The sequence below is a fragment of the Burkholderia sp. BC1 genome (assembly GCF_052683555.1).
On record NZ_JBQYLP010000009.1, the window covers coordinates 1 to 57,398 of the forward strand.

Here is a 57,398-nt window from a genome sequence, read left to right on the forward strand (position 1 = left end):
CTACCACTGACCCAAAGGAGGTCACGATGTTGATGCAGCACACCCTTACCCAGCTAAAGGCGCTCAAACTGGACGGCATGGCTCGCGCGTTCGAGGAGCAGTCAACGCTCACGGCAAGCACCAGCCTGTCATTCGAGGAACGCGTGGGCATGCTCGTAGATCGCGAGCTGGCCTGGCGTGATACGCGACGACTCGAACGTTTGCTGCGCGCCGCGAAGCTCAAGAACCCACAGGCCTGCGTCGAAGACATTGAATACCGGCAAACCCGTGGGCTGGACCAGCGCATCGTCGCCACGCTCGCCGGCTGCGACTGGGTGCGCAATGCTCAGAACCTGATCCTGACCGGCCCCACCGGCGCGGGCAAGACGTGGCTCGCTTGCGCGTTCGGCCAGCAGGCGTGCCGGCAGGGCTTCTCCGTGTTCTATGTGCGCGTCGCGCGGCTGTTCGAAGAGCTGAAAATCGCGCACGGCGACGGCAGCTTCACACGTCGGCTTGCGCAACTCGCGAAGATTGATGTGCTGATCCTCGACGATTGGGGCTTGCAGGATCTCGACCAGGCGGCGCGCAATGATCTGCTTGAGGTACTTGATGATCGTGTCGGTACGCGCTCGACTGTGATCACCAGCCAGTTGCCGCTCGAACACTGGCACGCGTGGCTGCAGGACCCCACGCTCGCCGATGCGATTCTCGATCGGCTCGTGCATCAGGCCCACAAGCTTCCGGTCAAGGGCGATTCGATGAGAAAGAAAACGAAATCCGAGTCCGCTGACGCCTGATCGTGATCACCGTCGCTATAATCCATTGACCGCGCAACACCACCTTCCAGACTGATCACGTTCGCCGAAACGATTGATCACCATCGCCGAAATCCGCAGGCGAGAGTTGTCGGTGCATGGAATCCGGCCTTGGTCGGCCGGATTGTGCTGATAAGAATGGCTCACTCGGAAACGGAGTGGGTTGTCGCTGGGTGAGCCTGGCGTGACGCTCATGAAAAACAGAACGCGCATCGTCGTCAGCAATTGGGCGCTGGCCTACGATTCAGCGCTCGAGCCGATTCGGGCTGTTGAAGCCGGGATCGAGGGCGAAATTACGGCTGCAAATGCGGAAGGTCACCGTCGTCGGCACAGCTATGCTGTGTCGGTATCGATCTGAGCAATGTTGCGACGGCGGCAAACACCTCTTCCGAGACGCCGGCGTCGTTGGCCCGCTTGATCTCGTAAATCAATTTCTGCACATGAGGAGGAAGCGGGCGGCTTGCTTCTCCTGCTCGGTCGTGCGCGTGAGAACTGTACAACTCCGCCACAAACTTCGGGCCGCGTTCAGTGAGAAGCCACTCGCACGTCACCTCAAATGGGATCGCCAGTGCCGCTAGAGTTTCCATCTCGGGCACCGAGCCGCCACGCAAAATGCGGCTGATCGTTGGCTGCGGCACCCCAGTGTCGCGCGAAAGCCTATTCTGCCCGCGCTCCCCGTAGTTGGGATGGGCATGCAGCAGCTCTCTCAATCGGTCACCGACTTTTTTCATGGCGTGACTATACGTCAATGAATAGGGCATATCGACAAGCCACTCGATCGCGCATCGACAATTGGTCATTCGAGTATGGAATGTGCGCATGGACATGCCAACTACTGCCACCGCGCTTCTCAGCGACATCAAGGCCCAGCGAGGCTTGAGCGAAGTCGCGATCGCGCGTCGTCTCCAGATTTCCCAGCCGACGGTCAATCGAATCCTGCGAGGAAGTCGGACTGCAAGAGCAGTACGTTCGTGGCGATACAAGCATGGTGGAAAGAGCTCGCTCAACAAAAGGGCATCGCATGACGCTAGATCAGCGCCACGGTCGACCGACCTGCACCGGCGTCCGTGATGTACACCGTCTCGCACGATGGGCAACGAAAGTTGCCATGACGTCCGTGCGGCTGCAGGGCGATTTCATTCCCTTTGCTCATACAGGGCTGGCAAAGGTAGTGCGGGGCATCTGCATTTCCCTCGATGTTGTTGTAGCGATAGGCGAGCGCGCCCCCGCCGATGTTCGTCAGCACATACTGACCGCGACGTTCGGCGCGCGCTTTAAGTTGCTCATTCTCACGCTCAAGAGTGGCCAATTTCTGGTCCATCGCGCGCATGTCTTGCGCCGCCTTGAGCGCTTCTTGCGTCGCCATGAGGGCGGCCTGATTGATCTCTCGGAGCTTAGTTTCGAGTTCGGCAGTCCGGGCGCCTACTTTCGCTTCATCGCGGGCACTGAGTGCGTTCTTCAGAAATTCGAACGTGGTGTTTGCAGCACCAACAGCGGAGATAATGGGTGTTATTCCGAAATCCGTAACGGAAGCGGAGGCCGCATGAAGCGCCTGTACGTACGTTTGGTCCTCTGGTTGATCCGGCCGGCGCTTCGCCTGGATTGGGATACGGAGCGCGGCCAAGGAATCATCGACGTTTCATTGCTTGGATCAAGCGCTTCGCGTGAGGGGAAAGACGCTCTTTCCAGGTGAGCGGGTCTTCCGTGTTGCGGTTGATCGATTCTCGAGCTTGAACATTCTGCTCGAACGCTTTCAAGAACGCCTCTGCTTGCGGCTTGGTTTGAAGGCTCAGTGCAGTGAGCAATGCGATTTCCAGTGTGTCGACTTTGGCACTCAGGTCTGCCAAAGCACCGCTTTCGGGAATCAGATTCATGGTCATGCGAACCCCGTAGTGTGATGGTTGAGGAGGTCAGAGGCTTTGATTCTCGCATAGCGGTAGTTCGCATCTAGTTGTGATGTACGAGGTTTAGGAAAGTCGACCTTCAAGGTCATTCAATTATTGAGCGGGCATTTCGGGAAGCGCTGAGTGATCCGCGCAGCCGCGGGCCTGTTGCGGACGCACTCGGCTGGGATGATTCACAGGTGAGCCGGTTTCGGTCGGGGAGCCTCGGCGTCGGCGCAGGACTACTACGATCTCGCGCAAGCGCGCTACCGAGCCGGCACGGACAGTTTCCTCACGCTGTTGACCGCGCAACGGACGCTCTATACGGCGCAACAGCAGCTCGTCACGGATCAACTGGCGAAGCTGTCGAACCTGGTGACGCTGTACAAGGTGCTCGGCGGCGGATGGTCGGAAAGGACCGGCGATGTCTCGCAAGCAGGCGCGATCCGGCATGCGTCCGGGCAATCCTGAGCGAAGCGCCACAGCGAAGAACTTCAATCGACAGCAGGAAAGCGGGGCGGCAGAGGGTGACCGTCCGTGTCCGAATTCCGTGTATTCACGAAGAACGCACGTGCTTCCGAAGGCAGACGTGCTTTGGTCTGGTCGCGGACGGCATGCGTATTGACGTGCTGGATTTCAGGAGAAAAGCACCATGAAGAAACGGATTCTCGGACTGCTCGTTGCCGCCGCGATGCCTGGCGCGTCAAGCGGCGCGTGGGCGCAGCAAGGGCCCGGCGACGGGCCGATCTACGCAAGCCAGCATGGCGCAGGCTGTTGCGCACACCACGTTGGTGGACTCGCTTGATCCGGTGCGCGGAGTCGTGGCGAATGTGATCCTGACGATCGATCCGGGCGCGATATCGCACGAGATAGGGTGAGCGGCGCTCGCCGTTACGGCGCGGACACGGGACCGTAGTGTTTGTCGGTTAGTCACATTTCCGCTTTCACCGAACCGTGGCGCCACACTGAGATCTCAGTTTTGTCCAGTATCGAGTACTGGAAGCAAATGAGAAAACCAAACGAGTCTTTGTGTCCACTCCATGGCCTGCGCCGAAACGCCGGCGCGGACGTGGTCGCTGGCGGGCGCGTGCATCGAGAGCGTCATGCAAATCCCCGAGAAGGGCATCCAATTTATTTATCGCGTGGCCACATGAGTGGGCAGCTGGGCTTAGTGGAAAATCGGTCCCGCGACCGGATAACGACGCAGGAGTAACGGGCACAAACGCTGCCGGGGTATGCGCTTCAGGCACCAAACGCTCCATCGTTCCATGGTTAACCCCTACTTGGCGCGTCACGACTCGCTATCCAGACTCCGGGCTGTTCAGGGCAGCAGATAGCTGAAGCATGTATCGACTGCGCCTCAGCAACCCAACGAACAGTCGCGACACAGCTTGCCACCGACCAGGGCGGCTCGTGAACGCACATGACAGCTCGTGGGCGTTGCCGATTAGTCCGCGCCATGAGCGCGCATAGCAGATACGCACCGGAGACAGAAGATGTTCAAGTGGTACACCGACCTCAGCCAGTCTGAGAAGCGCACGTATTGGGCATGCTTCAGCGGTTGGGGACTCGACGCGATGGACACCCAGATGTACGCACTGGCCATCCCGACCCTGATCGCGCTGTGGGGCATGACGCGCGGCCAAGCCGGCTTCCTCGGCACCACGGTGCTGATTATGGCGTCGCTGGGCGGCTGGATCGCGGGGATACTAGCCGACCGGTATGGACGCGTGCGCGTGCTGCAGATCACGATTCTGTGGTTCTCGGCGTTCACGCTGCTGTCTGCATTCACCGATTCGTTCTGGCAGTTGACGATCACACGCAGTCTGCAGGGGCTCGGCTTCGGCGGCGAATGGGCAGTGGGCGCTGTGCTGATCAGCGAGACCATCCGCCCGCAGGTGCGCGGGCGTGTAGTCGGTTCGCTGCAGGCCGGTTGGGCCGTCGGATACGGCGTCGCGGTACTGCTGTCGACACTCGTGTTCAGCACACTGGGGCAGTCGGTCGCGTGGCGTGTGCTCTTCGCGATTGGGCTCGTCCCGACCCTGCTAGTACTGTGGATCCGCCGCTATATCAAAGAGGCGCCCGCATTCACGCGTGCCCGGCTCGCACGCCCCAACGATACGCCGCCCGTATGGGCCGTCTTTGACCGTCCAATCCGCACAACGACGTTTAAGGCGATTCTTCTGACGTTCGGGATTTATGGCGGCAACTACGTCATGATTACGTGGTTGCCAGCGTATCTGAAGCTCGTGTTGCATTTGTCGATCACGAATGTTGGTGGCTATCTCGCGATCAACATTCTCGGCTCGTTCTCGGGCGCTTTCCTGAACGGCTGGATGGCAGACCGTTTCGGACGACGCCACACCTTTGTCGTGATCGCTTGTCTGCAGGCGATTGCGGTTGCGACCTACACACTTGCGCCACTGACGTTGCCCGTCACGCTGCTGCTTGGGTTCGTGCTTGGTACGCTGCAGTCCGGCACCGCAGCGGGCACCGGCGCCTACCTCGCAGAACTGTTCCCCACCCGGATCCGCGCTTCAGCACAAGGGCTCTGCGGCAACGCCGGGCGCGCGATCGGCGCCGTGATGCCAGCCATTGTCGGCGTGGTCAGTGCACACCTTGATCTCGGAGTGGCGATGGGTCTTTGTGCGTGTGCGTCCTATCTGCTTGTTGTGATAGCGGCGCTGTTGCTGCCGGAGACTCGTGGTAAGGATCTGTCTGAGGTCACCTCCAGTACCCACGCGGCAGTGCAGGAGGCTAATTGTGTTTGTGCTCCGGACGCACGAGCCCCGCAGTAATCGCTGTGTTTAGCTACCGACGGGCAAGTGCGGAAGTTCGGCGCGTGAGCAAGGCCGACGCGGCCGGGTGCATACAAACCGGTGCTCGTCCTTCGCGCAACGTTTGTGAATAGTGGACGCGGGCACCGTGGGCGCTCGTGTCATACGGATTCAGATGGCGCAGCGCCGGATAAATGCAGATGTCGCACATTTCATTGGCCTTTCCGTTCTTAACGTTGACGCGCCGAGCCGGAAGCAGCAGGGCGCTTGCGTTCATCCGCGGGCCTTCGCAGACCGCTGCTCAACTCCTGGCTTTGAGGCGGACCGATCAGAACTTGTGCGTGAGCCCGACGATGACGCCGCGCGCGGTCGCGCCCGGCGTGACGTCGACGCCTGAGTACTCCGTGCCGTTCAGTCCATACGCAGCCCGTCCGCGATTGTCGATTAGCCCCGCGGCGACATAGAGAATCGACGATTTCGACAGCAGATACTCGTATGCGAGGCCGAATTGCTGTGCGTTGTTGCCGTTGCCGGTGCGATCGTGCAGATAGCCATACAGCGCGGCGACCTCGTTGGTCGGGTTGATTTGCCACGAGACCGACGCCGACCAGGTCGCCTCGTTCTGGCTGTGGTCGGTTTGCGTTTCGGTGTGATAGACGAGGTAGAAGCGCGCGGCGGCGACCTTCAGCGACGTGGCCGCCGTGAACACGTTCTGCACCGATGTTCCGGCTGCGTTGTCCTGCCGGTCGTAGCCGGCCGCGATGTGCCACGGACCGTTGACGTATTTGACAACCACGTTGTACGACTGCAGGCCGTTCGACGGCGTAGTCGTCGAGTCGCGCATTGCCACGAGAAACTGCGCAGTGAGTCCGTGCCACGCCGGCGTGAACCACGTGATCGCATTGCTCGCGCGCACCGACACGTCGTCGAAGTCGTTCAGCGGCGACGCGATCGACTTCGCAGCCAGCGGATCGATTTCGCCGTCGAGATACTGATATTGCGGCTTCTTCTGCCGGCCGATCCTCAACTCGCCGAAGCGCCCGGACATGCCGACCCATGCGAGGCGATTGAAGGCATCCGCCGAATTCTGCGGTGCGCCGTTGACCGCCGAAAAACCTTGCTCCAGCTGGAAGTTCGCCCGGAGCCCGCCGCCGAGGTCTTCGTGTCCAACGAACCCGTAGACGGTCGCGAAGAGCCCGCCCGACGATGCGCGGACAACGTGTCCCGCACCACCGCTCTGATATTCGATGCCGTTATCGACGACGCCATAGAGCGTGACCGACGACTGCGCGTGAGCGGCCTGATACGCGCACGCCGACAGCATGACGACTGCTGCGAGAGAAGTCCTTTTCATTTGTCTCCGTCTGTTTTTTTTTTAGGCCTGGCTACGCTTCGCGAACCGGGCAATGCGAGCGTTCGTTGTCGTGTACGGCGGATGATAGAAACCTCGCACGATCCAAGTCTCTGTAGAAACGATGCTTTCGCTGGTACTTTTTTCGGGTGCGTTACCGCGCTCGCGAAAAGTGCCAGCGAATCTGCAATTTTTGTAGGGACGGCGCCTTGCCCTGTGCCTATCGTTCTGTCTGCAAGCCGATCGCCGGCGCTGGCATTTCCGCTTCAGCCAACGGCGACGGTCCACCATGCGGAGACGATGTTGATCAGGAAAGTCCCTCTCAAGATTGCAATCGCGGAATATCCGCATACGGCGGCGATCCGTAACGGCTCGATTCCGATCGAAGGCGTACAGGCCGAATTCGTGACGGTCAAACCGCAGATCGGCGCATTCCGACGGATGGTGCGCGACATCGAATTCGACGTGTGCGAGCTCGCGCCAACCACTTACCTCATCGCGCGCGCGTTCGGAGCGCCGTTCGTCGCGTTGCCGGTTTTCGTCACGCGTACGTTCCATCATGGCGGGCTGCTCGTGCGCCCGGACGCGAATGTCCGCACGCCGAAGGACCTGGAAGGCAAGAAAGTGGGCGTGCGGGCGTATTCGGTGACGACCGGCGTATGGACGCGGCAGGTCCTGATCGACGAATACGGCGTCGACGTGTCGAAGGTCACGTGGGTCGTCGACGACGAGGAGCATGTGACGCAGTTGAAGCTGCCGCCGAACGTCGTCCACGCGGCAAACGGTACGTCGCTCGCCGACATGATGGCGAGCGGCGAGCTCGCGGCCGGCTTTGCCGCCGCGGCGGGCATCGGCCGCACCGGCAATCCGACCGGCGGCTGGAAGGAGGTGGAGGCGGATTACCCGGAGCTGTTCCCGAACGCACGCGAACTGGAGGCGGACTACTACGCGCGCACCGGCATCTATCCGATGCACGGCACGATCGTCGTGAAGGACGCCGTACTCGCCGAGCACCCGTGGATTGCAAAATCGCTATATGACGCGTTCGCTCAGGCAAAAAAGGAATGGCTTGCGCGTGTCGATGCGGGCGAAGTCGCCGGTCCGAGCGACAACAAGTACCTGCGTATGCGCGAGATCGTCGGGCACGACCCGCTGCCGTACGGGCTGCACGACAACATCAAGACTATCGAGGCGCTCGAAGCGACGGCGTTCAAGCAGGGGCTGACGCCGCGGCACATGTCGATTGACGAACTATTCGTCGACCCGCAAGCGTAACGCACCCCGGAGACCGGCATGGTCTCTTCGGTAAGACGGCAAGGCAGCCGCACCCGGCGCTGATTCGCGCCGGAACGTTGGCAAGTGGTCCGGCGCGCGCATTGCGCATCTCGCCGGGCGCGTAGCAATGCAGTGCGAACCATGAAGACAAGGCAGATGGAGACAGCAAAACCAGGACACCGCAGCGGTTCGAACCATTGGTTCATCCTCGGGCTCCTTGCACTCGGCGTACTGATTTCGTTCGTCGATCGCAGCAGCATTTCGAGCGCATTGGCAGATGCGAGTTTCGTGACGCGATTTTCGCTGACGAGTATCGATCGCGGGTGGATCAATGCAGCGTTCTTCTGGTCCTACGGCCTGTTCCAGGTACCGATGGGCTGGGTAGCCGACCGCTACGGCGTGAAGTGGCCGTATGCAATCTGCTTTGCGCTGTGGTGCATCGCGACTGCGCTCATGGGTGCCGTGTCGACGCTCGCAGGCCTTGTCGTCATGCGGCTCGTGATCGGTGTGGCCGAAGCGATCGTGATTCCGGCGAGCTACCGCTGGATTCGCAATAACTTTGACGAGCGCCGCAACGGGCTCGCGGTCGGGCTGCTTGCGATGGGCAACAAGCTCGGGCCGGCGATCGGCGCGCCGGTAGCCGCGTGGGTGATCGTCGCGTGGTCGTGGAAGGCGATGTTCGTCGCGACAGGGTTGCTGGGATTGCTGTGGCTCGCGCCGTGGCTGCTGCTCGTGCGAAACGACCTGCCGAGCCGCGAGTCGCTGAGGCACGCCCGCCGCACGGCGCGCTCGGTATCGCTCGGCAGCGTTCTTGCAAGCCCGGTCGTGTGGGGCGGCATGATCACGAACTTCTGCTACGGCTACTTTACGTTCTATTCCATGACGTGGATGCCCGCGTACCTCGTCGAGCAGCGCGGACTGTCGCTTGCGCAGTCGGGGCTCTACACGTTCTTCAGCTTCGTCGGCATCGCGGTCGTCGCCGCGCTGGCCGGGTGGGCCGCGGATCTCGTGATCGCGCGCGGCGGCAACCCGCTCGTCGTACGCAAGGGCTTCACGATCGCCGGCTTCTGCGGCGGCAGCACCGTACTGCTCGGCGCGTACGCGCATTCGCTCGACATGGCGCTGTTCTGGAACGTGCTGTCGCTGTCGTTGCTCGGCTTCACGACTGCAAACAATCTCGTGCTGTCGCGGCTCACGCTGATTCCGCGCGAAGCGATCGGACTCGTGACCGGCGTGCAGCAGGTCGCGACGAGCCTTGCCGGCGGCGTCGCGGCGAGTCTGTCCGGGTGGCTTCTGCACGTCAGCAACAGCTACGACCTGCCGATGATGGTGATCCTCGTGTTCTTGCTGATCGGCGCAGTGGCGACGCTGACGCTGTTTCGCCCTGAATGGGCGCCCAAGGCCAGCATGGCGCCGCGCCCGTTGCGCGAGGCGTAACCGTCGCCGACCACAGGAATTTTTCCGGATTTCCTTTCGGATAAACGTAACGGCGGGTGATCCCGCGGTATTGGACTGGATATTTCATACATGGCGAAAATCGTATTCGGGATGGCGGTGCCCCATAGCGGCATGCTGGGGCAGGCGCCGGAGGATTGGCTCAAGAACGGCGAACGCGACCGCGCGAACCCTGAATTGTGGTTCCGTAACCGGACATGGACCTATCCCGAACTCGAAGCGCATCGCGGTGCCGCTTTCGAGCCGTATCTGACGCTCGAGGAGCGCCGCGCGCGTGCGGCGCGCTGCCGGGCGGCGCTCGACGCGATGGCTGCTGCGTATCGCGACGCACGCATCGACGTCGCGATCATCCTCGGCAAGGATCAGAAGGAAATCTTCACGCACCAGTCGCCGTCGATTGCGATCTACAGCGGCGCGGAAGTGCATAACGGGCCGCCGCAGCGTGCGGTCTATGCGCCGGATCGGCACGTCACGCACCGCTGTCATCCGCAACTCGCCGCCTGGCTCATCGAACGGTTTCAGCGCGAGGGCTTCGACCTCACCGACCTGTTCGCATGGCCCGACAATGTATGGATGAAGCCGTTGCCCGACTATCCCGTGGTACCGCACGCATACAGCTTCGTGTACCACCAGATCATGAGCGACGATCCGCCGCCTCACGTACCGGTGCTGATGAATTGCTTCTATCCGCCGACCCAACCGTCGATGTCGCGCTGTATCGCATTCGGCGACGTGCTGCGCGACGCGCTGAACGCGTGGCCGGAGGACGTGCGGATCGGCATTTTCGCGTCCGGCGGCCTGTCGCATTTCGTGAACGACGAGGAGTTCGACCACCGAATCCTGAAAATGCTCGCCGACTACGACTACGACGGCCTTGCGGCGATCGACAACCGTGCGTATCAGTCCGGCACGTCCGAAATCAAGCTCTATGCGAGCGTGATGAAAGCGATGGAGAAGACTGGCGCCCCGATGACGCTGGTCGACTACGTTCCGTGCTGGCGTACACCGGCCGGCACCGGCGAGGGAATGGGCTTCATGTACTGGCGCGCAGCCGACTGAGCCGCCGGCGTTCATGTCGACGAGAGAAACGTCGTTTGCCGGCACTCGCACGTTGCCGGACGATGCAGACCGATGTGATCCTCACTACAAAATGGAGACGGTTACTGTGTGTTCTTCGCTTCAGATAAAACGAAAACCGCTGTCGTTTGCAGCGTTTGCCGTGGCCGCTGCGTTCGTTTCGGCAGCCGGAGCAGCGACCGACGGTTCGAAAGGGGACTTGTTGCTTTACCGCATCGGCCCCACGACGTCGGCACTGTACATCGCGAATGCCGATGGCAGCGACGAACACCGGTTGATCGCGTCCGGCGGCTTCGACTACCACGGTTCGTTTTCGCCGGACGGCAAATGGGTCGTGTTCACGTCGGAGCGCGACGGTCTGGGTCATGCAAGCCTGTATCGCGTGCGGATAGACGGGACCGGCCTGCAGCGTTTGACGGACTGGACCGGTGTGAGCGATGCGGCCGTCTACGACCCGGCCGATCCGGACGTGATTGCATTTGTATCGTCGCGTCGCGATAACGACACCTGGGGCACGACCAACATCTGGACGCTGAACCTGAAGACTGGCGCCTTGCACAACGTGACGGGCGACATCCGCTTCGATCCGGACAAGCCGCATAGCTTCTTCCGGCCGTCATGGTCGCCGGACGGCAAATGGATCGCGTTTTCTTCCGATCTCGGCACCGACTGGCGCGGTCACAACTTGCCGGTCGGCTGGGAGCGCACGCAGGAAACGGCGATCTATGAGATTCGTCCGGACGGTACGGGATTCCGACAGATCGCGGCGCGTGCGGGCTACGCCGACGGATCGCCGTCGTGGTCGAACGACGGCAAGCAGATCGTGTTTTATGAAACCCCGGTGGAATCGACCTGGGGTGCGCACCGCCCGGAAGCGATCGGCAAGGTGAGCTCGCAGATCGTGCAGGTGGACGTCGCGACCGGCGTGCGCAAGCAGCTGACCGATACGCCGGGATTCAAGGTGTTCCCGCAATATGTTGGCGCGACCGACGTCGCATATCACGTCAAGAACGGCGCAGCCGAAGGGTTGTATACGACCGCCGGGCAGTCCCGTGCGACGGCGGGCAGCGGTATTCGCTCGCCGCGTTATTCGGCGGACGGCAAGAAGGTTGTCTACGAGAAAGTCGTGTACAGCAAACCGTTCCACCCGAACGGTATGCCGCTATATCGCTTCGATCCGCAATGGAACTATCGCTTCGTCGACGTGTTCCCGCAGTTGTCGCGCGACGGAAAATCGCTCGTGTACACGGAGAAGGCGGTCGGCTCGTCGATCGTCGTCGCGGATACCGACTTCAGTCATGCGCGCCACATCTACGATCCGGCGACGAGCGGTCTGGATCCCAAGCTGGTCGCAATGGGCCTCGCGGGTGCGTTCCAGCCGACGTGGTCGCCGGACAAGCAGTGGGTTGCGTTCGGCGTGGGCAGCTGGTTCTTCACGCGAGCCCATATGCCTGGCCGCATCGCGCGCATCAGGGCCGACGGCAGCATGAACGGCAAGCCGGAGATCCTGACCGACGGCAAGGAGAACGCGGGCTTCCCGAGCTATTCGCCGGACGGCACGCGCATCGTCTATCGCGTGTGGAGCGAGACCGACAAGGGCCTGCGAATTCTCGATCTGAACACGCGCAAGACGATGGTGCTGACCACCGAGCCCGACAATCTCCCCGGCTGGTCGCCGGACGGCACGAGGATCGTGTTTACGCGCAAGGAGGTGAACCCGAACGACGCGAACAAGTTTCACTTCGACGTGTACACAATCAAGCCGGATGGCACCGATGTGCGCCGCTTGACGCCGCCGGGCGCCAACCAGGCTCACGCGACGTGGACATGGGACGGGCGCATCGCGTACAGCTCGGGCGAGTACGGATTTCGCGACGAGCTGTCGCTGTACGACGACACGTTCCAGCCGGACGGCCAGAACTGGGTGATGAATGCGGACGGTAGCGACCGGCATGCGATTACCGATACGCTGTGGGAAGACTCGATGCCGCTTTATATTCCGAAGCTTTAAAGCGGTTCGTGCTGGGTCTCGGGGCACTGCGGGTTCGATCCGCAGTGCTTTTTTTATTGGCGTTGTCATATTGGTCGGCGTCCGGGCTGCCCGGCGAAAGCAACGGCGCAATCGGCGATTTGGTGTCCGGCGCGATCCGGGGCGTCGACGTGGAACGCGGCCGGCAATCGTCGGCAGGCGTCGTGGCAGCGCTTCAGAACTTGTGCACGACTCCGAAAATCGCACCGCGTGCATTCGATCCCGGCGCAACCGTCACGCCTGCATAGGCAGTGCCGTTCAGCGTGAACGCGGCCTTGTTGCGATTGTCGATGAATGCGGCCGACACATACAGCGTGGTCCGCTTCGACAGGTAATGCTCGTAAGTCATGCCGACTTGCTGCGCATTGTTGCCGTTGCCCGTGCGGTCATGAACGTAACCGTACATCAGCACGAGCTGATCGGCCGGGCCGAACAGCCAGGAGCCCGAGGCTTCGTACGAGTCGCGCTTCACGCTGTTGTCCGTCTGCTTCTCGGTGTGGTATGCGCCGAAAAGCCGGGCGTTGCCGATGCCGTACGACACACCGGCGTTGAACACCTTCAGCGTCGATGTTCCTGACGCGTTCTGCGCCTGCTCGTATCCGGCGGCAATGCGAAACGGACCGTTCTCATAGCGCGCAGCCGCGTTATAGAACTGGATACCGTTGGTCGGCTTCGTCGTCGAATCACGCATCGCCACCATGAACTGCGCGGTCAGCCCGTGAAAGTTCGGCGTGAAATACGCGATCGCGTTGCTGACGCGAATCGTCAGGCTGTTGAAGTTGAGCATCGGCGAGCCCATGCTCATCACCGCAACGGGATCGAGCTCCGGATTCAGGAAGATGTATTGCGGCGTGTTTTGCAAGCCGAAGCGTAGTTCGCCGAATCCGCCGGATAGTCCGATCCATGCCTGGCGATTGAAAGCCGCGGTTCCGTTCGCGGCGGCGCCTGATACGCCGGAAAATCCCTGCTCGAGCTGAAAGTTCACATGCAAGCCGCCACCGATGTCTTCGCTGCCTTTGAACCCGTACCGGCTCGCGAACAGGCCGCCGGAGGTCATCCGTGCGACGGCGCCGTTGCCGCCGTTCTGGTATTCGATCGCGTCATCGATGACGCCATACAGCGTCACTGACGACTGGGCAAGGACAGGCTGCATCAGTGCAGCCGACATCGCGCCGGCTAAAGCGACAAGAGGTTTGCGCATCGTGCGTTCCATGTTGTTCATCGAGGCGGATAACCGCGTCTGCACGCGGTTGCACGCGAATCAGAAATGAAGTTCCGCGACGAACATCGGCACCGATGTCTGCGTGGTCCCCGGTTGTTCCGAAGCCGGCGTGCCGTACATGTTGTGCCAGTACTCGTAGCCGATGCCCGCATAGATCGTGCGCGGATGGCCGACGAACGATCCGACGTCCGCCATGAGATAAGCGCGCGTGAGAAACTCGGTGGTCGTGCGCACGCCGAAGCCATCTTTCCCCTTCGGCCCCGTCACGCTCGCGAAGCCTTTGAACACCAGCGGGACCGGGCCGAGACGGAACGGATAAAGCCACGAACTCTCGAAGTGCACGGCCGGGTTGAAGTGAACGTCGACGTTCGTAATGCCGTCGTGGTTGCTCTCGGTGCGCACGCCAAGCGTCATATTCCAGAAGCCGCGCGGAATCGCGAACTCGATGGTCGCGCCGGCCACGAACATCCGGGCCCGTTCCGCGTAGGCGTCGTTCTTCGTACCGAACTCGTAGCCGAGCGTCACTCCGACGTCGCGGACGAATCCGTACGAAAACGGCCGGTTGAAAATCCTGCTGGCACTGAGCGACACGCGGCCGACGCTATAGACTTCCTGCGCACCGCCGGACCCGGGCGTCGGGTAGCCGTACTGATTCGTCGGGCCCGCCTCCGGGTTGGCCATGTTCGACACGAGGTAGTCGACGTTGAACGCGTAACTGCCGTACCGGAATCCACCGGTCGTCGTGAGGAAGCCGATGTTCTGCGTGACCTTCGCCGGTGCGCCTGTCGCCGTTCGCACGCCCGGGTAGTAGAAGTTGGTGCCGACGCGGTAACCGATATACGTATCGTTCCATGACGTCGGCGCACTGACCTGCGCGGGCGGCGACAGCGGTGCAGTCAACGTGCTCGCCTGCGACAGCGTGACGGGCGTCGCGGACTGTGCCGCTGGGTCGGCTGGCGCTGGTCTTTCGGCCGGTGCAAGTCGCGCGGCGTCGCTCGCTGCGTCGAGGCCCGGTAGTGTTTCGGCTGCATGCGCCGGACCGGCGATACCGCCGAGCACGGCGATGCCGAGCAGCCGCGCGCGGATAGCGGTGGATTTTTTCATGTCTCCTTCCACATTTCGTTGATATGCAGGAAGCGGTCGATTCACGACTCTGAATTTTTCGTAACACGGTGACGGCGCTCGACGATGTCGACGCGCAGGATGGTCGCCGTGGACCGCAATGTATGCGATGCCGGTTTGAATGCCTTTACACAAAAGTTAGATTCGCTGGCACTTTTCTCCGGTATCCGCGTCCGGGTAAATATCAGGTCGCACATGCGCGGAATGTGTGAAAGGATTGGCCGTTTTCTGGTCGAACGTTCGAAGTCGCGCGATGAAAGATCAGCATCAAAAGCACAGCAGTAGCGCAAGGCAGACCACGGTGCCGAGGGTCCGGCTCTATGTGGAACGCCCCGAGGACGAGAACTGGTTCGTGCACGTCGGCCACGTGACCGAGCGCGGCCGCTGGCGCACCGAGCCGCATGCGCACCCGGCGTATGGACAGGTGATTTTCGTGTTGCGCGGGCGCGGTGTGATGAACCTGGAAGGAAGCAGCGTGCCGTTCGAAGGACCGTGCGCGCTGCTGCTGCCGACGGAGTGCGTGCACGGTCTGGACTATGAAGTGGACGTGGACCGCTGGGTAGTCACGATCGACGACGCGTATCTTCGCCAGATCAACGCGGAGCTGCGCGAATTCTGCACGCTGTGGTCGGCGCCCCGTCTGATTCCGCTCGCCGGTTCTACGCAAACCGGCATCGAGTTGTATCGGTTGATCGGCGATCTGAAGCGGGAAGCCGAATCGCATGCGGTAGGACACATCGCCGGCACGCGGGCGCTGCTGACGATGCTGCTGCTGTTGCTCGTTCGGGAAGCGCAGCTCGATCAGCGGGTCGCCGATGGTGAAACGCGCAACGACTTTCGCGTTGTCGACCGTTTTCGCAAGCTGATCGACCAGCATTATCAATCGAACCTCTCGCTGCAGGACTATGCATCGATGCTGGCGATCTCACCGGTCCAGTTGCGCGCCGCATGCGCGTCGGCGGTCGCGCAAAGCCCGACGAAGATGATTCGCGCGCGCATCGTGACCGAAGCGAAGCGCAAACTGATTTTCGGCGACATGTCGGTCGAACAGATCGCGTTCGATCTCGGCTTTGCCGATGCCGCGTACTTCACGCGCTTCTTTCGCCGCGAAGTGGGGCAAACGCCGAGCCAGTTTCGTGTGAGCGCCCGCCAGCAGGCGGAAGGCACATTGCCGCAATAAGTCGCGGGCGGCCGGCAGCCGGATGCCGAAAGTCCAGGCGAATCCACAGTTTGTACCGGGACGGCCGCGCGCATCGCGGATAGGCTGCAACCATCGTGCTGGCGGACCGAATCGCGGTCGGCTGCCGGCCGGATGGAGGAGCTCGAAAAAGATGATTCGACGAATTCTTGCGGTCCGCTGGACGCGGCGTGCGGTGACGGCGGTACCGTTGCTGTTCGCCAGCGCGTTCGCGATCGGCTCGTACGCGAACGCTACGTCGCCGGGCGGCCGCACGCAACTGGTTTATGTGGGAACCCAACAGGCTCGGATTTACGCGCTGCGCTTCGACCCGTCGACGGGTTCACTGGCCGCGATCGGCCCGGTCGCGAAAGGGATCAACGCAACCTGGGTAGAGAGCGACCCACGAAGACCGGTGATCTACGCAGTCGACGACGACAAGTCGCGGGAAGGAAGCGTTACCGCGTACGCCGCGGACCGGGAAACAGGGGCGTTGACCGAACTGAACCGCGTCGATGCGGCAGGGCGGGGGACGACCCATCTTTCGCTCGACATGCGGTCGCGGACGTTGCTGGCCGCGAGCTACGACAGCGGCACCGTGTCGAGCATCACGCTCGAACCGGATGGCAGTCTTGGCGCGCGCGCGTCGACCGTGCGCGACGTGGGCTCCGGTCCGAATGTGCGCCGGCAGGCCAGCGCGCATGCACACAATGCAGTCGTGGATCCGTCCGGCCGATACGTGCTCGTCCCCGATCTCGGTGCGGACCGCGTGTTCGTGTACGGGTTCGATGCGGCGACGCGCGCACTGCTGCCGGACGATGCCGACCCGCCGCGTACGTTCTCGGCGCCGGCCGGCAGCGGGCCGCGTCATCTCGTATTCGGCCTCGACGGTCGGTTCGCGTATCTGATCACCGAACTGAGCGGCGAAATTTTCGTGCTGCGCTGGGAGGCCGCGCAAGGACGCCTCGCGGCGGTGCAGACGGTGCCGCTCGGCAGCGCTTCATTCGGCGGCACTAAGAGCGGAGCAGAGATCGCGATCAGCGGCGACGGACGCTTCGTCTACGCACAGGACAGGGCAGAGGACATGCTCGTCGTCTACCGCGTCGATCGCGATTCCGGCGAGCTCAGCGAGCTGCAGCGTATTGCGAGCGGCGGCGCGCGGCCTTGGGGCATGGCGCTCGATCCGTCGGGCCGCTGGTTGTTCGTCGCGAATCAGCACAGCGGGAACGTTGCCGTGTTCAGTGTCGATCCGGCTTCCGGCAAACTCGCCGCGACCGGTGCGACAGCGGAGGTGCCGACGGCAGTCAGCGTCGCGTTCGTCAAATGAGTCCGTAACAACGTCCAGGCACGCTCCGAGCGCAGGTCAGTCTCCGTACAGGGGAAAAAGCGGGCAAGAAGCCCGGCTGCTAACGCGTTAACCAATCGCTCCACCGGGACGCCGCATTTCTCAATGGCGTCGCCGTGGCGCATGGGCAAAACTTTCATCGCGTTACAAACAAAAAACGGGTTCCCCGACCCTTCAGGAGACAGCAATAATCATGGGACACAGGACCGCAACATTCGCGTGCGCGGCGTTGACCTGTATTGCGCCCACGCTGGCGCATGCCGGAGACGAAGCCGCGGCCGACAGCCGATTCGCCGGGACCAGTACGGTGACGATGTACGGACTGATCGACCAGGGCCTCGAGTACGTCAACAACGTGGCGCAAGGCAAAAACGGCACTACCCACGCTTTCCGCATGGGCGACGGCACTGCGACGTCCTACTTCGGCATTCGCGGCACGGAAGATCTGGGCGGCGGTACCAAGGCCATTTTCGATTTGCAGGGCGGCTTCATGCCGAGCAACGGAAGCTCGAGGCAGGGCGGACGGCTGTTCGGGCGGCAATCGTACGTGGGCCTCGACGGAAGATTCGGTCGCATCACGTTCGGCCGTCAGTACACGATGCGCTTTTATGCGATTTCCTTCATCAATCCGTTCGGCACGGGCGCCCAAGGCTTGACCACGCTCGATAACGGAATCGCAAACGCCCGGGCGGACAACTCGATCAGCTACCGCTTTTTTTACGGCCCGTTCGAAACGGGCGTGAACTACAGCTTCGGTCGCGATGCGGTGAACGGCAATCCCGCCACGGCCGCCGCTGCCAATTGCCCCGGACAAACGACACCGTCGAACGAATGCCGCGAATACTCCGTGATGGCCAAATACGATGGAGGGTTCTGGGGGCTGGCGACTTCGTACGAGCGGAATTATGGCGGCACGTCCGGGACCTTCGGCGGGCTCACGTCGCCGAAGCTCACGGATAGCCGTTTCTCCCTGGGAGGCTACTTCAAGCTCTCCAAGGCCAAGGTTGGCGCGGGCTGGATCAGGCGCGACGACGAGGGCCTCGCCACGCCGAAGAGCAACTTGCTCTGGGTGACGGGCACGGTGCCGGTGACGCCTTTCCTGCATGTGGACGGCATGGTCGCGCAGCTGAAATACGATCACTCGCGCAACAAGGCGCTGGTGTTGGTGTTGCGCGGCGAATACCTGCTGTCGAAGCGCACGCTCGTTTATGTGACGGCCGAACGCATTCACAACTACGGCAATCTCGCGCTCGCGGCGACGACCATTACGGCCGTGCCGACGCCGCCCGCGGGCAGCTCGCAGCTGTCGGTCATCACCGGTATCCGGCATACGTTCTGACGTGAGCGCCGCGTAACGTGAACCGCCCCGAACGCGCAGCGCCGGGCGGTTCCCTGTTGTCGGTTGTTCAAACCGGAAGTTTGGCCGCAGCGGCAGCGGCCGACATGTCGGCTACATCCGCGAACGGCTGCTTGTGCCGGAGGATCCCCACGCCGACGAACATGTCCTGCAGATAGCCGATGTCGTCAGGCGTAAGCGTCAAGTCGCGCGAGTACGGTCGGTCTGTCTGGTTGAAATCCCAGATCGCCTGTGCCGATGCGCCGTCGAATCGTTTCTGCGCGCGTTTTCGTGCGTCGAAGAACGCGTCGTGCGACGCAGGGGACATCAGAAATTCGTAGAGTGCGCCATACGCGGCCATGACCGCCACCATGGCTTCGTGCTTGTCGCGCAGGGCGGCATCCGATGCATAGGCCGTCTGAAAAATGCAGCGAGGCAGTGCTTCCCACAGATCGGCTTCCCGAATCGCCGTGAGCCCGGTGCCGTCGTTGCGGTGCGAAATGCTTGCACAGCACGCGTCGGCTTCACCGTTCACGACCGCCGCATAGCATTGGTCGTTGCTGCCCTTGTCAACGAAGCGGACCTGCGAAGCATCGATGCCTTTTTCCTTCAGCAGTTGCAGCATGAGCGTGTGCAGCAGGCCGAGCGCCGGCCCGACCGCGACCGTTTTGCCCTTCAATCCGGCCAGGCTTTCGACCTCGCCGGGCCGCGCGTATACCGTCAGCGCGCATTTGCGCATTCCCGCTCCGACGATCTTCACAGGTGCGCCTCGTTCGATGCGCGACAGCACGCCGTCGTAGCCCGACACCATGCAGAGGTCCGCCGTACCGGCTTCAATTGCATTGAACGGGCCGGCGACGCCGGGTACCTGCATGATCGATGCGTTCACGCCGAATCGCCGGAAGTAGCCCATTTCATCGATCAACGCGTTAAGGGTTGCGTTTTCGAGGCCAGGGTTGCTGACGATGCGGATCCGCGTGTCGGCGGCCCGTGCGCGCAACGGTGCGGCTATCCTGCTGGCAGCGACGCTGAGGCCGACGAGACCCGCGTTGCGCAGGAAGCGTCGTCGGGCGAAAGACTGGGTCATCGGTGGTCCGCTACGTGTGGTACGGACCGTAATGTGGCAGAAAGCTGCCCACTGAGGCAATTGAGTAAAATGGCCGTTGACTTAACCGGCTGGTGAAGTCTGCACAACGGGGGAGAGAACGTGTCAGAGCTCGACTGGTACCTTCAGGTCAACCTGAAAGCGCGGCACATGCATCTCGTCGTGGCGATCGATACCTACCGAAACCTGACGCAGGTGGCAGAAGTCACGCATGTGACGGTACCGGCGGTGTCGAAGTCGCTGGCCGAACTGGAGCGCGGGCTGGGGCTCACGCTGTTCTCTCGCACGGCTCACGGTCTCGTGCCGACGCCATACGGCGAGTGCCTGGTGCGACGCGCGCGCGAACTGGTGGCCATCCTTCATCAAACGCGCGACGAACTGAAGGCGCTGAGTTCCGGAACCGAAGGAAAGGTCCGCATCGGCATGTTGCCGGCGTCGGCTTCCGTGCTGCTGCCGGAGGCGCTCAGCCTGTTGAAGCAACGCTCGCCGGGCACCAACGTGGCCGTGATGGAGGGGACGACGTCATGGCTGCTTCCCGAGCTGTGGCAAGGCCATCTGGATCTGGTCGTGGGTCGTCTGCCGCCGCCGGATACGCTCAGCAGTTTCGTGGAAAAGGAACTGCTCGAAGACCCGGTGACGCTCGTCACCGGCTGTCACCATCCGCTCGCGCGCAGAAAGAGCGTGAAATGGTCGGACCTCGAACCGTACCCGTGGATTCTTCCGCCACCCGGCTCGATCCTGCGTGATCCGCTCGAGCGCGTGCTCGAGGCGCATGGGGTGGCGCTCGCGAACAACTACATCGAAACGCTGTCGATCCATGTGGTGCGCGCGCATCTTCAGGTCTCCGACTGCATCGCCGTGATGGCCGATACGCCCGCCCACGATTCCGCACAGCCGCTGCACACGCTGCCATTGAGCCTGCCGAGGCTGCTGCGCCCGTCCGGCGTGCTGTGGAATCGCAGCCGCGGTCTCACGCCGAGCGCACAACTCGTGGTGGCATGTCTCGAAGAGGCCGCACCGCGCGTTGCGGCACGCAGCCAGCGGGCGCGCCGATCGCTCAAGTCTGCATGATCGCGGCGGCCGCCGCGGGCGCTTAACCGTTTGCTCAAGGCCGCCGCCATTTTTCTCAATTGATGACCGTTCGCACGCTGGCCAGAATCCGGGTGAGCAGTCATTAATTGGAGACACGACGACCATGAAGTACTGGAGCGCCATTCGCGCTTGCGCGGCGTTGATCGGCATGGCCGCCATGGCGCTCGCCACGCAGGCTTACGGTCAGTCGGTCGAGCGCTTCTATCATGGCAAGACGGTGACGCTCGTCGTCAGCGCGGACGCGGGCACCCCCACCGACATCATCGCGCGTCAGTTCGCGCGCTTCTTTGTGAACTACCTGCCCGGCAAGCCGCATGCCGTGGTCATGAACGTCGTGGGCGCGGGCGGCATGGTGGCGGCGGCATCGCTGCAGTCGAGGCAGCCGGACGACGGCACGGTCATCGGCTTTCTGCAGCGCAATAATCTCTACATCCCGTTGCTCGACCCGCGCCAGAACCGCTTCGACCCGCGCGAGGTGCGCTGGCTCGGCAGCCTGAACAAGGTCGACTACTGCATCGTGTCCATGACGCGCTCCGGCGTGACGAGCGCAGCCGACCTCACGAAGAAAAAGATGTACATCGGCGCCACGGGCTTCGCAAACGAAGACCGCACGCTGCCCGCGCTGCTCGACGAGTATCTGGGCGCAAAGATGAGCATCGTGCCGGGATACACGGGACGCGGCGAAGTCTATCTGGCGATGCAGCGGGGCGAAGTGGACGGCTGGGCGTCCACGATCGACGGGCTGCAGCAAGGCGAGCCGGTGCGCATGCTCGCCAGCGGCAAGATGAAGGTGCTGTTGCATCTTGGCTGGACCAGCCCGGCGCCGTTCGCCGACGCGCCGAACCTGAGCGCGTACATCACCGACCCCGACGTGAAGGCGCTCTTCAATCTGTTTTTGCTGCCGTTCGATGCCGGGCGCCCGATTGCGGTGCCGAAGGGCGTGCCCGCGGATCGCCTGAATGCGCTGCGCGAGGCGTTCGCCAAAACGATCGCCGATCCCGCGTTCATCGCGGCGATGAAAAACTCGGGCTTCCCGCCTGATCCGATCGACGGGAACGCGGTGGAACAGATTGTCGGCAAGCTCTATGCGACGCCACGAGCGCAGATCGATGCGGCACGCAAGCTCATCTTCAGTTCGCCTTGAACGCTTAATCAACTCGACGCTGGATAGTCCATGACCCCCGAAATTATCGACATTCATCCGCACATCATTTCGACGGATACCGCACGCTACCCGATCGCGCCGCAGCACGGACATCGCTCGACATGGTCGGCCACGCGTCCGATCACGTTCGAGCAACTCGTTGCCGAGATGGACGAGGCGGGCGTCGCCAAGGCCGCCATCGTGCATTCGTCGACGACCTACGGCCACAACAACGCCTACGTCGCCGACAGTGTTGCACGCGACCCGAGGCGGTTCACCGGCGTGTACTCGTTCGACCTGCTCGCGCCGGATGCATTGAAGACCTTCGACTACTGGCTCGCGCACGGCATGGGCGGCATCCGTCTCTTCACAGGCGGCGCGACGCACCAGAGCGACGGCAGCTGGCTTGTCGACCCGGCGACGTTCCCGATCTGGGAGCGCTGCGCGGAGCTTGGCATGACGATGGCGGTGCAGACCACGCCGGACGGTCTTTCGATGGTGGCCGAGCTCGCGCGGCGCTTTCCGGCAGTCAGGATCGCGCTGGATCACTGCGCGCGGCCCGATATCGAGGAGGGGCCGCCGTATGCGCGCTGCGCTGGTCTGTTCGACCTTGCGAAATACGACAACGTGTACATGAAGATCACGCCGCGCACCTTCGATCTGGCACAAGCAGCGCCCGGCGGCGCCGATGCCTTTTTCCCGCATCTCGTGAAGATATTTGGCGCGGATCACCTGGCATTCGGTTCGAACTATCCGGCATCGGCAGGACCTTTGAAGAAGCTGATCGATCAGGGGCATGCGTGCTTCGCGAGTCTTACCGACGATCAACGCGCATGGGTCTGGGGCCGAACGGCCAAGATTCTCTACCCGTCGCTTGCCGACTGAAACCGGCACAGGTGGACCCAGCGGTTCGCCCTTTCATCAGGATCACGCATGGAATTTTTCAACGAAGCAACGCTGATGGCGGCAGGCCATGCGCTGACGACGCTCCTGCAATTCAATCGCCTGATCTTCCTCGTGCTGGGGGTGGTGGTCGGGCTGTCGATCGGACTGCTGCCAGGCATCGGCGGGTTGACCGGCTTCGCGTTGCTGGTGCCGTTTACCTACACGATGGACCCGTATGCGGCCTTTGCGATGCTGCTCGGCATGGCGTCGGTCATTACGACATCCGACGTGATCCCTGCCGTGCTGTTCGGCGTGCCGGGCCATGCCGCTTCGCAGGCGACCGTGCTCGACGGCCTGCCGATGACAAAGCGCGGCGAAGCGGCGCGCGCCTTGAGCGCATGCTACACGTCGTCCTTGCTCGGCGGCCTCATCGGCGCGCTGATTCTCGCGATCTCCCTGCCGCTGGTGCGGCCGTTCGTGCTGTCGATCGGCACGCCTGAAATGCTCGCGCTGACGATCTTCGGCGTGTCGATGGTCTCTGCACTGTCGGGCAATGCGCCGCTGAGGGGTGTGGTCGCCGCATGCTTCGGCATTCTCGTGGGCATGATCGGGACCAACGTCGCAACGGGGCAGATGCGCTGGACCGGCAACATCCTTTATCTGCAGGATGGCATTCCGCTCGTGCCGATCATTCTCGGCGTCTTCGCGCTGCCCGAGCTGTGCGAGCTGGCGATACGGCGCACCGCAATCGCGCAGAACGTGCAGTTCAGTTCGCGCAGCGGTATGCGCCAGGGCGTCGTCGACGGATTTCGCAACTGGTTTCTGATCGTGCGCTGCGGGGGCCTTGGCGCGGTCCTCGGCGCGGTGCCGGGCATTACCGGTGCGGTGACGGACTGGATCGCGTACGGGCATGCATTGCAGACGTCGAAGGGCGCGCGCGAGACCTTCAGTACCGGCGACGTCCGCGGCGTGATCGCGCCGGAGGCCGCCAACAACGCGCGCGAAGGCGGGAGCCTCGTACCGATGCTGTCGTTCGGCGTGCCCGGCGGTGCAGCACAGGCGATTCTGCTCGGCGCGATGATGGTGCACGGGTTCATCCCCGGGCCGGACATGTTGACGAAACATCTCGACTTCACGTATTCGATGGTCTGGTCGATCGCGCTCGCCAATATTTTCGGCGCGGGCCTGTGCTTCCTGCTGAGCGGGCAATTCGCCAAGGTTTCGACGCTGCGCTACACGCTGATCCTGCCGATCATCATGCCGATCATCTACGTCGGCGCATTCCAGGGTTCGCGCAGCTGGGGCGACCTGTTCGTGCTGCTGATTGCGGGTGTGCTCGGCTGGACGATGAAGCGTCTCAGATGGGCGCGCCCGCCGCTCATTCTCGGTCTCGTGCTGGGCGTGCTGATGGAACGCTATATGTCCATCTCCTATGTGCGCTACGGAGCGAGCTGGTTGACGCATCCGGTCGTGATGGTCTTGCTCACGCTTGCGGCGCTCGTGTTCTTCAAGCCGTTGTTCACTGCGTTGCGCAGCGGCGCACACGCCCGGCTGCGCCCGGGCGCCAGGATCGTCGCGAAACCGGAAGACCTGATGTACGTGTTTTTTATCGGCGTCGGTGCGTATGTCGTGGCCAGTGCGCAAGGCTGGGTGCTGATGGCCCGCATCGGGCCGACGGTCATCGCCAGCATTCTCGTGATCGCGGCAACGTTGAGTCTTCTTTACAAGATATTCGTGATACCCGCTCACGCCGGCGCCGCCGGTGTCGGGGGCGGTATTCACATGGACGTGCCTAGCGATCACGCAGACAAGCTGCCTCCCGGCACCGAGTTACTGCGTGCCGCGAAGTTTCTCGGCTGGTTCGTGCTGTTTCTTTTGTGCATGTCGGTGATCGGTCTTGTTCCGACCGTGCCGGTCATCATCGTCGCGTTCATGCGCGTCGAGGGGCGCGAGCCGTGGCGGCTCAGCCTGATCGTTGCAGCCTGCGTGACGGCGCTGATCTATGGCGTCTTCGAGAAGATCATTCACATTCCATGGCCGAGCAGCCTCCTTTGAGGACGCAATTTTCACGAAGGATAGACGCATGACGGACAACCGACTTCAACGTATCGACCCGGAACGTGCGAGCGACGATCAGAAGAAGGTGATCGCGAGACTCGGTGAAGGGCGCGGGCGAATTCCCACACCGTTCCACATCTGGCTGCACAACCCGCGTCTGGCCGAAGGCATGGAAATCATCGGCACCCACGTCGACCGCTCGCCTGTGCTGAGCGAGGCGGAAACGGAAGTGGCGATTCTTTCGACAGCGGTGTTCTGGAATGCGCCGTATGTGATCGCGAATCACCGTCGGCATGCGCTGAAGGCAGGGGTGCCGCAGGCGCTCGTCGATGCGATTCTCGACAGGCGCAGGACCGATGTAACCGGACTGGGCGACGATCGGCTCGCGCTCGTGAGCGAGGCCGTGCACGACCTTCTTGCGGGCGCCGCGATCGACGATGCTCGCTTTGCCCGTTACGACACGGGGCTCGGGCGTGCGGTGATCGCCGAACTGCTGGTCACGATCGGCTATTTCACGTCGATTTCGCTCGGCATGACGTTTCACGCCCTCGAGCCCAAAGCATGAACGACAAAAAGCCGCGGAGGTAGACGACGTGTCAGCGCTCGACTGGTACCTGCAGATCAATCTGAAGGCGCGGCACCTGCGCCTGCTGGTGACGATCGACACCTACCGCAATCTGACCCAGGTGGCCGACGTCACGCACGTGACGGTGCCGGCGGTTTCGAAATCGCTGGCGGAGCTGGAGCGCGGCCTCGGCCTTACGCTTTTTCAGCGTACCGCCCAAGGCGTCGCGCCGACGCCTTACGGCGAGTGCCTGATTCGTCACGCGCGAGAAATGCTCGCGATCCTGCATCAGACGCGCGACGAACTGAAAGCGCTGCGCTCGGGCACCGAAGGGAAGGTGCATATCGGCATGCTGCCGGCTTCTGCATCAGTGCTGCTGCCGGAGGCGCTAAGACTGCTCAAGCAGCGCTCGCCGGGCACCAACGCGATGGTGACGGAAGGCACGACCGCGTCGCTGCTGCCCGAATTGTGGCAGGGCCACCTGGACCTCGTCGTCGGCCGCCTGCCGGCGCCGGATACGCTCGGCAGCTTCGAGGAGAAGGAGCTGCTCGAGGAGCCAGTGGTGCTGATGACGGGCCGCCAACATCCGCTTGCACGCAGAAAGACGCTCGATTGGGCCGACTTGCGGCCCTACCCGTGGATCCTGCCGCCGCCAGGCTCGATTTTGCGCGACCCGCTGGAACGCGCGCTCGAAGCGCACGATGTGCCGTTGACCAACAACTACATCGAAACGCTGTCGATCCACGTGATGCGCGCGCAACTCCAGATTTCCGATTTCATCGCAGTAATGGCCGGCACGCCGGGCGGCGACACCGTCCAGCCGCTCCATACGCTGCCGCTGAGCCTGCCTCGGCTGCTTCGGCCGGCCGGCATGCTGTGGAACCGCAACCGGGGCTTGACGCCGAGCGCGAGGTTGATGGTTTCGTGTCTCGAGGAGGCCGCGCTGGGCCTTCGCGCGCGTGAGCAGCCGACGTTGCGCGCCGCATCGCCCGGCAATGCAGGGCGCGCCAACGCGGTAGCCGCGCCGCCTTTACCGGACCGTTAAGCCCCGCGCAGCTTAATTCAATAGACGCAAAACCGGCCGGCGAACATCATTGACTGCAACGAGATCGCACGAATAGCCACACCAACGCCGCTGGTTCGGCGATCCGATTGCCCTGGTTTCAAGGAGACTAAATTGAGCAGCAAAGTACACCTGAAGCTCGCCATCGCCGAGTATCCGCATACCGCCGCGATCCGCGACGGTTCGATTCCGATCGAAGGCGTGGAAGCGGAGTTCATCACGGTGAAGCCGCAGATCGGCGCATTCCGCCGCATGGTTCGCGACCTCGAATTCGACGTGTGTGAACTGGCGCCGACGACCTATGTGATCGCCCGGGCGTACGGCGCGCCATTCGTCGCGCTGCCGATTTTCGTCGTGCGACGCTTCCACCACGCGGGCATGCTGGTACGCCCCGACGCAGGCATCAGGACGCCGAAGGATCTGGAAGGAAAGAAGGTCGGCGTGCGCGCCTACTCGGTCACGACGGGCGCCTGGACGCGCCAGGTGTTCATGGACGAATTCGGTCTCGATCCGTCGAAGGTGACGTGGGTAGTCGACGACGAGGAACATGTCACGCAACTGAAGCTGCCGCCGAACGTGATCCACGCGCCGGCCGGCAGTTCGCTTGCGGAGATGATGGCGAACGGCGAACTTGTCGCTGGCCTGCACGGCAACGCCGGCATTGGCCGCACGGGCAATCCGAACGGTGGCTGGAAGGAGGTCGAAGCCCATTACCCGGATCTGCTGCCGAATGCGGAGGAACTCGAAGCGGAATACTACGCGCGCACTGGCGTTTATCCGATGCACGGCACGATCGTCGTGAAGGATTCGGTGCTCGCCGAGCATCCTTGGGTCGCGAAGTCGCTATACGCCGCATTCGACAAGGCAAAGAAGGACTGGCTCGCGAAACTCGATGCGGGGGAGCTCAGCGACAAGAACAGCACCAAGTACCTGGCGCTGCGAAAGATCGTCGGGCACGATCCGTTGCCGTTCGGCATCGACGCGAACCGCAAGACCATCGAAGCGCTTGAAGCGACGGCGTTCAAGCAGGGCCTGACGCCGCGGCGCATGTCGATTGACGAACTCTTCGTCGACCCGCAGGCGTAACGCATCCCGGAGACGACCACCATGATCATCGATTGCCACGGTCACTTCACGACCGTCCCCGCGTCGTTTCGCGAATGGCGCGCGAAGCAGGTTGCGGCCGCGAACGATCCGGCCAATGCACCGTCGCGCGACGGTGCGTACGTCAGCGACGACCAGATCCGCGAAGCGATCGGCAACGGACAGCTGAAGCTGCAGAAGGAGCGCGGCTATGACATCACGCTGTTCTCGCCGATCGCCGGCCTGATGAGCCATCACCTCGGCAACGAACGCACGAGCGTGGAGTGGGCGGAGATTTCCAACGATCTCGTCTACCGCGTGAGCGAGCTCTTTCCGGACAATTTCGTACCCGTGTGCCAGCTGCCGCAGTCGCCGCTCGCGCCGCCGAAGAACGTCGTTCCGGAACTGCGCCGCTGCGTCGAGCAGCTCGGCTTCGTCGGCTGCAACCTCAATCCGGACCCGAGCGGCGGTTACTGGACCGGCAAGCCGATGACGGACCGCGAGTGGTATCCGGTCTACGAAGCGCTCGTCGACCTCGACGTGCCCGCGATGATTCACGTCGCCGCTTCGTGCAACCCGTGCTTTCACGGCACCGGCGCGCATTACCTGAACGCCGATACCTCGGTGTTCATGCAGATCCTGCAGTCGGACCTGTTCAAGGACTTCCCGACGCTGCGTCTGGTCATCCCGCACGGCGGCGGTGCCGTGCCGTACCACTGGGGCCGTTATCGCGGAATGTCGCTGGAGATGCGCGAGCGGCCGCTCGAAGGGCTGCTGGAGAACGTGTTCTTCGATTCGTGCGTGTATCACCAGCCGGGCGTCGAGTTGCTGACGAAGGTGATTCCATCGGACAACGTGCTGTTCGGCTCGGAGATGATCGGCGCCGTGCGCGGCAAGGACCCGTGCACGGGGCATTTCTTCGACGACACGAAGCGCTACATCGACGCAATCCCGTCGTTGAGCGAGGAGGACCGCTTCAAGATCTACGAAGGCAACGCACGGCGCGTGTACCCGCGGCTCGATGCGCGGCTGAAGGCACGCGGACTGTAGGCAAACGGCATGCACAGGAACAGAAACGCCATGACATCAATCGTAGATATTCATCCGCACATTATCTCGGACGACGAGAAGCGCTACCCACCGGCGCCGCTGTTCGGCAAGCGCTCGGAATGGTCGCAGGAACGGCCGAACACCGTTGAAGCGTTGATCAGCGCCATGGACGAAGCCGGTGTCGCGAAGGCGGCCGTCGTGCATTCGTCGACGACGTATGGCTTCGACAACAGCTACGTGGTCGACAGTTGTGCGCGGTTTCCGGATCGACTCGTTGCCGTCGGCTCGGTCGACATGCTGGCCGACGACGTTGCATCGGTCATCGAAAAGTGGGTCGGCAGCGGTCTGGCGGGGCTGCGCATCTTCACCGGCGGCTCGACGAAGGACTTCGATCCGAGCGAGCTGGAGAATCCGAAGTCGTTTCGCGCGTGGGAGATTCTCGCGGAGCTGAAGCTGCCGATGTGCATCCAGACCGGGCCGATCGGCCTGCCGCAGGTTCGGATGCTGGCGCAGAAGTTCCCGCGCGTGAACATCGTCCTCGACCACCTCGCACGGCCGGACGTCCTCGACGGGCCGCCGTACGCGAACGCTGCGAGCCTGTTCGCGATGGCGGATCTGCCGAACGTCTACCTGAAGCTCACGCCGCGCATTTTCGGCGATGTGAAGAAGGAAAAGGCAAGCGCCGAGACGTTTTTTCCGCGCGTGGTCGAAGCGTTCGGCGCTGCGCGCCTTGCGTGGGGTTCGAACTTCCCGACTTCGCCGGGCACGCTCGCCGAAATCCTGGCGACCGCTCAGGACGGACTGCAGTGTCTCAGCGAAACGGATCGCGAGTGGATTTTCGGCAAGACCGCGCTGAAGTTGTATCCGGCGTTGGCATAAGAACGCACATGACTCACCACGGAGACACCCAATGAGCCAAACCCGCCTGAATGGCCTGATCCGCGCGTTCGAATCGGGCAAGCCCGCGTTTGCCGCGTTTTCGAAACTCGACCGGCAGACCGCGATCGACATGAGCGAATCGCCGTACGACGGTCTCGTCTTCGAGATGGAGCACAATCCGTACGACGTCACCGCGCTGGGCGATGCGCTGCAGTACCTGCTGAACCGCAAGGCGATCGCGTCCTCCGGTTCGATTGCACCGAGCGTTACGCCGCTCGCGCGTATCCCGGCGAACGGTGCCGAGATGAACCAGGCGTTCGCCAAGCAAGTGCTCGATCGCGGCGTGTACGGCGTGATCTGGCCGCACGTCTCGACCGTCGAACAGGCCTACAACGCGGTCGCGTCGTGCCGCTACGCGCGGCCCAAGAATGCCTCGCTGTACGAGCCGAAAGGCGTGCGCGGCGACGGCCCGGCGAACGCATCGCGCTACTGGGGCCTGACGATAGCCGAGTACTACAAGAAGGCCGACGTATGGCCGCTTGCACCGGAAGGAGAAATTCTCGTGGGCCTGATGTGCGAGAGCACCGAGGCAATCGAGAACCTCGACGACATCCTGACGAACGTACCGGGGATCGGCTTCATCATGATCGGCGAGGGCGATCTGAGTCAGGAGCTCGGTTGTCCGCGCGACTACGACAACCCGATCGTGGTCGATGCGATGCGCCGAATCGTCGATACGTGCAAGCGTCATGACGTCGTAGTCGCGCATCCGCACGTTTCGGCAAAGAACCACAAGCGCGTGCTCGAGGAGGGATACGGCCTGCTGCTGTCCGCGCCGATGCGCAGCTACGGCGTGGTCGGGATGGCGCGTGAGGCGGCGGGCTACTAAATGAACGGCGCGCAAAGTCTCGTCGCGACGTTGGTGGATCAAGGCGTCGATATCTGCTTCGCAAACCCGGGCACGTCGGAGATGCATTTTCTGGCGGCGCTCGAGAACCCGAAAATGCGCAGCGTGCTGTGCCTGTTCGAAGGTGTCGCGACCGGCGCGGCCGACGGCTGGTACCGGATGAAGGATACGCCCGCGTCGACGCTGCTGCATCTGGGGCCCGGCCTCGCGAACGGCCTCGCGAACATCCACAATGCGAAGCGGGCATCGTCGGGGATGGTCAACATCATCGGCGAGCATTCGACTTCGCACCTCAAATACAATCCGCCGCTCACCTCGGATATCGAAGGACTGGCGCGGCCGCTCAGCCACTGGATACGCCGCGCCGATTCGGCGGACACGATCGCGTGGGATACGGCGACCGCCGTTGCGAAGGCTTCGGAGCATCCCGGCAAGATCGCGACGCTGATCCTGCCAGGCGATACGTCGTGGCAGCAGGCAACTGCCGCGCTTACGCCGCCGCGCACGGTGGCGGCTCGCACGGCGCCGAATCCGGCCCGTATCGAGCACGTCGCGAAGGTGCTGCGCTCGGGCGAGCCGACGTTGATCATTCTCGGCAATCGCGCGACGCGCGGTGCGGCGCTCGAACGTGCCGGCAAGGTCGCAGCGGCAACCGGTGCGCGGCTCGGCTCGCAGTTCTTCACCGCGCGCATCGAGCGCGGGGCGGGGCGCGTGCCGATCGAGCGAATCCCTTATGCGGTGCCGCTCGCACAGGCGTTCCTGAAGGATTTCAGGCACATCGTCACGGTCGAGACCCAGGAGCCGGTCGCGTTCTTCGCATACCCGGACAAACCGAGCTTGTTGAAGGCCGAAGGCACGCTCGTGCACACGCTGGTGGAAGCCGACGAAGACAGCGCACTCGCATTCGAGATGCTGCTTGATGCGCTGAATGCGAGAAGCGTCCGGCCGGTGCTGCAGGCGCGCGTGCAAACACCGGTGCCCGAAGGCGCATTGACGCCGCTGAGCATTGCACACGCGCTCTCGGCCGCACTGCCGGAAAACGCGATCGTCGTCGACGAATCGCTGACCACCGGCCGCGAGACGATGGGCCACACGATGGGCGCGGCGCCGCACGACCTGATCAACAACATGGGCGGCTCGATCGGCTATGCGACGCCGGTGGCCACCGGCGCAGCGCTGGCCTGTCCGGAGCGGCGCGTGATCTGCATGGTCGGCGACGGCAGCGCAATGTACACGATCCAGTCGCTGTGGACGCAGGCGCGCGAGAACCTGAACGTCACGACGATCATTTTCGCGAACAACAGCTACGCGATCCTGAAGGCCGAGTACGCGAACATGGGCGCGGGAACGCCGGGCGAGCGCGCGCTCTCGATGATCGACATCGACCGTCCGCGCATCGACTGGCTCGCGATGGCCAAAAGCATGGGTGTGCCCGGCGTCGGCGTGGACACGGCGCAGGCCTTCTATCAGGCGCTCGTCGATGCGACGCGCGAGCCTGGACCGCGCCTGATCGAGGTTCGGTTATAGCCGGCGATAAAAGGATGAAGACCACCGAGTATGGAGAGACAGCAATGACCACGACACTGACCGGGGTGCCGACCTTGCGCACCAATCTGTCCGAATATGCGGTCACAAAGGCGATGCGCGACGGTCGCGTGAAGTCCGACCTCGTGACGCTCGACTTCTGCGGGCCGACGCCCGCGCACAACGGCTTCAAGGCGATGGTGCGCGAGAGCGCATTCGACGCGGGCGAGCTCGCGATCGTCACGTTCCTGCAGGCGAAGGCGTACGGCAAGCCGTACGTGCTGCTGCCGACGCCGATCTCGGGTCGTTTCCAGCATCACTGCGCGGGCTACAACATCGACTTCGGCCATCTCGACCCGAAGGACATCGAGGGCAAGAAGGTGGGCGTGCGCACGTACACGCAGACCACCGCGCTGTGGATTCGCGGCATCCTGCGCCACGAGTACGGCGTGGATTTGGACAAGGTCACATGGATGACGCTGAACGACGGGCATCTGGCCGAGTACAACGATCCGCCGAACTGTCAGCGGCTGCCGAAGGGCTCGTCGATTCCCGAGATGATGCTTCGCGGCGAACTGGCTGCTGCGCTGCTCGGCGAGGATATGCCGAAGGATGAGCGCGTGCGCACGTTGGTGCCGGATGCGCAGCGGGCCGCGAAGGACTGGTTCGCGCGCGAACAGGTGGTGCCGATCAATCACATGTTCGTGGTACACGAGCGTGTATCGAAGGAGCGCCCCGACATCGTGCGCGAAATCTATCGGATGATCGTGGAAAGCCGCTCGCTGGCCGAAGGCGTGCCGGCGGTGTTCCCGCCGATCGGGCTGGAAGCGAACCGTAAAGGCATCGAACTCGCGATCGAGTGGGCGCTCGACCAGAAGATTCTGCCGCGGCGCCTGTCGGTGGACGAGTTGTTCGATGACGTGACCGCGAATCTCGAGTAATGGCAGGCAGCGTAGCGCAATAGAACATCAAAAACCGGAGACCGACCCGTGCAGATCGTGGGAAAGGAAGCAGTGCGGCCTGAGCGCCGGTGGACCGTTCTGCTGCTGCTCGCGCTGGGGCTGATGATTTCGTTCGTCGACCGCACGAGCATGTCGGCGGCGCTCGCGGATCATCGGTTCGTCGCGCACTTCGCGCTGACGAACGTCGAGCGCGGCTGGCTCGGTTCCGCCATGTTCTGGTCGTACGGCCTACTGCAGATGCCGATGGGCTGGCTCGTCGACCGCTACGGCGTGAAATGGCCTTACTCCGTGTGCTTCTTGCTGTGGTGTCTTGCGGCCGCGGCCACTGGCCTCGTCACCACGCTGTCCGCACTGATCCTCGTGCGCCTCGTGATCGGCGCAGCGGAAGCCGTGGTGGTGCCCGCCACCTATCGGTATCTGGCGGACCATTTCGACGAGACCCGCAAGGGCACGGCGCTCGGCATCTATTCGATCGGCGGCAAGATGGGACCGGCGCTCGGCGCGCCGCTCGCCGCGTGGCTGACTGCGGCCAGTTCCTGGAATGCGATGTTTGTGATCACGGGGCTCGCGGGACTGGTATGGCTGCTGCCGTGGCAGATGCTGCTGCCCAACGACTTCCCGTCGCGAGCAGAACTGGCGGCGGCAAAGCGTCGGGCGGCATCGGTGCCGCTCGGCAACCTGCTAGCGAGCCCCGTGGTCTGGGGCGGCCTCATCACGAATTTCTGCTACAGCTATTTCGCGTTCTACTGCATGACCTGGATGCCGGCGTATCTCGTCGAACAACGGGGACTTTCGCTGCGGGAGTCGGGGCTCTATACGTTCTTCAGCTTTGCCGGCATTGCGCTGGTGGCTGCGTTGGCGGGATGGGCCGCGGATCGGCTGATCGCGCGCGGCCATGACGCGGTACTGGTCCGCAAGTCGTTCATCGTCGCCGGGTTCGTCGGCGGTACGACCGTGCTTTTCGGCGCATATGCGCCGTCGCTGCAGTCGGCGCTGTTCTGGAACGTCACTTCACTTTCGCTGGTGGGGCTCGTCACCGCAAACAATCTCGCGCTGGTCAAGCTCACGTTGATTCCCAAGCCGGCGGTGGGCCTGAACACGGGCCTGCAGCAAGTGGCGACCAGCCTCGCGGGCGGGGTGTCGGCGAGCCTGTCGGGCTGGCTCTTGCATGTAGGCCACAGTTACACGCTGCCGATGGCGGCGATTTTCGGGTTCCTGTTGCTCGGCGCGACGAGCACGGTGGTGCTGCTGCGGCGCAAGTGGGCGCCGAAGATCAAGGAAAGCGGATGTGAGGAGCCGCAGGACGGGCGGGGCGCACAGGCTTATGCGAACAAAAGCGTCCGCTAGTCGTCTGCTGGCCCAGTTCCTCGCTGCGCGAGCGGGCGCCATCAGCGCGCAGCAGATGCTGATGCTTGCCGTCAGCTGGCACATGTATGAGCTGACGCTGAGTGCGTGGTATCTCGGGCTGGTGGGCCTGTTTCAGTTCGTTCCGGGCCTAGGCACCACGTTCCTCGCCGGCCACTGTGCGGACCGCCTGCACCGCGGGCGGATCGTGGCTGCGTGTCTCGTCGGGCAGGCCGTGGTGGCCGCCGTGCTCGCCGCGGCGACGACGGCACAGGTCGTTACACGCGATCTGCTGCTGGCACTGTCTCTCTTACTGGGCGCGATCCGGCCATTCCAGATGGCGGGGCAGCAGGCGCTGCTGCCGATGCTCGTCCCGCAGAACCTGCTCGCGCGCGCGATGGCGCTGAGCACGGTGGTCCAGCAGGTGTGCGTGATCGTGGGTCCTGCGCTGGGCGGCCTGCTGTTCGCGACCGGCATCAACGCGCTTTATCTGACTTGTGCGGCGCTTTTTTGCACGAGCGCGGTGATGTATGCCTTGATCCGCTACGACTACGTCGCGCCGCCGCGCGAACCGGTAACGACCGACTCGGTGCTTGCGGGCTTGCGCTTCGTATGGAGCCATCCGTTGTTGCTGGGCGGCATCTCGCTCGATCTGTTCGCCGTGCTGTTTGGTGGCGCCACCGCATTGCTGCCGGTGTATGCGAAGGAACTTCTGCACGTGGGGCCGCAAGGCCTCGGCTTGTTGCGCTCGGCGCCCGCCGTGGGCGCGCTCGCTGTCGGCCTCGTGCTGTCACGCCGGGCGATCGGCAATGGGGTCGGCAAGAAGCTGCTGGTTGCGGTCGCGACGTATGGCGTCTGCATTGCCGCGTTCGGGTTGTCGCGCTCGTTTTTGCTGTCGCTTGCGCTGCTCGCGATCTCGGGCGCGGCCGACACGGTCAGCGTCGTCGTTCGGCAAACGCTGATTCAGCTCGAAACGCCGGACCGCATGCGCGGACGCGTCGCTGCGGTTAACACGCTCTTCGTTGGCGCGAGCAATCAACTGGGAGAATTCGAATCGGGCTTGAGTGCGACCGCGTTGGGTCCGGTCGCCTCTGTCGTCGCCGGCGGATGTGCGACGGTTCTTGTGAGCATCGCGTGGAGCCGGTTTTTCCGGCCGCTCGCCGAACGCGACACATTGCACGGAGGGAGCGGCACGGCTTAACCGAACGCTCAACCCATCGGCAAACGAAGTCAATGGACTAGGTAATTACCCTTAAGGCCTAATACTAACCATGTTGCTGCGGTCGTGCGCGGCTGACGTTTCGTTAGAAGGGTAGGACCATGAACTCGTTGATCAAAGTTGCCGTCATTGCCATCGCCGTCCTCGTACCGGCCATCGGTTTCGCACAATCCACAGCTGCGCTCACACGCGCCCAGGTTCGCGCGGAGCTCGCCGAACTGGAAAGCGTCGGCTATAACCCGCTCGCCGATTGCCCGGCGGGAGAATGCCGTGAAAGCCTTCAACAGGCAGAGGCGAGGCTCGAGGAGCAGCGCAAGGTCGCGACGGCATATGGCCCGGATCCGAAGGGAACGGCGCAGTCGGGAAAATGACGGTGCGGGCGATCGAGGGCTTCCAGCCGACAGGACGGCGAGCGACGTCCACCTTCTTTCCCGCCATCGTCAACCCACCTCCGCCAACACGGCCTCCGCCGCGCGCCGCCCATTCTCCCAATGCTCGGCGATCGCCGCCTTGCCGAACTGGCCGTCCTTGAAGTGCGTCTCGCATTGCGTCCTGCGGTAGTCGACCGGCACGATTCGAAGCGCGTGACGCGGCAGCCGCGATGCGGCGTGCGCCAGCCGGGGATCGTCCGCGATCGCGCGCGCATCGATGCGCTCCAGCGCATGGGCGAGCGTCGCCTGCAGTTCCGAAACATCGCGCCATCCCTGCTCGAACAGCGCCGCCCGGCTCGCCTGCAGGATATTTTTCTGCCGGATTTCGACATCCGTCATGTTGTCCGGAACGGCGCCTTCGCCGCTCCAGAGATCCGCGCGCAGCACGACCGTCGGTCTGTCCGCCGGCGCCGTTTCGACGATGCGCTTCAGCGGCAGGCCCGCGGACAGCGAACCGTCCCAGTACCATTCGTCGTCGATCTTCACGGGCGCAAACCACGGCGGCAGCGCGCTCGATGCAGCGATGCGCGTGACGTCGAGACGCGTGTCCCGATTGTCGAAAAAATGCGCGTCGCCGCTCGCGACGTGCGTAGCCACCACGCTCACGCGCGTACTGCTTGCATTGAGACGATCGAAATCGCACAGTGCCGCGAGCGTGCGCAACAGCGGCTGCATGTCGAACACGCTCGCGTTGGCCGGGTTGCCGTTGCCGCGCAGCACGGGCACCACGAGTCGGCGGCTGAAAAAGCCCGGCAGCCCGGCCATCATCGCGTAGCCTTGCTCCGCTTCGGCGAGCGCGCGCCGCATCGTCGAATCGTCGATGAACGGCAGCAGCCAGCCCGCGGATACCGCATGCGACAAGCCGTCGGGGACCGAGATCGCGTCCCAGAATGCGCGCAGGCGCTCGATCCTGCGGGCAGGCTCGTTGCCAAAGAACAGCGCCGCGTTGATCGCGCCGATCGATGCGCCGCAGCACGCATCGATGTGTACGCCGGCGGTATCGAGCGCCTCGAGCACGCCCGCCTGAAACGCGCCGATCGCGCCGCCGCCTTGCAGAGCGAGCGCGACATGTGGCCTATGACCTTCAGTGCTGGTTGATGTCTGCATGGGGGTTCCTTTGACCATCGTTTTGCAAGCACGGCGCGAACAACGAAGACGACGCGACCGCGCCCTTCGCCTGCATGCGAGCCGCAAGCGCCGTGCCGCCGGCCGGCGCGCTATGTGTCCTCACGTGCCGATGTGCTTCCCACGTTGCGATTGCGCGGCTCGGCATCGCGCACGTGTCGCACGCGATCCGCAACGAACGTGCGCACGTTGCCATCGGGAAACAGGATCGCGACCTGCTCGTCGGTCGCCATGACGACCTCGCCGACACCGAATCGCGCGACGCGCGCTTTCTCTCCACGGGACCATCCGCGCGTCTGCTCGGCCACGCGCTCGGCGCGGCGCCGCGCGATCGCGGCCGGCGAATGCACTTCGGGCAGCGGCTCGACATGCGGCGGATGCAGGCAGTTGTCGCAAGTGCCGCAGCGTTCGATCTTCGTGTCTTCCTCGTAATACTCGAGCATCATTCGCCAGCGGCAGCGTCCGCTTTGCGCGTAATCGATCATCTGCTGCAATGCCTTGCGATCGCGTTCGCGCATCTGCTGGAATTGCTCTGCGGCCGCCGGAATCGCGTCGCGCAGTTGCGTCGGCGCCGCGCCCTTGCGCAACCGGTAGCGATGCTGACGGTCGCGCTGAACGATGCGCGCGTCGATCAGCATCGCGAGCGCGACGTCGAGCTTGCCGGACGGAACGTCCGTCAGCTTTTCCGCGAGCGCTTTCCCCGACAGCGGCGTGCGTGCCGATCCAGCCGAGGGCGACGCGGCTTCCTGCTGCGCGTCGCCGGTCGCTGCCGCGATCGCATCGAACACCTGCAATACCAGTGCGGCATCGGGATACTTCCCGGCGAGGAAGAACTGCTGGATGCGGCGATCGTTGAGGTCGAACAGCAGCACGCAATCGGCCGCTTCGCCGTCGCGCCCGGCGCGCCCGGTTTCCTGGTAATACGCGTCCAGATTGCCGGGGATCTGGTAGTGGATGACGAAGCGGACGTCCGGCTTGTCGATGCCCATGCCGAAGGCGTTCGTCGCGACGATCAGGCGCGCGTCGCCGTTCATGAAGCGGTCCTGCTCGTCACGGCGTTCCCTGGCCGGCATCCGCCCGTGGTAGCGCGCGACGCTTTCGCCGCTCGCCGCGAGCCACGCCCATACGCGTTGCACGTCGCGCACGGTCGCGACATAGACGATGCCCGCGCCCCGTAGTTCGCCGATCAGGTCGAGCAGGCGCTGCTGCTTGAGTTCGAGCGCGCGGGCGGCTTCGCGGCGTCCGTGGCCGCCGCCCGTATGAACGACGCGGTAGTGCAGGTTGGGCCGGTACGTCCCAGTACGCACGATCGTGGGGGCGCGCAGCCGCAGTCCGTGCACGATGTCGTCGACGACCTCGGGCGTCGCGGTGGCCGTGAGCGCCAGGACGGGCGGGCCGCCGATCGTGTCGACGGCATGCGCGATGTCGAGAAAGGCCGGCCTGAAATCGTGGCCCCACTTCGAGACGCAGTGCGCTTCGTCCACGACGACAAGTTCGACCGGCGCGCGCGTACCGCCCGCCAGCACGTCGACGAACGCGGGCTGCGCGAGTCGTTCGGGCGTCACGAAGACGATCCGCGTGCGGCCGTCGCGCAACGCCTGCAACGCCGATTGCTCGTCCTTGCGCTTCACCGTGCTGTTCAACAGCAAGCAGTCGATGCCGAGCGCATGCAGCTTGTCGGCCTGATCCTTCATCAGCGAGATCAGCGGCGAAACGACGAGCGTCACGCCGTTCAGATGCAGGGCCGGCAACTGGTAGCAGAGCGACTTGCCAGCGCCGGAAGGCATCGTGGCGAGCGTATCGCGCCGCGCAAGCACGCTGCGGATGATCGCCTCCTGTCCGCCGCGCAGACGGCCGATTCCGAATCGCTCGCGCATCGTCCTGCGCAGGTCGCGCAGCCGTGTATCCAACGTCATCTGCATCCCCGTCCGTGAGGGCGGGAAGGCTGTCGCAAGGCGCGTGCCGCACGCAGGAGCGCGCGCCACCACGCCGGCTATGCAGCGATCGCGCTGGCGCAATTTTTGCGACGGCGCGATTGCGGGACAGCGCGAATTGTCAGTTCGAGGCGGTTTGCGTACGCTTGCGCCGCAACCCTTGCTGTGGGCAGCGAGCGCGGAACGACGCGCGCCGAGCGCCCGCGCACCGTCGCTTAACCGGAGACGCGTATGTCGATACTCGTAGGGACGGCTTCCTGGGCCGACAAGACGCTGATCGAATGCGGCGCTTTTTACCGGCCCGGCTTCAAGAGCGCGGAGGCGCGGCTGCGGTATTACGCGAGCGTGTTTCCGGTGGTCGAGGTGGATTCGTCGTACTACGCGATGCCGAGCGCGACGAACAGTGCGCTCTGGGTGGAGCGGACGCCGCCGGGCTTCGTGTTCGACATGAAGGCGTTCCGGCTCTTCACCGGCCATCAGACGGAGCCGAAGTTCTTTCCGAAGGATCTGCAGGCCGAGCTGCCGAGCACCGGCAAAAAGAACCTCTACTACAAGGACGTGCCGGCGCCGATCGTCGAGGAACTGTGGTCGCGCTTCTTCGAGGCGCTGCGGCCGTTGCACGACGCAGGCAAGCTCGGCGCCGTGCTGTTTCAGTTTCCGCACTGGGTAACCGCGGCGCCGAAGTCGCGCGCGCACGTCGAGCATTGCGCCGAGCGCATGCATCCGCTGCTCACTGCATTCGAATTCCGGCACGAGAGCTGGTTCGACGAGAAGCACCGCGAATCGACGCTGGCGATGGAGCGCGCGCACGGGATCGTGCACGTGATCGTCGATGCGCCGGAAGGCGTGACGAAGCGCGTGCACTCGGTGTGGGAGGCGACGTCGAGCGAGCTCGCGATCGTGCGGCTGCATGGCCGCAACGCGGCAACATGGAACGGCTCGCCGACGGTGGCCGAGCGGTTCAACTACGAGTACAACGACGACGAACTGCGCGAGCTGGCGGGCCCGATCACGGAAATCGCGGGACGCGCGGCGCAGACGCACGTATTGTTCAATAACTGCTACCGGGACGTGGCGCAGCGTAACGCGCGCGTGATGATGCAGATGGTCGAGGCGATGGGGGCGCGGATGTGATGCGGTCGGGTCGCGGAACTGCGAGCGTTGCCGCAGGTCGCGCGCATCACCGCGCTGTTTCCGCTGGGCGGGGCGGTCGGCCGCGTCGCATGCGGCCAACGACCGGCACATCGATACGGCCGATACGCCGCATCACTCCTCCGCAGCCTCGCACAGCACGCCGCAATCCGACACCCGCTCAGGCGCGTCGGCGTCTGCAAATTCCCCGCGCACCCAGCGCTTCAATATCGCCGTGGCCTGTCGACTCGCCGACCGCGGACTATAGACGAGGTCGTACTGAAAACTCTCGAGCGCGAGATCGAACGGCTGTACGAGCGTACCGTTGGCGAGTTCGTCGGCCACGAGCGTCAGGCTGATCAGGCCGACCCCCTGTCCGGCGAGCGTGGCCTGCATCGCATGAATCTCGTCGTTGAAGCGCAGCCCCGCGTTCGGATCGATGCCCGACATTCCGGCCGCCCCGAGCCAATGCGCCCACGTGATCGCGCGCGGATCGTCGCGAACGGCTGCGCCCCAGTCGAAGTGAATCAGCGTCGCGCGCTGCAGATCCTGCGCGGTCGCGATCGCCAGATGCGGGCGGCACACCGGCGCGAAGTGATCCTTGAACAGCAGCTCCGACACGAGCCCCGCATAGTAGCCGGGACCGTACCGGATCGACGCGTCGGCGGACCGGTCGAGATCGACGACCGCATTCGTCGCATCGAGCCGAAGCGTCCAGTCCGGATAGGCCGCGCGGAACCCGCCCGCACGCGCGGCGAGACATTTGGCCGTGAACGCGACGGTCGACGTCAGCGTCGCGACCTTGCCGCCATCGAGGTTCCGCGTCGTTTCGATCGCGCGCTCGAAGCTGTCGAATCCGTCGCGAAGCGCGGGAAACAGCGCCGTGCCGCCGTCGGTCAAGCGCACGCTACGCGTGCGGCGCTCGAACAGCTTCACGCCGAGCCAGTCCTCGAGCTGGCGGATCTGGTGGCTGATCGCGGTCGGCGTGACGTTGAGTTCCTCGGCCGCGGCCTTGAAGCCGCCGCGCCGCGCCGCGGCTTCGAACGCGCGCAGCGCGCTCAGGGGAGGGAGTTTGCGCATGGATTAGAACGGCTCATCTGTCGGGTGAGAATTGACCATTTGTTGTGCGCGGGCGCTCGACCGATACTGCCGTCCCCACGATGAACCGAACCGGGAGATCCGCATGAAAATCGAGCAAGTCCACACGAATCCGGACCCTTATGCGCCGTTCCTATTATCACAGGCAATCCGTGTCGGCGACTTCGTGTTCGTTTCCGGCCAGCCGGCGATCGGCGAGGACGGCGAGATCGACGGGCCGGGCGACTTCGATCGTCAGGCCGAGCGCGCGTTCGGCAATCTCGCGCGCGTGCTGCAGGCGGCCGGCTCCGGCATGGATCGCGTCGTGAAGACGACCGTATTCCTGTCGTCGATGTCGTATCTCGACAAGATGGTCGACATCCGGCGCAAATGGTTTACCGCGCCGTATCCGGCGGAGAGTCTCGTCGAGGTGGCGGCGCTGTTTTCGCCGGACGCGCTGATCGAAGTCGAAGCGATTGCGGTCGTCTCGGCGGCGAAGGCGGGCGACTGAACGAACCGCCGTACCAAAGGGACGTCGGCGGTTGAAACGGGCAACGCCCGGTTGCGACACTCGACGTCGAGGCCGATCGAATGCGAATCGATCGAAGAAGGAAGTGTTCCACGGCTTCCGACCTTGCGTTCAGTCGGCCGCGTGGAAGCGCGAAGGCGCGCCGCCGTCCGGCGAGCGCGCCCGTTGCGCTGGCGCGTTGCGCGTCTGCGAGCCGTTCGACCCGCATTCGTCGCCGCGCGCCGACGCGAAGGGCCGACCTCACTCGCGCTCGTCGGCGCGGTTGTCGAGCAGCCGTTTCGGTATCGCGAGAATCAGCACGCAGCTGACGAGCAGGCACGCGCCGAGCGCATACGTGCCGTTGTTGATGTTGCCGGTCAGGTTTTTCGCGACGCTGGTGATCATCGAGCCGGTGAAACCGGACAGGTTGCCGATCGAGTTGATCAGCGCGATGCCGGCCGCGGCGGCCGTGCCGGCGAGAATCTGGCCGGGGAACGTCCAGTAGATCGGCATCAGGCCGAGGATCGCGCAGGTCGAGATCGTCAGGAACAGGATCGACAGCGGCACGTTGCTCGCGAAGAACGCGCTCAGCATCAGCCCGACGCCACCGATGCCGGCCGGAATCGCCGCATGCAGCCGCCGCTCGCCGGTACGGCGCGAATGCGCGGCATTCCACAGCATCGCGACGACGGCGCTCAGATACGGAATCGCGGTCAGCAGCCCGATGCTCAGCGGGCTTTGCACGCCCGACGCGCGAATGATCGACGGTAACCAGAACGCGAGCCCGTAAAAGCCCGTGTTGAACGTGAGCAGAATGAACGTGAGCAGCCAGACGTGCGGATTGCGAAACGCCGCGCCGATGCTGTGCGTCTTGCGCGTGCCTTCCTGTTCGAGATTGCGCTGCAGCAGCGCCTTTTCGCTCGCGGACAGCCACTTCGCGGACGCGATGCCGTCGCCCATGAACGCGAGCACGACGAACGCGACGAGAATCGACGGAATGCCTTCGAGCAGCAGCATCCACTGCCAGCCGCCGAGGCCGAGCAGCCCGTGCGTGTTTTCCATCAGCCAGCCGGAGACGATGCCGCCGAGCGTGAGGCTCACCGGAATCGCGATCAGGAACCCGGACATCGCGGTGCTCTGGCGACGCGCAGGGAACCAGTAGTTCATGTACAGGATCACGCCCGGAAAGAAACCGGCCTCGCATGCACCGAGCAGGAACCGCAGGATGTAGAACATCGTCGACGCTTCGACATGAAAGAACCGCGCGAGCGGCGCGATGAACGCAAGCGACGACGAGACGATGCCCCACGTGATCATGATGCGCGCGATCCAGAACCGCGCGCCGTAGCGATGCAGCAACAGATTGCTCGGGATCTCGAACAGAAAGTATCCCCAGAAGAAGATGCTGGCGCCGACCGCGTAGATGGTATCGCTGAGGCCGAGCGAATCGAGCATCTGCAGCTTCGCGAAACCGACGTTGACGCGGTCGAGATACGCGACCACGTAGCAGAGCAGCAAGAGCGGTAGTACGCGGCGCAGCACCTTGCGATAGACGCGCTCTTCGGTTTCGTCGACAGGCGCGGCCGATGCCGCGGTCTCGGTGAGTATGGGCATGACGTGTCTCCGGATTTTTACTTGTGTGCCGGAGCGTTGCGCACGTTGGCTGCCCGGCTGAAATGTTACCGGTAACTAAAGTAGCACGCGCGATCGGGCGCGGCAAGCCGGAGCGGTGCGGTTTGTGCGGCGATCGGGATTCGGGATTACCCGCGCGAGCGGCGGATGAGCGACGTGAATATCGAGGTGCGAAGCCCCCGCCACGCCTGCGCGGCGGGAAGGGAGAGAGGGGCGGGCGACGCTGCAGCGACACCCGCGCGTGACGCCGGCGGGCCGTCGCTTGCGGCTATCATACGGTCGTTTCAACCCCGCTCCAGATCGTCGATGGCCAAATCCGCCGCCGCTACCAAGACCACACCGCCCCGCATGTCCGACGTCGCGCGCCTGGCCGGCGTGTCGAAGATGACCGTCTCGCGCGTGCTTGCCGACCGCAGCGTGTCGGCGGCAACGCGCGAGCGCGTGCAGCGCGCGATCGAGCAGCTCGGCTATGTCGCCGATGCGGCGGCCGGCGCACTGTCGTCCGGACGTTCGGAGTTCGTCGCGGTGCTGGTGCCGTCGCTGTCGAGTTCGAACTTCTCGGATACGGTGCAGGGTCTGACCGAGGCGCTCGAACCGCACGGCCTGCAGCTGCTGATCGGCGACACCGATTATTCGCTCGAGCGCGAGGAACGTCTGGTGCGCCAACTGCTGCGCTATCAGCCGCGTGCGATCGCGCTGACGGGCGCGCAGCATACCGACGCGACGCGGCAACTGCTCGAGCGCACGGACGTGCCGATCGTCGAGATGTGGGACTGGCCGGCCGATCCGGTCGATCGCGTCGTCGGCTTCTCGAACGCGAAGGCCGCACGCGAAATGGTGCGCTATCTCGCGGGCAAAGGGCATCGGCGTATCGGCTTTCTCGCGGGCGCCGGCGATCTCGACCGGCGCGGCCTCGAGCGACTGCGCGGCTATCAGCAGGAGATGAAGGCGCTCGGCCTCGCTCCGCGCGTCGTGCGGCTCGGCGATGCGCCCGTGACGATGAGTCACGGCGGCCCCGCGATGGCCGCGCTGCTCGCGCAATGGCCGGACACGCAGGCAGTGATGTGCGTCAGCGACATGTCGGCATTCGGCGCGATCATGGAGTGTCATCGGCGCGGGCTTGCGGTCCCGGACGACATCGCGATCGCCGGCTTCGGCAATTTCGAGGTCGCGTCGTGCTGCCATCCGACGATCACGACGATGTCCGTCGACGCACTCGGCATCGGGCGCCGTACCGGCGAGATGCTGCTCGCGGCGCTCGACGCGGCCGACGCCGACGCCGCGGAATCGGCGCGCGTCGCAAAGAAGGTGCGGATCGAATACGGCATCGTCGAGCGCGACAGCGCGTAGCGCGGCGCGACGATCGCGTCGCGCGGCGGCGCCTGCTTTCCTGTTGTCGATGCCTGGTGCGACGCGCCGGCGCGTGCTAGTATCGGCGCTGATGTTACCGGTAACTATTCGGCGCGTGCGGCGACGAAGCGGCCGGTACGGAGTCCGGCGCGGCCGGAGCAGAAAAGCAGGAGAAGGAGACATGACGCAATCCCCGCGCAGGCTGCGCAGCCAGGAGTGGTTCGACGATCCGTCGCATGCCGACATGACGGCGCTCTATGTCGAGCGATTCATGAACTACGGTCTCACGCGCGAAGAGCTGCAATCGGGCCGGCCGATCGTCGGCATCGCGCAGACGGGCAGCGACCTCGCGCCGTGCAACCGTCATCACATCGCGCTCGCCGAGCGCGTCAAGGCCGGCATTCGCGATGCGGGCGGCATTCCGATGGAATTCCCGGTGCATCCGCTCGCCGAGCAAAGCCGGCGTCCGACCGCCGCGCTCGACCGCAATCTCGCCTATCTCGGCCTCGTCGAAATCCTGCACGGCTTTCCGCTCGACGGTGTCGTGCTGACGACCGGTTGCGACAAGACGACGCCCGCCTGCCTGATGGCGGCCGCGACGGTCGATCTGCCCGCGATCGTGCTGTCCGGCGGCCCGATGCTCGACGGCTGGCACGAAGGCAAGCGCGTCGGCTCGGGCACCGTGATCTGGCATGCGCGCAATCTGCTCGCGGCCGGCGAAATCGATTACGAAGGGTTCATGCGGCTGACGACCGCATCGTCGCCGTCGATCGGACACTGCAACACGATGGGCACGGCGCTCTCGATGAACTGTCTGGCCGAGGCGCTCGGCATGTCGCTGCCGGGCTGCGCGAGCATACCGGCCGCGTATCGCGAGCGCGGGCAGATGGCGTATGCGACCGGCAAGCGCATCGTCGATCTCGTGCGCGACGACGTGCGCCCGTCGCAGATCATGACGCGCGACGCGTTCGAAAATGCGATCGTCGTCGCGTCGGCGCTCGGTGCGTCGACGAACTGTCCGCCGCATCTGATCGCGATTGCGCGGCACATGGGCGTCGAGCTGAGCCTCGCGGACTGGCAGCGCGTCGGCGAACAGGTGCCGCTGCTCGCGAACTGCATGCCGGCCGGCGAATATCTCGGCGAAAGCTTCCATCGCGCGGGCGGCGTGCCCGCGATCCTGCGGCAGCTCGACGCCGCCGGACTGATTCATCGCGACTGCATGACCGTGTCGGGCCGCACGATCGCCGACATCGTGGCCGCGGCACCGGCCGCGGACGGCGACGTGATCCGGCCGCACGATGCGCCGCTGAAGCACGGCGCGGGCTTCATCGTGCTCTCGGGCAACTTCTTCGACAGCGCGATCATGAAGATGTCGGTCGTCGGCGACGCGTTTCGCCGCACGTATCTGAGCGAACCGGGCGCGGAAAACGTCTTCGAGGCGCGTGCGATCGTGTTCGACGGCCCCGAGGACTATCGTGCGCGGATCAACGATCCGGCGCTCGCGATCGACGAGCGATGCATCCTCGTGATCCGCGGCTGCGGGACAGTCGGCTATCCGGGCAGCGCGGAGGTCGTCAACATGGCGCCGCCGGCGGCGCTCGTCAAGCGCGGTGTCGAATCGCTGCCGTGCATGGGCGACGGCCGCCAGAGCGGCACGTCGGCGAGCCCGTCGATCCTCAACATGTCGCCAGAAGCGGCGGCGGGCGGCGGTCTCGCGCTGCTGCGCACGAACGACCGGATTCGCGTCGATCTGAACGCGCGGCGCGTCGACGTGCTGGTGCCGGACGACGAGCTGGCGCGCCGCCGCGAATCCGCGGAATTCCAGGTGCCGCCGTCGCAGACGCCTTGGCAGGAACTGTATCGGCAGTTCGTCGGGCAACTGTCGACCGGCGGCTGCCTCGAGCCCGCGACCTTGTATCTGAAGGTGATCGCCGAGCGCGGCGAGCCGCGTCATTCCCATTGATCCGCTAACCGACGGAATACCGCCATGAATACGCTTCCTGTTTCCGCTTGTCTGCCGACCGATCTCGACGACGCGCTGCTCGTCGGACGCGTGTGGCTCCGCGATGGCGCGCACGCGGGGCCGAGCGTCGTCGTCGTGAGGCGCGGCGAGGTGTTCGACATCACGCGCACGGTGCCGACGACGGCCGATCTGTTCGACCGCGCGGATCTGCTCGACGTCGTGCGCCATGCGGCCGGCGAATCGCTGGGTCGCGTCGACGCGCTGCTCGCCGCGACGCGCGACGGCGGCGGCGCGGGCCCGACGCTGCTCGCGCCGTGCGACGTGCAGGCGATCAAGGCATGCGGCGTGACGTTCGCGGTGAGCCTCGTCGAGCGCGTGATCGAAGAGCAGGCGGGCGGCGATCCGGCGAAGGCGCGCGCGGTACGCGACACGATCAGCAGCGTGATCGGCGCCGATCTGTCGAAGATCCGACCGGGCTCCGACGCCGCGATGCGGCTGAAGGATGAACTGCAGCGGCGCGGCGCGTGGTCCCAGTATCTGGAAGTCGGCATCGGGCCCGACGCCGAGGTGTTCTCGAAATCGCAGCCGATGTCGGCCGTCGGCTTCGGCGCGGACGTCGGGCTGCTGCCGGCATCGGTCTGGAACAATCCGGAGCCCGAGATCGTGCTCGCGGTCAACGCGCGCGGCGAGATCGTCGGCGCGACGCTCGGCAACGACGTGAATCTGCGCGACATCGAGGGGCGCTCGGCGCTGCTGCTCGGCAAGTGCAAGGACAACAACGCGTCGTGCGCGATCGGGCCGTTCGTGCGCGTGTTCGACGCGCGCTTCACGCTCGATTCGGTGCGCAGCGCGAGCGTGTCGCTGCGCGTCGAAGGCGCGGACGACGGCTTCGTGCTCGACGGCATCAGCCATATGCGCGAGATCAGCCGCGATCCGACCGATCTCGTCGCGCAAACGTATGGCGCGCATCATCAGTATCCGGACGGCTTCATGCTGTTTCTCGGCACGATGTTCTCGCCGATCGCGGATCGCGACACGCCGGGCGGCGGCTTCACGCATCATGTCGGCGACGTGGTAACGATCTCGGCGCCGCAGCTCGGCGCGCTCGTCAATACGGTCAAGCGCTGCACGGACGTCGCGCCGTGGACATTCGGCGTGCGCGCGCTCTATCGGAACCTCGCGCAGCGCGGGCTGCTCGGCGCGCACTAACCGACCGGCCGGTTCGCGGTGGCGACGGACTGCAACGCGTGTCGCAGCCGAGCGGCGAATCCGTGAAAGGAAAATCCTAGTTCGGGACGGCGCGATGCGAAACCGCACCGATTATTGGCCGCTCATACGGCGCGGCGATACGCGGCGCCATTTGAATCGTTTGCGGATACCGGGAATAAGAAAAATCGAATAACCGGATATTCGCGTCATCACCGGTTCATATAATCGTTCACCAATGAAAACACCCCAATCGTCATATTAAAAACCGATCGATTGGGGTGTCGTTTCACGGTACGGATTGCGCAATTTCCATTCCCGTCCCCGGAGTGGCCACTGCGTATCCGCCGTGCGAAAGCCGGCGTTGGTTTATCGCGCTTTCAGCATCTCGTCAGCCAGCCGGTATGCACAAACCGCCCGTTTCGATTCGTAGTCGGCGATCGTCGACACGTTGCGGCCGGCGTCGCGCGACAGCAGGCCCTGCAGGGCCGCGGCGGCGAAGAAGTCACGTAGTTCCGGCGTCGGCGGTTTGGGCTCTTCCGGTTCGGCGACGAGCGGCGCCGACTTCCAGAAGACGGGCGTCGCGTTGGATACGTTTGTTGACTGCTTGGTACGCAGACTCTGTGACAAAGGCGTCATGTCTTCCCCTTGAATCGTTAAAAACAGTGGTGAAGCAGCGTGAGGCGCCCGGCCTATAAGACGTTTTTTGTTTCCACTAGCGATGTTTTCGGGAACTGCTAACTGGCGGGTGACGCGAATATTCGCCGGGATTGCATAATCCGTCAAAACAATTAAATAGTGCCAAGGTCGTTTTTCGGTAACAACTTTTGTTCCCGGAATTAAGGGACGAGACGCGCGGCCGCATGCGGCGGGGATAGCGATGGGAAAGTGGGGGAATAAGCGGCCCGCGCTGCGGGCCGCAGTGTTGTTTTGATTACTTCTTCTCAGGCAAGAACCAGTTCATGACCAGCGCGCAGATGCCGCCCGTCGCGACGCCCGATTCGAGCACGTTCTTCAGCGCGTGCGGCAGGCTGTTCAAGATGTCGGGCACCTGCGATACGCCGAGACCGAGCGCGAGCGACACCGCAATGATCAGCAGCGCGCGCCGATCGAGCTGGATGCCCGCGAGGATGTTGATGCCGGAGGCCGCGACCGCGCCGAACATCACCATCGCCGCGCCGCCCAGGACCGGTTCCGGAACCGCCTGCAGCGCGCCGGCGACGACGGGGAAGAGGCCGAGCACGACGAGCATCGCCGCGATCCAGATGCCGACGTAGCGGCTCGCGACGCCCGTGATCTGGATCACGCCGTTGTTCTGCGCGAACACCGAGCTCGGGAACGTGTTGAACACGCCGGCGAGCAGCGAGTTCGCGCCGTTCACGAGCACGCCGCCCTTGATCCGCTGCATCCACACCGGGCCTTCGACGGGCTCCTTCGAGATCTTGCTGGTGGCCGTGACGTCGCCGATCGCTTCGAGCGAGGTGACGAGGTAGATGATCAGCATCGGCACGAACAGCGACCACGAGAAGCCGATCCCGAAATGCAGCGGCGTCGGCACCTGGAACACGGCGGCCTGATGCATGCCGGTGAAGTCGAGGCGGCCGAGAAACGCGGCGGCGGCGTAGCCGATCGCGAGCGCGATGACGAGCGCGGTGCTGCGCACCCAGACGACGGGCACGCGGTTCAGCAGGATGATCGTGCCGAGCACGAGGCACGACAGCGTCAGGTTTTGCGCGCTCGCAAACGTGCCTTTCGCCATCGCGCCGTAGCCGCCGCCCATGCTGATGAGTCCGACCTTGATCAGCGTGAGGCCGATCAGCAGCACGACGATGCCCGTGACGAGCGGCGTGATCAGCCGCTTCACGAACGGCAGGATGCGCGACACGCCCATCTCGACGAACGATCCCGCGATCACGACGCCGAAGATCGCGGCCATCACGGTCTCGACCGGCGTGCCTTGCTTGACCATCAGGCTGCCGCCCGCGATCAGCGGGCCGACGAAGTTGAAGCTCGTGCCCTGGACGATCAGCAGCCCGGCGCCGAGCGGGCCGAAACGCTTGCACTGGACGAAGGTCGCGATGCCCGAGATGACGAGCGACATCGAGACGATCAGCGTCGTGTCGTGGCTCGACACGCCGAGCGCCTGGCAGATCAGCAGGCCGGGCGTGACGATCGGCACGATGATCGCGAGCAGATGCTGGAGCGCGGCGACGAACGCGACCATCGGCGCAGGGCGGTCGTTCGGGCCGTAGACGAGATCGCGCGCCGATTCTGCATCGTCGGCGCCGTGGGAGGCGGATTGGGCGTGGGAGGCGGGTTGCATGGCGAGCGGGCCGGACAGGATGGAAAGTGCGGCATTTTAGCCGAAGGGCTCGAGGGCGCCGGCGCGGATCGCCGGTATTCGGGCCGCGCGGCGGCGTGCGGCACGCGCGCTGCAAGCGATGCGGCAGGCTGTTGGCGCGCGCGGCCGTCGGGCGGGCCGGCGGTAGCCGGCAGTCCTCCGGCGCCGCGTTCGTTGCCCGCGCAGCATGCGCGCCACGCTGCGCCGTTGCCGCCGCCCATCGGGAAACGCCGCATTTGCAGCGGCGCCGCGTCGGCGCGATCATTCGATGGCTCGCCTGCCGTGCCCGCCGCATCGTGCAGCCGGCCACCGGCACGGCGACGCCACCGGAGGCCCGATGAACCCGTTTCAATTCCGCACCGTCCCGACGCTGATCGTCGAATACGGCGCGACGCGCCGGCTCGGCGCGCTGCTGCGCGCACGCTTTCCGACGCTCGCGCGCCTCTGCGTGGTGACCGACGCGTTCCTGCACCGCAGCGGCGTGCTCGCGCCCGCGCTCGACAGCCTCGCCGCGCACGGCTGGCAGGTGACCGTGATCGACGACGTGATCGCCGATCCGCCCGAGCGCGTCGTGCTCGACGCGACGGCGCGCGCGGTCGCGGCCGATGCGCAAATCGTGCTCGGTCTCGGCGGCGGTTCGTCGATGGACGTCGCGAAGCTGATCGCCGTGCTCGCGCCGGGCCGGCAGGCGCTCGCCGACATGTACGGCGTCGACAAGGTCGACACCGAGCGGTTGCCGCTCGTACAGATGCCGACGACGGCCGGCACCGGTTCGGAGGTGACGGCCGTGTCGATCGTCACGGTGGGCGAGGCGCGCAAGATGGGCGTCGTGTCGCCGCATCTGTTCGCCGACGTCGCGATCCTCGACGCCGAGCTGACGCTCGGGCTGCCGCGCGCGGCGATGGCCGCGACCGGCATCGACGCGATGGTGCATGCGATCGAGGCCTACACGTCCGCGCGGCTGAAGAATCCGGTGTCCGACATGCTGGCCGTGCAAGCGCTGACGCTGTTGTCGCGCAATCTGCTCGCCGCGTGCGACGACGGGCACGACCGGCACGCGCGCGAAGCGATGCTGGTCGGCGCGATGTTCGCGGGCCAGGCGTTCGCAAACGCGCCGGTCGCGGCCGTGCATGCGCTCGCGTATCCGGTCGGCGGTATTTTCCACGTGCCGCACGGGCTGTCGAACGCGCTCGTGCTGCCGCATGTGCTGCGCTTCAACGCGGAAGCGGCCGCGTCGCAGTATGCGGAACTCGCGGCGATCGTCGCGCCGTCGGCGACGGGTAGCGACGAGGCGAAGACGCACGCGCTGATCGACGAGATCGACCGGCTGATCGTCGCGACCGGCATTCCGCGTACGCTGCGCGAGGTCGGCATCGGCGAAGGCGATCTGCCGCGGATGGCCGCGGACGCGATGCTGCAGACGCGCCTGCTCGTCAACAATCCGCGCGAAGTGACGGAGGCCGACGCGCTCGAGATCTATCGGCGCGCGTGGTGAGCGGGTCGCGCGGCGACGCACGCGCAGCCCAGCGCGAGCGCGACCAGCGCGCAGCCGGCCCACGGCGCGAGCAGCAGCGCGCCGCGCTCGACGAGTACGCCGCCGAATGCAGCGCCGAGCGCGACGCCCGCATGCATCGCGGACACGTTGATGCCGACGCTCGCATCGGCGAGCGCGGGCGCCGCGTGGATCAGATGGTTCTGCGCGATCGGCGAGATCGCCCAGCTGACCGCACCCCATAGCATCATCGCGGGCACGAACGCGAGCGGCGTCGCGGCGGCGGCCGGCAGCACGGCCATCGCGATGACGAAGAGCGCCGGGCAGGCCACCAGCGCACGCCGCGCGCCGAGCCGGTCGGACAGTGTGCCGCCGGCCCACGCGCCGATCACGCCGGCGATGCCGAACGCGACGTACAGCGCTTCGAGCGCGGCGGCGCCGGGCGACAGCACCGCCTGCAGATACGGCGTCAGATAGGCGAACAGCGTGAAATGCCCGCCGATCATCGCGACCGACACGAGCTGCGCGGCGACCAGCGTCGGGCGGCCGAGCACGGCGCGATACGGCGGTGCGTGCGCGCGCGACGCGGTGTCGGCGGGCGCGACGGCCGCGATGCGCGGCAGCCGGCGGCCGAGCCAGATCGCGAACGGCAGCGCGGGCACCGCGATCGACGCGAACACGGCGCGCCAGCCGGCCCAGTCGGCAATCCGCATCCCGATCGGCACGCCGAGCACGAGCGACGCGCTGATTCCCATGAACACGATGCCGATCGCGCGGCCGCGCTGCGCCGGCGCCGCGAGTTCGGCCGCGAGGCGCGTCGCGACGAGGATCAGCATCGCGCAGCTCGCGGCCATCAGCACGCGCGCGGCGAACAGGCTCGCATATCCGCTGCTCGCGGCGGCGAACAGGTTCGCGGCTGCAAATGTGCCGAGCGACGCGAGCAGGGCCGTGCGCCGTTCGATGCGCGCGACGACGGCGGCCGCGACGAGCGCGGCGAGTGCGAATACGGCGGAGAAGATCGTCGTGAGCTGGCCGGCGGCCGCGACCGATACGTGAAGACCGGCGGAGATCGCCGGCAGGATGCCGACGCAGATGTTTTCGGCGACGCCGGCGAGAAACACCGCGGCGGCGAGCAGGTAAACGCGAACGTCCAACGCAGACCCCTCCAGTACGTGCGACGCGGCGGGGCCCGGCAACGGACGGCCGCGTCGGATCGAATCGACGGATGGGTTTCGACGCGAGGCTTCGGTTATCCCGGAAACGCGCACGTTAGCGCACCGGCGGCGCGCAGGCAAGATCGGGCCGTGATACCCGTACGCAGACGCTGCACGATGCGCGAGAATCGCCTCCATGGCGCCTGCACGGCGGCGTACGAGGGCAATCGAACGGGAGGCAACGAATGACGCAACAGCACGAAGCGCCCCATACGCACTGCGTCGCATGGCAGATCGCGCAGACCTGGCATGCGGCCGAATGGTGCCGGCTCGTCGATGGGCGCGATGGTATCGAGTTGTCGGGCAGCGTCGCCGGTGCGATCGACGGCACGCCGTTTCGCGTCGACTACGCGATCGCATGCGATGCCGACTGGCTCACGCGATCGGCACGCGTGACCCGCTGGATCGGTGCGGCCGCGCGGCAGATCGACCTGCGCTGCGACGGCGGCCGATGGACGATCGACGGCGTCGACGCGCCCGCGCTCGACGGCGCGACCGACGTCGATCTCGGCTTCAGTCCGTCGACGAACACGCTGCCGATCCGTCGCCTCGCGTTGAAGGTCGGCGATGCCGCGGCGATCCGGACGGCATGGCTGCGCTTTCCCGCGTTCGACATCGTGCGCGGCGAGCAGCGCTACACGCGGATCGCGCCGAACGCGTACCGCTACGAGAGCGGCACGTATGCGGCCGACCTCACGGTCGACGCAGCGGGCCTCGTGATCGACTACGACGAATGGCGACGCATCGGCGCGACACGTGCGCCGTAATGCAACGCACGCAGCGGCCGCTCAGCGCGCGGACGCGACGCTGATCTTGCCCGGAATCAGCTTCAGCGTGCTGAACGTGTCGGCGATGTTCTGCTGATAGGCGAGCGTCGCGTCCGTGATCGGCTGCACGCCGTAGCCCGTGCGCTTGAGCGCGACTTCGAGCGTCGGCGCGTCGAGGCCGACGAGCGGCGACAGCAGCGTGGCGACGTCGGGCACATGGTCGCGTCCCCAGCGATCGACCGCATCGATCTCGTCGAGCAGCGCGCGCAGCACCTGCGGCTGCGCGGCCGCGTACTTGCGTGCGGCAAGGTAGTACTGCGTATTGCGCACGAGCCCTTCGCCGTTCGCGATCACGCGCGCGCCGAGTTGCCGTTCGGCCGCGGCCAGATAGGGATCCCAGATCACCCACGCGTCGACGTTGCGCTGCACGAACGCGGCACGCGCATCGGCCGGCGTCAGATAGATCGGCTGGATGTCGGTGTAGGCGAGGCCTGCCTGCTGCAGCGCCTTCACGAGCAGATAGTGAACGTTCGATCCCTTGTTGAACGCGACCTTCTTGCCGCGCAGCTGCGCGACATTGCGAATCGGCGAGTCGGGCAGCACGACGATCGCCTCGCCGTGCGGCGCCGGCGGCTCGTTGCCGATATAGACGAAATCGACGCCGGCCGCCTGCGCGAAGATCGGCGGCGTCTCGCCGACCGTGCCGACGTCGATCGCGCCGGCGTTCAGTCCTTCGAGCAGTTGCGGGCCGGCCGGAAACTCGAGCCATTGCACGGCGACGCCCTGGCTCGCGAGCCGTTTCTCGAGCGTGCCGCGCGCCTTCAGCACGACGAAGTTGCCGTATTTCTGGAACCCGATGCGCAGCCGTGTGCTGCCCTGTGCATGCGCGGGCAGCCCCGCGAGCGGCCCGAGCGCGAGCCCGGCGACGCCGGCGGCCGCGCGTTGTAGCCAGCGGCGGCGCTGCGCGTTCGCCGCGCCCGTTTCGACGTATGCGTGCGATGTGTCGTTCATGGAAGCGTCCTGCGTGCGGAAAGCGGGCCGCGCGCGAATGCGGCGCGGTCGGCGCACGGCGGGACCGGATGCGGCGATGCGCGCAACCGGCGGTCCGCGCCGGACTCAGCACGATACGTCGCCGCGCGCCGGCGGCCAACCAACGAATCCGCATATGCAAATCAGCCGCGGTGCAGTGCGAAAGCGGCCCGTGCGATGCGCGGCGGCGCAGCGCGCATCGCATCGCGGCAGCGGTATGCAGGCAGGCGCCGTCCGTCGACGCTCAATCCGGGCCGGCCGCGTTGTCGACGATCGAATCGACGCGATCGGGATAGAACGCGAGGTGTCCGCGAATCGCTTCGACAGCCGGATACGGATGTTCGTACGTCCAGACCGCGTTGACCGCGCGCGCGCCGCCGGACGGGATCGAGTAGTACGCGCAGTCGCCCTTGTACGGGCAGTACGTCGCATGGTCGGTGCGTTGCAGCAGCGCCATGTCGACATCCTCGCGCGGAATGTAGAGCACGGCCGGGTAGCTGGCCTCGCGCAGCGCCAGCGCATGCTGCGTATCGGCGACGGTGCGGCCGGCCACGGTGACGACTACGCGCGACGGGTGCGGCGAGACCGTGATCGGATGGTCGGGGCCCGGTGTCTTCACGGGGCGCGATTGCGGATCGGGGCTGTCAGGCATCGTGTGTTCTCCTGGTATGGGTCGTACGAAGGCGGCTTCGCGCATCGCTGCGCCGGCGACCGGCCAGCCAACCGATACGATGCGCCGATTCCGCAGAACCTGCAGGGGCCGGATGACGCCAGGTTCGCCCCGGCGCTCGCGCGGACGTTTTCATGCAACGGCGCCGGGATGCAGCGATGGCGATAAGCAATGGCGAATCGATTGGTTCGCGATCGGCGGGACAGGCGCGAAGATCGTCCGTCTTCATTCGTATGAACGCCACCGTTTCGATCGCCATGAACATCCGCTTGATCTCGCCCGCCGCGCGTCGCGCGCGCAACGTGTCGCCGTTCGCGAGCGCGCTTCGCTGCCTCGCCGCATCGCTGATGCTGGCCGGGGCCGCGTCGCCCGCGCTTGCTGCACCGGCCGGCAACACGCTCGTGTTCTGCAGCGAAGGCAGCCCGGCCGGTTTCGATCCGGGCCAGCACACGACGAGCACCGATTTCGACGCGAGCACGCATACGATCTACAACGAACTCGTGCAGTTCCGGCGCGGCACGCTCGACCTCGAGCCGGCGCTGGCGACGAGCTGGGACGTGTCGGCCGACCAGCGCGTCTACACGTTCCACCTGCGGCGCGGCGTGAAGTTCCAGACGACCGCATGGTTCAAGCCGACCCGCCCGTTCCAGGCCGACGACGTGGTCTTCACGTTCCGCCGGATGCTCGATCGCGACGATCCGTTCCGCAAGGCGTATCCGGTCAGCTTTCCGTACTTCAGCGACCTCGGCTTCGACCGCAATATAGAGCGCATCGAAAAGGTCGACGACTACACGGTACGCTTCGCGCTGAAAGAACCCGACGTCGTGTTCGTGCGCAATCTCGCGATGGCCTTCGCGTCGATCCTGTCGGCCGAGTATGCGTCGCAGCTCGCCGCGCGCCATCGCGCAGCCGACATCAACCAGTTTCCGGTCGGCACGGGCCCGTTCCTGTTGCGCGCGTATCAGAAGGACGCCGTGATCCGCTACGACGCGAATCCCGACTACTGGAAGCCCAACGACGTGAAGCTCGCGCATCTGGTGTTCTCGATCACGCCCGATCCGGCGACGCGCCTGCGCAAGCTGACGGGCGGCGAGTGCCAGGTGTCGGTATTCCCGCGCCCGGCCGATCTCGACACGGTGCGGCGCAACCCGTCGCTCACGCTGTTCTCGGCAACGGGGTTCAACGTCGGCTTCGTCGCGTACAACACGCAGCATCCGCCGCTCGATCGCGTCGACGTGCGGCGCGCGCTCGACATGGCGATCGACAAGGCCGCGATCCTGAAGACGGTCTTCAACGGCGACGCGACGATCGCGACGAACCCGATGCCGCCCGCGCAATGGTCGTACAACCCGCGCCTGAAGGATGCGCCGCACGATCCGTCCGCCGCGAAGGCGCTGCTCGCGCGCGCGGGATTCCCGAACGGCTTCGACCTGACGCTGTGGGCGATGCCCGTGCAGCGTCCGTACAACCCGAACGCGCAGCTGATGGCGGAACTGATCCAGCAGGACTGGGCGAAGATCGGCGTGCGCGCGAAGATCGTCAGCTACGAGTGGGGCGAATACAACCGGCGCGCGAAGCAGGACGGCCAGCACGACGCGATCCTGTACGGCTGGTCCGGCGACAACGGCGATCCCGACAACTGGCTCGGCGCGCTGCTCGGCTGCGACGCCGTGCACGGCAGCAATCTCGCGAAGTGGTGCAACGCGGATTTCGAGCGGCTCGTCGACGCGGCGCGCACGAATGCCGACGTCGCGAAGCGCACGGCGCTGTACGAGCAGGCGCAGGTCGTGTTCAAGGATCAGGTG

General features: G+C 64.7%; 49 protein-coding genes and 1 pseudogene (1 of these 50 running past the window's edge). 34 read left to right on the forward strand and 16 right to left on the reverse strand.

What is annotated here, in order from left to right; translation table 11 throughout:
• Positions 1–26 precede the first annotated feature (26 nt).
• Positions 27–776 carry an IS21-like element IS408 family helper ATPase IstB gene (gene istB, locus ACSHSS_RS06310; protein WP_006397350.1) on the forward strand — a complete coding sequence of 250 codons (750 nt, stop codon included), beginning with the start codon at positions 27–29 and terminating at the stop codon, positions 774–776.
• 311 nt (positions 777–1,087) lie between these two features.
• Here the strand turns inward: istB and ACSHSS_RS06315 are convergent, their stop codons facing one another.
• Positions 1,088–1,723, reverse strand: a complete 636-nt coding sequence (locus tag ACSHSS_RS06315) for a helix-turn-helix domain-containing protein (protein WP_253635692.1) — start codon at positions 1,721–1,723, stop codon at positions 1,088–1,090.
• Here ACSHSS_RS06315 and ACSHSS_RS06320 point away from each other — a divergent pair.
• The gene (locus ACSHSS_RS06320; protein WP_367305289.1) at positions 1,620–1,865 is read left to right on the forward strand and encodes a helix-turn-helix domain-containing protein; all 246 of its coding nucleotides are present in this window, start codon (positions 1,620–1,622) and stop codon (positions 1,863–1,865) included. The genes ACSHSS_RS06315 and ACSHSS_RS06320 overlap by 104 nt on opposite strands.
• On the opposite strand, the gene ACSHSS_RS06325 is transcribed toward ACSHSS_RS06320, so the two are convergent.
• Positions 1,822–2,418: a hypothetical protein gene (locus tag ACSHSS_RS06325; RefSeq protein WP_217117355.1), complete on the reverse strand. Its 597-nt coding sequence runs from the start codon at positions 2,416–2,418 to the stop codon at positions 1,822–1,824. The two genes, ACSHSS_RS06320 and ACSHSS_RS06325, sit on opposite strands and share 44 nt — an antisense overlap.
• A gap of 4 nt (positions 2,419–2,422) precedes the next feature.
• Positions 2,423–2,674, reverse strand: a complete 252-nt coding sequence (locus tag ACSHSS_RS06330; RefSeq protein ID WP_059783685.1) for a hypothetical protein — start codon at positions 2,672–2,674, stop codon at positions 2,423–2,425.
• A gap of 231 nt (positions 2,675–2,905) precedes the next feature.
• Between ACSHSS_RS06330 and ACSHSS_RS06335 the strand changes: the two are divergent.
• A pseudogene (locus ACSHSS_RS06335) lies at positions 2,906–3,148 on the forward strand (TolC family protein); the annotation flags it as partial.
• 1,025 nt (positions 3,149–4,173) lie between these two features.
• Positions 4,174–5,475, forward strand: coding sequence for an MFS transporter (locus ACSHSS_RS06340; protein ID WP_006399633.1), 1,302 nt, complete (start codon positions 4,174–4,176; stop codon positions 5,473–5,475).
• Positions 5,476–5,782: 307 nt separating this feature from the next.
• Here ACSHSS_RS06340 and ACSHSS_RS06345 read toward each other — a convergent pair whose 3' ends face one another.
• The gene (locus ACSHSS_RS06345; protein ID WP_445544728.1) at positions 5,783–6,808 is read right to left on the reverse strand and encodes a porin; all 1,026 of its coding nucleotides are present in this window, start codon (positions 6,806–6,808) and stop codon (positions 5,783–5,785) included.
• Positions 6,809–7,105: 297 nt separating this feature from the next.
• Between ACSHSS_RS06345 and ACSHSS_RS06350 the strand changes: the two genes are divergently transcribed.
• From ACSHSS_RS06350 to ACSHSS_RS06365, 4 genes are all read left to right on the forward strand, one after another.
• Entirely contained in the window at positions 7,106–8,080 is a 975-nt protein-coding gene (locus ACSHSS_RS06350) for an ABC transporter substrate-binding protein (RefSeq protein ID WP_445544729.1), read from the forward strand.
• Positions 8,081–8,221: 141 nt separating this feature from the next.
• Entirely contained in the window at positions 8,222–9,517 is a 1,296-nt protein-coding gene (locus tag ACSHSS_RS06355) for an MFS transporter (protein WP_445544730.1), read from the forward strand.
• A 90-nt stretch (positions 9,518–9,607) separates the two neighbouring features.
• Positions 9,608–10,594 carry a DODA-type extradiol aromatic ring-opening family dioxygenase gene (locus tag ACSHSS_RS06360; RefSeq protein WP_006399668.1) on the forward strand — a complete coding sequence of 329 codons (987 nt, stop codon included), beginning with the start codon at positions 9,608–9,610 and terminating at the stop codon, positions 10,592–10,594.
• A 217-nt stretch (positions 10,595–10,811) separates the two neighbouring features.
• Positions 10,812–12,623, forward strand: a complete 1,812-nt coding sequence (locus tag ACSHSS_RS06365) for a hypothetical protein (protein WP_445544731.1) — start codon at positions 10,812–10,814, stop codon at positions 12,621–12,623.
• A gap of 193 nt (positions 12,624–12,816) precedes the next feature.
• Here ACSHSS_RS06365 and ACSHSS_RS06370 read toward each other — a convergent pair whose 3' ends face one another.
• Both ACSHSS_RS06370 and ACSHSS_RS06375 read right to left on the reverse strand, forming a co-directional pair.
• Complete coding sequence (locus ACSHSS_RS06370; protein WP_230948628.1) at positions 12,817–13,842, reverse strand: porin; 1,026 nt, start codon at positions 13,840–13,842, stop codon at positions 12,817–12,819.
• Positions 13,843–13,902: 60 nt separating this feature from the next.
• Entirely contained in the window at positions 13,903–14,967 is a 1,065-nt protein-coding gene (locus ACSHSS_RS06375; protein ID WP_230949168.1) for a hypothetical protein, read from the reverse strand.
• 271 nt (positions 14,968–15,238) lie between these two features.
• Here ACSHSS_RS06375 and ACSHSS_RS06380 point away from each other — a divergent pair, with 271 nt between their 5' ends.
• The 3 genes from ACSHSS_RS06380 to ACSHSS_RS06390 all read left to right on the forward strand — a co-directional run bounded on the left by ACSHSS_RS06380 (position 15,239) and on the right by ACSHSS_RS06390 (position 18,846).
• A complete protein-coding gene (locus tag ACSHSS_RS06380; RefSeq protein WP_233622157.1) occupies positions 15,239–16,165 on the forward strand; it encodes a helix-turn-helix domain-containing protein in 927 nt (308 codons plus the stop codon).
• Positions 16,166–16,187: 22 nt separating this feature from the next.
• Positions 16,188–17,489, forward strand: a complete 1,302-nt coding sequence (locus tag ACSHSS_RS06385) for a lactonase family protein (RefSeq protein WP_445544732.1) — start codon at positions 16,188–16,190, stop codon at positions 17,487–17,489.
• 211 nt (positions 17,490–17,700) lie between these two features.
• Positions 17,701–18,846 carry a porin gene (locus ACSHSS_RS06390; RefSeq protein WP_059783669.1) on the forward strand — a complete coding sequence of 382 codons (1,146 nt, stop codon included), beginning with the start codon at positions 17,701–17,703 and terminating at the stop codon, positions 18,844–18,846.
• A gap of 67 nt (positions 18,847–18,913) precedes the next feature.
• Here ACSHSS_RS06390 and ACSHSS_RS06395 read toward each other — a convergent pair whose 3' ends face one another.
• Entirely contained in the window at positions 18,914–19,930 is a 1,017-nt protein-coding gene (locus ACSHSS_RS06395) for an ABC transporter substrate-binding protein (RefSeq protein ID WP_060183851.1), read from the reverse strand.
• Positions 19,931–20,050: 120 nt separating this feature from the next.
• On the opposite strand from ACSHSS_RS06395, the gene ACSHSS_RS06400 reads away from it, so the two are divergent.
• The 15 genes from ACSHSS_RS06400 to ACSHSS_RS06470 all read left to right on the forward strand — a co-directional run bounded on the left by ACSHSS_RS06400 (position 20,051) and on the right by ACSHSS_RS06470 (position 36,094).
• Entirely contained in the window at positions 20,051–21,019 is a 969-nt protein-coding gene (locus tag ACSHSS_RS06400; RefSeq protein ID WP_035954415.1) for a LysR substrate-binding domain-containing protein, read from the forward strand.
• A 124-nt stretch (positions 21,020–21,143) separates the two neighbouring features.
• Positions 21,144–22,184: a Bug family tripartite tricarboxylate transporter substrate binding protein gene (locus ACSHSS_RS06405; protein ID WP_006403953.1), complete on the forward strand. Its 1,041-nt coding sequence runs from the start codon at positions 21,144–21,146 to the stop codon at positions 22,182–22,184.
• 30 nt (positions 22,185–22,214) lie between these two features.
• Positions 22,215–23,069, forward strand: coding sequence for an amidohydrolase family protein (locus tag ACSHSS_RS06410; RefSeq protein ID WP_006403952.1), 855 nt, complete (start codon positions 22,215–22,217; stop codon positions 23,067–23,069).
• A gap of 75 nt (positions 23,070–23,144) precedes the next feature.
• Entirely contained in the window at positions 23,145–25,124 is a 1,980-nt protein-coding gene (locus tag ACSHSS_RS06415) for a tripartite tricarboxylate transporter permease (protein WP_230949170.1), read from the forward strand.
• Positions 25,072–25,692, forward strand: a complete 621-nt coding sequence (locus ACSHSS_RS06420) for a carboxymuconolactone decarboxylase (protein ID WP_230940348.1) — start codon at positions 25,072–25,074, stop codon at positions 25,690–25,692. The genes ACSHSS_RS06415 and ACSHSS_RS06420 overlap by 53 nt, the downstream gene beginning before the upstream one ends.
• Before the next feature lie 28 nt (positions 25,693–25,720).
• Positions 25,721–26,737 carry a LysR substrate-binding domain-containing protein gene (locus ACSHSS_RS06425; protein ID WP_006403949.1) on the forward strand — a complete coding sequence of 339 codons (1,017 nt, stop codon included), beginning with the start codon at positions 25,721–25,723 and terminating at the stop codon, positions 26,735–26,737.
• Between the two features lie 132 nt (positions 26,738–26,869).
• Complete coding sequence (locus ACSHSS_RS06430; protein WP_006399683.1) at positions 26,870–27,841, forward strand: ABC transporter substrate-binding protein; 972 nt, start codon at positions 26,870–26,872, stop codon at positions 27,839–27,841.
• A 21-nt stretch (positions 27,842–27,862) separates the two neighbouring features.
• Positions 27,863–28,888, forward strand: coding sequence for an amidohydrolase family protein (locus ACSHSS_RS06435; protein WP_035954430.1), 1,026 nt, complete (start codon positions 27,863–27,865; stop codon positions 28,886–28,888).
• A gap of 30 nt (positions 28,889–28,918) precedes the next feature.
• Positions 28,919–29,767, forward strand: a complete 849-nt coding sequence (locus ACSHSS_RS06440) for an amidohydrolase family protein (RefSeq protein ID WP_048803830.1) — start codon at positions 28,919–28,921, stop codon at positions 29,765–29,767.
• Positions 29,768–29,798: 31 nt separating this feature from the next.
• The gene (locus ACSHSS_RS06445; RefSeq protein WP_006403946.1) at positions 29,799–30,656 is read left to right on the forward strand and encodes an HpcH/HpaI aldolase family protein; all 858 of its coding nucleotides are present in this window, start codon (positions 29,799–29,801) and stop codon (positions 30,654–30,656) included.
• The gene (locus tag ACSHSS_RS06450; protein ID WP_200021035.1) at positions 30,657–32,201 is read left to right on the forward strand and encodes an acetolactate synthase large subunit; all 1,545 of its coding nucleotides are present in this window, start codon (positions 30,657–30,659) and stop codon (positions 32,199–32,201) included.
• Positions 32,202–32,245: 44 nt separating this feature from the next.
• On the forward strand, positions 32,246–33,139 hold the full coding sequence (locus ACSHSS_RS06455) for a phosphate ABC transporter substrate-binding protein (protein ID WP_445544733.1): 894 nt from the start codon (positions 32,246–32,248) through the stop codon (positions 33,137–33,139).
• Between the two features lie 48 nt (positions 33,140–33,187).
• Positions 33,188–34,507: an MFS transporter gene (locus ACSHSS_RS06460; protein ID WP_445544734.1), complete on the forward strand. Its 1,320-nt coding sequence runs from the start codon at positions 33,188–33,190 to the stop codon at positions 34,505–34,507.
• On the forward strand, positions 34,485–35,705 hold the full coding sequence (locus tag ACSHSS_RS06465) for an MFS transporter (protein WP_445544735.1): 1,221 nt from the start codon (positions 34,485–34,487) through the stop codon (positions 35,703–35,705). Before ACSHSS_RS06460 ends, ACSHSS_RS06465 begins: the two co-directional genes overlap by 23 nt.
• 119 nt (positions 35,706–35,824) lie before the next feature.
• Positions 35,825–36,094 carry a DUF4148 domain-containing protein gene (locus tag ACSHSS_RS06470; RefSeq protein ID WP_060144634.1) on the forward strand — a complete coding sequence of 90 codons (270 nt, stop codon included), beginning with the start codon at positions 35,825–35,827 and terminating at the stop codon, positions 36,092–36,094.
• Between the two features lie 69 nt (positions 36,095–36,163).
• Here ACSHSS_RS06470 and ACSHSS_RS06475 read toward each other — a convergent pair whose 3' ends face one another.
• Positions 36,164–37,261: a patatin-like phospholipase family protein gene (locus tag ACSHSS_RS06475; protein WP_445544736.1), complete on the reverse strand. Its 1,098-nt coding sequence runs from the start codon at positions 37,259–37,261 to the stop codon at positions 36,164–36,166.
• A gap of 110 nt (positions 37,262–37,371) precedes the next feature.
• Positions 37,372–39,201 (reverse strand): RecQ family ATP-dependent DNA helicase, encoded by a 1,830-nt coding sequence (locus ACSHSS_RS06480; RefSeq protein WP_445544737.1) that lies wholly within the window; start codon positions 39,199–39,201, stop codon positions 37,372–37,374.
• A 243-nt stretch (positions 39,202–39,444) separates the two neighbouring features.
• On the opposite strand from ACSHSS_RS06480, the gene ACSHSS_RS06485 reads away from it, so the two are divergent.
• The gene (locus ACSHSS_RS06485; protein ID WP_445544738.1) at positions 39,445–40,347 is read left to right on the forward strand and encodes a DUF72 domain-containing protein; all 903 of its coding nucleotides are present in this window, start codon (positions 39,445–39,447) and stop codon (positions 40,345–40,347) included.
• Between the two features lie 132 nt (positions 40,348–40,479).
• Here the strand turns inward: ACSHSS_RS06485 and ACSHSS_RS06490 are convergent, their stop codons facing one another.
• Positions 40,480–41,424 (reverse strand): LysR substrate-binding domain-containing protein, encoded by a 945-nt coding sequence (locus tag ACSHSS_RS06490; RefSeq protein ID WP_105783509.1) that lies wholly within the window; start codon positions 41,422–41,424, stop codon positions 40,480–40,482.
• 103 nt (positions 41,425–41,527) lie between these two features.
• Between ACSHSS_RS06490 and ACSHSS_RS06495 the strand changes: the two genes are divergently transcribed.
• Positions 41,528–41,932: a RidA family protein gene (locus ACSHSS_RS06495; RefSeq protein WP_039218862.1), complete on the forward strand. Its 405-nt coding sequence runs from the start codon at positions 41,528–41,530 to the stop codon at positions 41,930–41,932.
• Positions 41,933–42,190: 258 nt separating this feature from the next.
• Here the strand turns inward: ACSHSS_RS06495 and ACSHSS_RS06500 are convergent, their stop codons facing one another.
• Positions 42,191–43,543, reverse strand: coding sequence for an MFS transporter (locus ACSHSS_RS06500; protein WP_012217272.1), 1,353 nt, complete (start codon positions 43,541–43,543; stop codon positions 42,191–42,193).
• 366 nt (positions 43,544–43,909) lie between these two features.
• Here ACSHSS_RS06500 and ACSHSS_RS06505 point away from each other — a divergent pair, with 366 nt between their 5' ends.
• From ACSHSS_RS06505 to ACSHSS_RS06515, 3 genes are all read left to right on the forward strand, one after another.
• Positions 43,910–44,911 (forward strand): LacI family DNA-binding transcriptional regulator, encoded by a 1,002-nt coding sequence (locus ACSHSS_RS06505; protein ID WP_059783648.1) that lies wholly within the window; start codon positions 43,910–43,912, stop codon positions 44,909–44,911.
• A 181-nt stretch (positions 44,912–45,092) separates the two neighbouring features.
• On the forward strand, positions 45,093–46,874 hold the full coding sequence (locus ACSHSS_RS06510; protein ID WP_012217270.1) for an IlvD/Edd family dehydratase: 1,782 nt from the start codon (positions 45,093–45,095) through the stop codon (positions 46,872–46,874).
• A gap of 24 nt (positions 46,875–46,898) precedes the next feature.
• Positions 46,899–48,083 (forward strand): fumarylacetoacetate hydrolase family protein, encoded by a 1,185-nt coding sequence (locus ACSHSS_RS06515; RefSeq protein ID WP_445544739.1) that lies wholly within the window; start codon positions 46,899–46,901, stop codon positions 48,081–48,083.
• 366 nt (positions 48,084–48,449) lie between these two features.
• Here the strand turns inward: ACSHSS_RS06515 and ACSHSS_RS06520 are convergent, their stop codons facing one another.
• Both ACSHSS_RS06520 and ACSHSS_RS06525 read right to left on the reverse strand, forming a co-directional pair.
• A complete protein-coding gene (locus ACSHSS_RS06520) occupies positions 48,450–48,719 on the reverse strand; it encodes a hypothetical protein (RefSeq protein WP_006415372.1) in 270 nt (89 codons plus the stop codon).
• Positions 48,720–49,014: 295 nt separating this feature from the next.
• Positions 49,015–50,403 (reverse strand): uracil-xanthine permease family protein, encoded by a 1,389-nt coding sequence (locus tag ACSHSS_RS06525; protein WP_006399703.1) that lies wholly within the window; start codon positions 50,401–50,403, stop codon positions 49,015–49,017.
• Between the two features lie 355 nt (positions 50,404–50,758).
• Between ACSHSS_RS06525 and ACSHSS_RS06530 the strand changes: the two genes are divergently transcribed.
• Positions 50,759–51,916: an iron-containing alcohol dehydrogenase gene (locus ACSHSS_RS06530; RefSeq protein WP_445544740.1), complete on the forward strand. Its 1,158-nt coding sequence runs from the start codon at positions 50,759–50,761 to the stop codon at positions 51,914–51,916.
• Here ACSHSS_RS06530 and ACSHSS_RS06535 read toward each other — a convergent pair.
• A complete protein-coding gene (locus ACSHSS_RS06535) occupies positions 51,898–53,067 on the reverse strand; it encodes an MFS transporter (protein WP_445544741.1) in 1,170 nt (389 codons plus the stop codon). The genes ACSHSS_RS06530 and ACSHSS_RS06535 overlap by 19 nt on opposite strands.
• 245 nt (positions 53,068–53,312) lie before the next feature.
• On the opposite strand from ACSHSS_RS06535, the gene ACSHSS_RS06540 reads away from it, so the two are divergent.
• Positions 53,313–53,894, forward strand: a complete 582-nt coding sequence (locus ACSHSS_RS06540; RefSeq protein ID WP_006399707.1) for a putative glycolipid-binding domain-containing protein — start codon at positions 53,313–53,315, stop codon at positions 53,892–53,894.
• A 21-nt stretch (positions 53,895–53,915) separates the two neighbouring features.
• On the opposite strand, the gene ACSHSS_RS06545 is transcribed toward ACSHSS_RS06540, so the two are convergent.
• Both ACSHSS_RS06545 and ACSHSS_RS06550 read right to left on the reverse strand, forming a co-directional pair.
• Positions 53,916–54,905 (reverse strand): sulfonate ABC transporter substrate-binding protein, encoded by a 990-nt coding sequence (locus ACSHSS_RS06545; RefSeq protein WP_006403917.1) that lies wholly within the window; start codon positions 54,903–54,905, stop codon positions 53,916–53,918.
• 262 nt (positions 54,906–55,167) lie between these two features.
• Positions 55,168–55,575, reverse strand: coding sequence for a DUF427 domain-containing protein (locus tag ACSHSS_RS06550; protein WP_088927084.1), 408 nt, complete (start codon positions 55,573–55,575; stop codon positions 55,168–55,170).
• Between the two features lie 275 nt (positions 55,576–55,850).
• Between ACSHSS_RS06550 and ACSHSS_RS06555 the strand changes: the two genes are divergently transcribed.
• Positions 55,851–57,398, forward strand: the 5' portion of a protein-coding gene (locus tag ACSHSS_RS06555) for an ABC transporter substrate-binding protein (protein WP_445544742.1). 114 nt of this gene lie beyond the right edge of the window; the window shows 1,548 of its 1,662 coding nt (coding positions 1–1,548); its start codon is at positions 55,851–55,853; its stop codon lies beyond the right edge, outside the window.

Excerpts from the sequence above, each read along its gene's own strand:
- istB (WP_006397350.1), top strand. The coding sequence starts at position 27 with ATGTTGATGCAGCACACCCTTACCCAGCTAAAGGCGCTCAAACTGGAC.
- ACSHSS_RS06320 (WP_367305289.1), top strand. The coding sequence starts at position 1,620 with ATGCCAACTACTGCCACCGCGCTTCTCAGCGACATCAAGGCCCAGCGA.
- ACSHSS_RS06330 (WP_059783685.1), bottom strand. The coding sequence starts at position 2,674 with ATGACCATGAATCTGATTCCCGAAAGCGGTGCTTTGGCAGACCTGAGT.
- ACSHSS_RS06340 (WP_006399633.1), top strand. The coding sequence starts at position 4,174 with ATGTTCAAGTGGTACACCGACCTCAGCCAGTCTGAGAAGCGCACGTAT.
- ACSHSS_RS06345 (WP_445544728.1), bottom strand. The coding sequence starts at position 6,808 with ATGAAAAGGACTTCTCTCGCAGCAGTCGTCATGCTGTCGGCGTGCGCG.
- ACSHSS_RS06350 (WP_445544729.1), top strand. The coding sequence starts at position 7,106 with ATGTTGATCAGGAAAGTCCCTCTCAAGATTGCAATCGCGGAATATCCG.
- ACSHSS_RS06355 (WP_445544730.1), top strand. The coding sequence starts at position 8,222 with ATGAAGACAAGGCAGATGGAGACAGCAAAACCAGGACACCGCAGCGGT.
- ACSHSS_RS06360 (WP_006399668.1), top strand. The coding sequence starts at position 9,608 with ATGGCGAAAATCGTATTCGGGATGGCGGTGCCCCATAGCGGCATGCTG.
- ACSHSS_RS06370 (WP_230948628.1), bottom strand. The coding sequence starts at position 13,842 with ATGCGCAAACCTCTTGTCGCTTTAGCCGGCGCGATGTCGGCTGCACTG.
- ACSHSS_RS06375 (WP_230949168.1), bottom strand. The coding sequence starts at position 14,967 with ATGAAAAAATCCACCGCTATCCGCGCGCGGCTGCTCGGCATCGCCGTG.
- ACSHSS_RS06380 (WP_233622157.1), top strand. The coding sequence starts at position 15,239 with ATGAAAGATCAGCATCAAAAGCACAGCAGTAGCGCAAGGCAGACCACG.
- ACSHSS_RS06385 (WP_445544732.1), top strand. The coding sequence starts at position 16,188 with ATGCCGAAAGTCCAGGCGAATCCACAGTTTGTACCGGGACGGCCGCGC.
- ACSHSS_RS06390 (WP_059783669.1), top strand. The coding sequence starts at position 17,701 with ATGGGACACAGGACCGCAACATTCGCGTGCGCGGCGTTGACCTGTATT.
- ACSHSS_RS06395 (WP_060183851.1), bottom strand. The coding sequence starts at position 19,930 with ATGACCCAGTCTTTCGCCCGACGACGCTTCCTGCGCAACGCGGGTCTC.
- ACSHSS_RS06405 (WP_006403953.1), top strand. The coding sequence starts at position 21,144 with ATGAAGTACTGGAGCGCCATTCGCGCTTGCGCGGCGTTGATCGGCATG.
- ACSHSS_RS06410 (WP_006403952.1), top strand. The coding sequence starts at position 22,215 with ATGACCCCCGAAATTATCGACATTCATCCGCACATCATTTCGACGGAT.
- ACSHSS_RS06415 (WP_230949170.1), top strand. The coding sequence starts at position 23,145 with ATGGCGGCAGGCCATGCGCTGACGACGCTCCTGCAATTCAATCGCCTG.
- ACSHSS_RS06420 (WP_230940348.1), top strand. The coding sequence starts at position 25,072 with ATGGCGTCTTCGAGAAGATCATTCACATTCCATGGCCGAGCAGCCTCC.
- ACSHSS_RS06435 (WP_035954430.1), top strand. The coding sequence starts at position 27,863 with ATGATCATCGATTGCCACGGTCACTTCACGACCGTCCCCGCGTCGTTT.
- ACSHSS_RS06440 (WP_048803830.1), top strand. The coding sequence starts at position 28,919 with ATGACATCAATCGTAGATATTCATCCGCACATTATCTCGGACGACGAG.
- ACSHSS_RS06445 (WP_006403946.1), top strand. The coding sequence starts at position 29,799 with ATGAGCCAAACCCGCCTGAATGGCCTGATCCGCGCGTTCGAATCGGGC.
- ACSHSS_RS06450 (WP_200021035.1), top strand. The coding sequence starts at position 30,657 with ATGAACGGCGCGCAAAGTCTCGTCGCGACGTTGGTGGATCAAGGCGTC.
- ACSHSS_RS06455 (WP_445544733.1), top strand. The coding sequence starts at position 32,246 with ATGACCACGACACTGACCGGGGTGCCGACCTTGCGCACCAATCTGTCC.
- ACSHSS_RS06465 (WP_445544735.1), top strand. The coding sequence starts at position 34,485 with ATGCGAACAAAAGCGTCCGCTAGTCGTCTGCTGGCCCAGTTCCTCGCT.
- ACSHSS_RS06470 (WP_060144634.1), top strand. The coding sequence starts at position 35,825 with ATGAACTCGTTGATCAAAGTTGCCGTCATTGCCATCGCCGTCCTCGTA.
- ACSHSS_RS06475 (WP_445544736.1), bottom strand. The coding sequence starts at position 37,261 with ATGCAGACATCAACCAGCACTGAAGGTCATAGGCCACATGTCGCGCTC.
- ACSHSS_RS06480 (WP_445544737.1), bottom strand. The coding sequence starts at position 39,201 with ATGCAGATGACGTTGGATACACGGCTGCGCGACCTGCGCAGGACGATG.
- ACSHSS_RS06485 (WP_445544738.1), top strand. The coding sequence starts at position 39,445 with ATGTCGATACTCGTAGGGACGGCTTCCTGGGCCGACAAGACGCTGATC.
- ACSHSS_RS06490 (WP_105783509.1), bottom strand. The coding sequence starts at position 41,424 with ATGCGCAAACTCCCTCCCCTGAGCGCGCTGCGCGCGTTCGAAGCCGCG.
- ACSHSS_RS06495 (WP_039218862.1), top strand. The coding sequence starts at position 41,528 with ATGAAAATCGAGCAAGTCCACACGAATCCGGACCCTTATGCGCCGTTC.
- ACSHSS_RS06500 (WP_012217272.1), bottom strand. The coding sequence starts at position 43,543 with ATGCCCATACTCACCGAGACCGCGGCATCGGCCGCGCCTGTCGACGAA.
- ACSHSS_RS06505 (WP_059783648.1), top strand. The coding sequence starts at position 43,910 with ATGTCCGACGTCGCGCGCCTGGCCGGCGTGTCGAAGATGACCGTCTCG.
- ACSHSS_RS06510 (WP_012217270.1), top strand. The coding sequence starts at position 45,093 with ATGACGCAATCCCCGCGCAGGCTGCGCAGCCAGGAGTGGTTCGACGAT.
- ACSHSS_RS06515 (WP_445544739.1), top strand. The coding sequence starts at position 46,899 with ATGAATACGCTTCCTGTTTCCGCTTGTCTGCCGACCGATCTCGACGAC.
- ACSHSS_RS06520 (WP_006415372.1), bottom strand. The coding sequence starts at position 48,719 with ATGACGCCTTTGTCACAGAGTCTGCGTACCAAGCAGTCAACAAACGTA.
- ACSHSS_RS06525 (WP_006399703.1), bottom strand. The coding sequence starts at position 50,403 with ATGCAACCCGCCTCCCACGCCCAATCCGCCTCCCACGGCGCCGACGAT.
- ACSHSS_RS06530 (WP_445544740.1), top strand. The coding sequence starts at position 50,759 with ATGAACCCGTTTCAATTCCGCACCGTCCCGACGCTGATCGTCGAATAC.
- ACSHSS_RS06540 (WP_006399707.1), top strand. The coding sequence starts at position 53,313 with ATGACGCAACAGCACGAAGCGCCCCATACGCACTGCGTCGCATGGCAG.
- ACSHSS_RS06545 (WP_006403917.1), bottom strand. The coding sequence starts at position 54,905 with ATGAACGACACATCGCACGCATACGTCGAAACGGGCGCGGCGAACGCG.
- ACSHSS_RS06550 (WP_088927084.1), bottom strand. The coding sequence starts at position 55,575 with ATGCCTGACAGCCCCGATCCGCAATCGCGCCCCGTGAAGACACCGGGC.